The 57,452-nt window shown below is 62.6% G+C and carries 54 protein-coding genes (1 of these 54 running past the window's edge); 36 read left to right on the top strand and 18 right to left on the bottom strand.

The window, feature by feature from the left end:
• Positions 1–213, bottom strand: partial view of a dihydrofolate reductase family protein gene (locus ACOQFP_RS26135; RefSeq protein ID WP_206487770.1) — the beginning only. Its footprint begins 351 nt before the window's first position; the window shows 213 of its 564 coding nt (coding positions 1–213); it begins with the start codon at positions 211–213; the stop codon falls past the left edge of the window.
• Positions 214–293: 80 nt separating this feature from the next.
• Between ACOQFP_RS26135 and ACOQFP_RS26130 the strand changes: the two genes are divergently transcribed.
• From ACOQFP_RS26130 to ACOQFP_RS26110, 5 genes are all read left to right on the top strand, one after another.
• Positions 294–1,454: an NAD(P)/FAD-dependent oxidoreductase gene (locus ACOQFP_RS26130; RefSeq protein WP_421585965.1), complete on the top strand. Its 1,161-nt coding sequence runs from the start codon at positions 294–296 to the stop codon at positions 1,452–1,454.
• A gap of 19 nt (positions 1,455–1,473) precedes the next feature.
• Positions 1,474–1,773, top strand: a complete 300-nt coding sequence (locus tag ACOQFP_RS26125) for a hypothetical protein (protein WP_421585964.1) — start codon at positions 1,474–1,476, stop codon at positions 1,771–1,773.
• 48 nt (positions 1,774–1,821) lie between these two features.
• A complete protein-coding gene (locus tag ACOQFP_RS26120; protein ID WP_421585963.1) occupies positions 1,822–2,241 on the top strand; it encodes a hypothetical protein in 420 nt (139 codons plus the stop codon).
• Positions 2,238–2,534, top strand: coding sequence for a transcriptional regulator (locus ACOQFP_RS26115; RefSeq protein WP_206487778.1), 297 nt, complete (start codon positions 2,238–2,240; stop codon positions 2,532–2,534). The genes ACOQFP_RS26120 and ACOQFP_RS26115 overlap by 4 nt, the downstream gene beginning before the upstream one ends.
• 90 nt (positions 2,535–2,624) lie before the next feature.
• A complete protein-coding gene (locus ACOQFP_RS26110) occupies positions 2,625–3,044 on the top strand; it encodes a VOC family protein (protein WP_206487780.1) in 420 nt (139 codons plus the stop codon).
• 18 nt (positions 3,045–3,062) lie between these two features.
• Here ACOQFP_RS26110 and ACOQFP_RS26105 read toward each other — a convergent pair whose 3' ends face one another.
• The 4 genes from ACOQFP_RS26105 to ACOQFP_RS26090 form a co-directional block, all read right to left on the bottom strand.
• Positions 3,063–4,334: an MFS transporter gene (locus tag ACOQFP_RS26105; protein ID WP_421586016.1), complete on the bottom strand. Its 1,272-nt coding sequence runs from the start codon at positions 4,332–4,334 to the stop codon at positions 3,063–3,065.
• Positions 4,335–4,362: 28 nt separating this feature from the next.
• Entirely contained in the window at positions 4,363–4,989 is a 627-nt protein-coding gene (locus ACOQFP_RS26100; protein WP_206487784.1) for a GyrI-like domain-containing protein, read from the bottom strand.
• A gap of 51 nt (positions 4,990–5,040) precedes the next feature.
• Positions 5,041–6,585 (bottom strand): alanine/glycine:cation symporter family protein, encoded by a 1,545-nt coding sequence (locus ACOQFP_RS26095; RefSeq protein ID WP_241256301.1) that lies wholly within the window; start codon positions 6,583–6,585, stop codon positions 5,041–5,043.
• Positions 6,586–6,676: 91 nt separating this feature from the next.
• A complete protein-coding gene (locus tag ACOQFP_RS26090; RefSeq protein ID WP_421585962.1) occupies positions 6,677–7,930 on the bottom strand; it encodes an EAL domain-containing protein in 1,254 nt (417 codons plus the stop codon).
• A 114-nt stretch (positions 7,931–8,044) separates the two neighbouring features.
• Here ACOQFP_RS26090 and ACOQFP_RS26085 point away from each other — a divergent pair, with 114 nt between their 5' ends.
• The 9 genes from ACOQFP_RS26085 to ACOQFP_RS26045 all read left to right on the top strand — a co-directional run bounded on the left by ACOQFP_RS26085 (position 8,045) and on the right by ACOQFP_RS26045 (position 20,519).
• The gene (locus ACOQFP_RS26085; protein ID WP_421585961.1) at positions 8,045–9,460 is read left to right on the top strand and encodes a protein kinase domain-containing protein; all 1,416 of its coding nucleotides are present in this window, start codon (positions 8,045–8,047) and stop codon (positions 9,458–9,460) included.
• Positions 9,461–9,486: 26 nt separating this feature from the next.
• On the top strand, positions 9,487–10,821 hold the full coding sequence (locus ACOQFP_RS26080; RefSeq protein WP_206487788.1) for a flavin monoamine oxidase family protein: 1,335 nt from the start codon (positions 9,487–9,489) through the stop codon (positions 10,819–10,821).
• Between the two features lie 110 nt (positions 10,822–10,931).
• On the top strand, positions 10,932–12,374 hold the full coding sequence (locus ACOQFP_RS26075) for an alanine/glycine:cation symporter family protein (protein ID WP_341243673.1): 1,443 nt from the start codon (positions 10,932–10,934) through the stop codon (positions 12,372–12,374).
• 168 nt (positions 12,375–12,542) lie between these two features.
• Complete coding sequence (locus ACOQFP_RS26070) at positions 12,543–14,165, top strand: SLC13 family permease (protein ID WP_206487792.1); 1,623 nt, start codon at positions 12,543–12,545, stop codon at positions 14,163–14,165.
• A gap of 191 nt (positions 14,166–14,356) precedes the next feature.
• The gene (locus ACOQFP_RS26065; RefSeq protein ID WP_206487794.1) at positions 14,357–16,420 is read left to right on the top strand and encodes an AMP-binding protein; all 2,064 of its coding nucleotides are present in this window, start codon (positions 14,357–14,359) and stop codon (positions 16,418–16,420) included.
• 242 nt (positions 16,421–16,662) lie between these two features.
• Positions 16,663–16,932, top strand: a complete 270-nt coding sequence (locus tag ACOQFP_RS26060; RefSeq protein ID WP_421585960.1) for a hypothetical protein — start codon at positions 16,663–16,665, stop codon at positions 16,930–16,932.
• 195 nt (positions 16,933–17,127) lie between these two features.
• Entirely contained in the window at positions 17,128–17,946 is an 819-nt protein-coding gene (locus ACOQFP_RS26055) for an Fpg/Nei family DNA glycosylase (protein WP_206487798.1), read from the top strand.
• 156 nt (positions 17,947–18,102) lie between these two features.
• Positions 18,103–19,947 (top strand): DEAD/DEAH box helicase, encoded by a 1,845-nt coding sequence (locus ACOQFP_RS26050; protein WP_421585959.1) that lies wholly within the window; start codon positions 18,103–18,105, stop codon positions 19,945–19,947.
• A complete protein-coding gene (locus ACOQFP_RS26045) occupies positions 19,947–20,519 on the top strand; it encodes a hypothetical protein (RefSeq protein ID WP_421585958.1) in 573 nt (190 codons plus the stop codon). The genes ACOQFP_RS26050 and ACOQFP_RS26045 overlap by 1 nt, the downstream gene beginning before the upstream one ends.
• A gap of 31 nt (positions 20,520–20,550) precedes the next feature.
• Here the strand turns inward: ACOQFP_RS26045 and ACOQFP_RS26040 are convergent, their stop codons facing one another.
• Complete coding sequence (locus tag ACOQFP_RS26040; protein ID WP_206487804.1) at positions 20,551–21,015, bottom strand: SRPBCC family protein; 465 nt, start codon at positions 21,013–21,015, stop codon at positions 20,551–20,553.
• A 53-nt stretch (positions 21,016–21,068) separates the two neighbouring features.
• Entirely contained in the window at positions 21,069–21,707 is a 639-nt protein-coding gene (locus ACOQFP_RS26035) for a DUF4232 domain-containing protein (protein WP_421585957.1), read from the bottom strand.
• Between the two features lie 259 nt (positions 21,708–21,966).
• Between ACOQFP_RS26035 and ACOQFP_RS26030 the strand changes: the two genes are divergently transcribed.
• Positions 21,967–23,391 (top strand): APC family permease, encoded by a 1,425-nt coding sequence (locus ACOQFP_RS26030; protein ID WP_206487811.1) that lies wholly within the window; start codon positions 21,967–21,969, stop codon positions 23,389–23,391.
• Between the two features lie 249 nt (positions 23,392–23,640).
• Here ACOQFP_RS26030 and ACOQFP_RS26025 read toward each other — a convergent pair whose 3' ends face one another.
• The 6 genes from ACOQFP_RS26025 to ACOQFP_RS26000 all read right to left on the bottom strand — a co-directional run bounded on the left by ACOQFP_RS26025 (position 23,641) and on the right by ACOQFP_RS26000 (position 30,422).
• On the bottom strand, positions 23,641–24,864 hold the full coding sequence (locus ACOQFP_RS26025) for a flavin reductase family protein (protein WP_421585956.1): 1,224 nt from the start codon (positions 24,862–24,864) through the stop codon (positions 23,641–23,643).
• A gap of 125 nt (positions 24,865–24,989) precedes the next feature.
• Complete coding sequence (locus tag ACOQFP_RS26020) at positions 24,990–25,610, bottom strand: response regulator transcription factor (protein WP_206487815.1); 621 nt, start codon at positions 25,608–25,610, stop codon at positions 24,990–24,992.
• A gap of 80 nt (positions 25,611–25,690) precedes the next feature.
• Positions 25,691–27,154: an aldehyde dehydrogenase family protein gene (locus ACOQFP_RS26015; RefSeq protein WP_421585955.1), complete on the bottom strand. Its 1,464-nt coding sequence runs from the start codon at positions 27,152–27,154 to the stop codon at positions 25,691–25,693.
• 69 nt (positions 27,155–27,223) lie between these two features.
• Positions 27,224–28,510 carry an amidase gene (locus ACOQFP_RS26010; RefSeq protein WP_421585954.1) on the bottom strand — a complete coding sequence of 429 codons (1,287 nt, stop codon included), beginning with the start codon at positions 28,508–28,510 and terminating at the stop codon, positions 27,224–27,226.
• A complete protein-coding gene (locus ACOQFP_RS26005) occupies positions 28,507–28,776 on the bottom strand; it encodes a hypothetical protein (RefSeq protein ID WP_421585953.1) in 270 nt (89 codons plus the stop codon). Before ACOQFP_RS26005 ends, ACOQFP_RS26010 begins: the two co-directional genes overlap by 4 nt.
• Before the next feature lie 122 nt (positions 28,777–28,898).
• A complete protein-coding gene (locus ACOQFP_RS26000) occupies positions 28,899–30,422 on the bottom strand; it encodes a PAS domain-containing sensor histidine kinase (protein ID WP_421585952.1) in 1,524 nt (507 codons plus the stop codon).
• 182 nt (positions 30,423–30,604) lie between these two features.
• Between ACOQFP_RS26000 and ACOQFP_RS25995 the strand changes: the two genes are divergently transcribed.
• The 11 genes from ACOQFP_RS25995 to ACOQFP_RS25945 all read left to right on the top strand — a co-directional run bounded on the left by ACOQFP_RS25995 (position 30,605) and on the right by ACOQFP_RS25945 (position 41,318).
• Positions 30,605–31,759: a flavin-dependent monooxygenase gene (locus tag ACOQFP_RS25995; protein ID WP_421585951.1), complete on the top strand. Its 1,155-nt coding sequence runs from the start codon at positions 30,605–30,607 to the stop codon at positions 31,757–31,759.
• A gap of 17 nt (positions 31,760–31,776) precedes the next feature.
• Positions 31,777–32,142, top strand: coding sequence for a hypothetical protein (locus tag ACOQFP_RS25990; RefSeq protein WP_341244079.1), 366 nt, complete (start codon positions 31,777–31,779; stop codon positions 32,140–32,142).
• A gap of 102 nt (positions 32,143–32,244) precedes the next feature.
• Positions 32,245–33,543 (top strand): aromatic ring-hydroxylating dioxygenase subunit alpha, encoded by a 1,299-nt coding sequence (locus tag ACOQFP_RS25985; protein ID WP_341244078.1) that lies wholly within the window; start codon positions 32,245–32,247, stop codon positions 33,541–33,543.
• A complete protein-coding gene (locus ACOQFP_RS25980; RefSeq protein ID WP_421585950.1) occupies positions 33,536–34,048 on the top strand; it encodes an aromatic-ring-hydroxylating dioxygenase subunit beta in 513 nt (170 codons plus the stop codon). Before ACOQFP_RS25985 ends, ACOQFP_RS25980 begins: the two co-directional genes overlap by 8 nt.
• On the top strand, positions 34,045–34,785 hold the full coding sequence (locus tag ACOQFP_RS25975; protein ID WP_206487833.1) for an SDR family NAD(P)-dependent oxidoreductase: 741 nt from the start codon (positions 34,045–34,047) through the stop codon (positions 34,783–34,785). Before ACOQFP_RS25980 ends, ACOQFP_RS25975 begins: the two co-directional genes overlap by 4 nt.
• A gap of 8 nt (positions 34,786–34,793) precedes the next feature.
• Positions 34,794–35,750, top strand: coding sequence for a PDR/VanB family oxidoreductase (locus ACOQFP_RS25970; RefSeq protein WP_341244076.1), 957 nt, complete (start codon positions 34,794–34,796; stop codon positions 35,748–35,750).
• A gap of 247 nt (positions 35,751–35,997) precedes the next feature.
• Positions 35,998–37,479: an APC family permease gene (locus ACOQFP_RS25965; protein ID WP_206487837.1), complete on the top strand. Its 1,482-nt coding sequence runs from the start codon at positions 35,998–36,000 to the stop codon at positions 37,477–37,479.
• 13 nt (positions 37,480–37,492) lie between these two features.
• Complete coding sequence (locus ACOQFP_RS25960; RefSeq protein ID WP_206487839.1) at positions 37,493–37,813, top strand: TIGR04076 family protein; 321 nt, start codon at positions 37,493–37,495, stop codon at positions 37,811–37,813.
• Positions 37,813–38,832: an LLM class flavin-dependent oxidoreductase gene (locus ACOQFP_RS25955; protein ID WP_421585949.1), complete on the top strand. Its 1,020-nt coding sequence runs from the start codon at positions 37,813–37,815 to the stop codon at positions 38,830–38,832. The genes ACOQFP_RS25960 and ACOQFP_RS25955 overlap by 1 nt, the downstream gene beginning before the upstream one ends.
• Complete coding sequence (locus ACOQFP_RS25950) at positions 38,829–39,836, top strand: LLM class flavin-dependent oxidoreductase (protein ID WP_341244075.1); 1,008 nt, start codon at positions 38,829–38,831, stop codon at positions 39,834–39,836. The genes ACOQFP_RS25955 and ACOQFP_RS25950 overlap by 4 nt, the downstream gene beginning before the upstream one ends.
• A gap of 84 nt (positions 39,837–39,920) precedes the next feature.
• Positions 39,921–41,318 (top strand): flavin monoamine oxidase family protein, encoded by a 1,398-nt coding sequence (locus tag ACOQFP_RS25945; protein ID WP_421585948.1) that lies wholly within the window; start codon positions 39,921–39,923, stop codon positions 41,316–41,318.
• Positions 41,319–41,387: 69 nt separating this feature from the next.
• Here ACOQFP_RS25945 and ACOQFP_RS25940 read toward each other — a convergent pair whose 3' ends face one another.
• The 4 genes from ACOQFP_RS25940 to ACOQFP_RS25925 all read right to left on the bottom strand — a co-directional run bounded on the left by ACOQFP_RS25940 (position 41,388) and on the right by ACOQFP_RS25925 (position 45,882).
• A complete protein-coding gene (locus ACOQFP_RS25940; protein WP_206487848.1) occupies positions 41,388–41,975 on the bottom strand; it encodes a TetR/AcrR family transcriptional regulator in 588 nt (195 codons plus the stop codon).
• A gap of 69 nt (positions 41,976–42,044) precedes the next feature.
• Positions 42,045–43,742, bottom strand: a complete 1,698-nt coding sequence (locus tag ACOQFP_RS25935) for an amidohydrolase (RefSeq protein WP_421585947.1) — start codon at positions 43,740–43,742, stop codon at positions 42,045–42,047.
• Positions 43,743–43,788: 46 nt separating this feature from the next.
• Complete coding sequence (locus ACOQFP_RS25930; RefSeq protein WP_421585946.1) at positions 43,789–45,156, bottom strand: MFS transporter; 1,368 nt, start codon at positions 45,154–45,156, stop codon at positions 43,789–43,791.
• A gap of 171 nt (positions 45,157–45,327) precedes the next feature.
• Complete coding sequence (locus ACOQFP_RS25925) at positions 45,328–45,882, bottom strand: nuclear transport factor 2 family protein (RefSeq protein WP_421585945.1); 555 nt, start codon at positions 45,880–45,882, stop codon at positions 45,328–45,330.
• 308 nt (positions 45,883–46,190) lie between these two features.
• On the opposite strand from ACOQFP_RS25925, the gene ACOQFP_RS25920 reads away from it, so the two are divergent.
• The 10 genes from ACOQFP_RS25920 (at position 46,191) to ACOQFP_RS25875 (ending at position 56,544) form a co-directional block, all read left to right on the top strand.
• Positions 46,191–47,120 (top strand): LysR family transcriptional regulator, encoded by a 930-nt coding sequence (locus ACOQFP_RS25920; protein ID WP_341244072.1) that lies wholly within the window; start codon positions 46,191–46,193, stop codon positions 47,118–47,120.
• A complete protein-coding gene (locus ACOQFP_RS25915) occupies positions 47,117–48,220 on the top strand; it encodes a mandelate racemase/muconate lactonizing enzyme family protein (RefSeq protein WP_421585944.1) in 1,104 nt (367 codons plus the stop codon). The genes ACOQFP_RS25920 and ACOQFP_RS25915 overlap by 4 nt, the downstream gene beginning before the upstream one ends.
• A gap of 43 nt (positions 48,221–48,263) precedes the next feature.
• Entirely contained in the window at positions 48,264–49,130 is an 867-nt protein-coding gene (gene catA / locus ACOQFP_RS25910; protein ID WP_206487861.1) for a catechol 1,2-dioxygenase, read from the top strand.
• Between the two features lie 5 nt (positions 49,131–49,135).
• Positions 49,136–49,420, top strand: a complete 285-nt coding sequence (gene catC / locus ACOQFP_RS25905; RefSeq protein WP_206487863.1) for a muconolactone Delta-isomerase — start codon at positions 49,136–49,138, stop codon at positions 49,418–49,420.
• A 324-nt stretch (positions 49,421–49,744) separates the two neighbouring features.
• Positions 49,745–50,086: a hypothetical protein gene (locus ACOQFP_RS25900; RefSeq protein WP_421585943.1), complete on the top strand. Its 342-nt coding sequence runs from the start codon at positions 49,745–49,747 to the stop codon at positions 50,084–50,086.
• 14 nt (positions 50,087–50,100) lie between these two features.
• Positions 50,101–51,801: an alpha/beta hydrolase gene (locus tag ACOQFP_RS25895; RefSeq protein ID WP_421585942.1), complete on the top strand. Its 1,701-nt coding sequence runs from the start codon at positions 50,101–50,103 to the stop codon at positions 51,799–51,801.
• Positions 51,798–52,409 (top strand): LppA family lipoprotein, encoded by a 612-nt coding sequence (locus tag ACOQFP_RS25890; protein ID WP_421585941.1) that lies wholly within the window; start codon positions 51,798–51,800, stop codon positions 52,407–52,409. The genes ACOQFP_RS25895 and ACOQFP_RS25890 overlap by 4 nt, the downstream gene beginning before the upstream one ends.
• A gap of 31 nt (positions 52,410–52,440) precedes the next feature.
• On the top strand, positions 52,441–52,815 hold the full coding sequence (locus ACOQFP_RS25885) for a hypothetical protein (RefSeq protein ID WP_421586015.1): 375 nt from the start codon (positions 52,441–52,443) through the stop codon (positions 52,813–52,815).
• A 1,108-nt stretch (positions 52,816–53,923) separates the two neighbouring features.
• Positions 53,924–54,175, top strand: coding sequence for a hypothetical protein (locus tag ACOQFP_RS25880; protein ID WP_421585940.1), 252 nt, complete (start codon positions 53,924–53,926; stop codon positions 54,173–54,175).
• Positions 54,176–54,621: 446 nt separating this feature from the next.
• A complete protein-coding gene (locus ACOQFP_RS25875; protein WP_421585939.1) occupies positions 54,622–56,544 on the top strand; it encodes a GIY-YIG nuclease family protein in 1,923 nt (640 codons plus the stop codon).
• A 209-nt stretch (positions 56,545–56,753) separates the two neighbouring features.
• Here ACOQFP_RS25875 and ACOQFP_RS25870 read toward each other — a convergent pair whose 3' ends face one another.
• Entirely contained in the window at positions 56,754–57,227 is a 474-nt protein-coding gene (locus ACOQFP_RS25870; RefSeq protein ID WP_421585938.1) for an SRPBCC family protein, read from the bottom strand.
• Between the last annotated feature and the right edge of the window lie 225 nt (positions 57,228–57,452).

Raw genomic sequence — 57,452 nt, 5'->3', positions numbered from 1 at the left:
GGTGGGCCAGATCGGCGCGAAGGCCTCGTACGAGGTGCGCCCAAGCAGCAGCGCCGTCGCCTCATCCTGTTCGCGGCCCTTGATCTCGTAGGCCGCCGGATCGAACTCGATGCCGGTGAACGTCCACCCGGAGTTACGGTAGCCCGCTTCGCCTCCTGGGGCTTCCATCACGCCGTCGAGAGAGACGAAGGCGGTCACGATCAGAGTGCGCATGGGAGGTCCTCACGGGTTCTCGGGATGGCTCTCGGAATCGTAGATCATGCACCCGGCGTTCCGCAGATACTATCGACACGATGATCGGCATCGACGCGAGCGGAAAGTCCAGGCCTGCATGGGACGACGACCCTGTCGTGTCCGGCTGGACCGGTCTGCCTTCGATGGACGGCCATTGCACCGCCGAGGTCTGCGTCGTCGGCCTCGGGGGTTCCGGTCTCGCCGCTGTCGCTGAACTCCAGGATCGTGGCCTCGACGTCGTGGGAATCGACGCCGGTCGGGTGGCCGCCGGTGCCGCAGGTCGAAACGGTGGCTTTCTGCTCGGCGGTCCTGCAACGTTCTTGCACACCGCGCTCGCGGAATGGGGGCCGTGCGCTCTCGATCTGTATCGGGCTACCCTCGCCGAGATCGATTCGCTCGAAGCACGTCTCGGCTCCGAGGTGGTGCGCCGCACCGGGTCAATTCGGCTCGCGGGGATTCCGGGTGCTCCCGCCGATGCAGCCGATGAACAGGATTGCCAGGCATTGGCGCACTGCTTGGGCGAGCACGACATTGCGGTGGAAACCTACGCAGGCGCGCTCGGCGACGGGATATTCCTACCCGACGACGCAGTGGTGAATCCTGCGCGTCGAGCGCTGGCGATGGCATCGATGTTGGCCGGTCGCGCTCGGCTGTTCGAGCACACCCCGGCGGTTGCACTCGAGCCGGGCGTGGTGACGACGCCCCGCGGGGTTGTTCGGTGCGGTCTGATTCTGGTCGCCGTGGACGGTCGACTCGAACGGATACTGCCTCAACTCGACGGCCGAGTTCGGACGGCACGTTTGCAGATGCTCGCTACCGCGCCTGTCTCGGCGGATCGGCTGCCGTGCCCTGTCTACGGCCGATGGGGGTACGACTATGCGCAGCAGGACGCGTCCGGTCGACTGTTCGTCGGCGGTGGCCGCGATCGGTTCGCCGAAGACGAATGGACGCAGTCGGGCGAACCGACTGCTCAGGTACAGAACTATCTCGATTCGGTCGCCGCATCATTTGCTGGGCAGTCGGTTTCGGTGAACGCGCGGTGGGCGGCGTCGGTCGGGTTCACCACGGACGGACGCCCCCTGTGCACCCATGTCGACGACGGGATGATCGCATTCGGCGGCTACAACGGAACCGGCAATCTGGTGGGGCCGGTCACCGCACGTGCTGCCGTGGCATTGGGCATCGATGGGATCGAAGTGCCGCAGTACCTCGGTAGCTGACACATGGCAGGGTGGGGTCATGACCGCAGAGCCCGAGTCGACCGAGGACGGTCGCTACGTCGTCATCAAGGGGCGGCGCTGGCGCGCAACGGATCCCAAGATTCCAGAGCAGCGCGATGCAGAGCTGCGATCGATCCTCATGGACTGGCGCAGGGAGGTGAAACGCACATCGAGTGCTCCTGAGGCTCGCGCCGGTGTACAGGCCACCAAAGTTGCATTGGGCGAGCGCGGAACACCGTGGTGGGAACAGTCCGACGACGAACGCCGGAGGCGCTGGGAAACAGAGCTCCCGCGACCGGGCGGCGAACGCAAGAGCTGACCACACCAATGGTTGCCATAGTGGAAACTATCCAATACAGTTTCCACTATGGAAAACATCGGCAAGCCCACCCCGTCCGAAGCACGATTCGCTCTCGATGACATCGACCGAGTCCAGCGCGCAGTACGCGATACCCCGTGGCCGGTATGGCTCTATCCGGTCAACGCACTCCTCATCGGGGCGATGGCACTCGCACCTCTGCTGTCCGACCCCGCCCGCTTCGTGGCACTGGTTGCCCTGGCAGCGGCAATCGTGGGGGTCAACACGATCACCGGATACCGCATGGGCACCCCGTGGGCATTGCCCACCAACAGGACATTCCAGTTCTCTGTGATCCTGTGCGCGGTCTTCGTCGTGGCGTCGGTGGCGTTCACTCCCCCGACCTGGCCAACGGTGCTACTCGCGATCGCTGCATCCATCACATATTCGATCGGCGCGTTCGCTCACTACCGCAGCACGAGCCGATGACCGACGATCTCGATCCGATCATTCACCCTGCGCACCGACTCCGGATCTGCGCACTCCTCGCGGCCGGCACCACCGTCGAACTCGCAATCGTCAAAGAACACTGTGGGCTCAGCGCGTCGGCTCTGAGCAAACAGGTCAGTGCTCTGGTCGATGCGGGATACGTCGACCAGCAGCGATCTCGCACGGACTCGCGTCGGATATGGCTGTCGCTGACCCACGAGGGCAAGACCGCCTATCGCCGTCATGTGCACGCTTTGCGCGCACTTCTCGCGGACTCCGAGGCCTCGATCTGACTCGGTCGGTGAGTTCACAACGTGACCGTTGTCTATTCTTTCGACGGATGCCGATCCGGCGAGCATCGTTCAGCGAATAGAGGAGCCACCATGCCTGTTCTCAATCCCTATCTGTCGTTCCGCGACAACGCCCGCGAGGCGATGGAGTTCTACCGGTCGGTGTTCGGTGGCGAACTCACCTTCACCACGCTCGGCGAGGCCAACGCCAGCGAGGATCCCGCCGACCAGAACAAGATCATGCACGGTCAGCTGACCACACCCAGCGGATTCACGCTGATGGGTTCGGACACCCCGTCGTCGATGGAGCACACCACCGGAAACAACATGAGCGTCTCGCTCAGCGGCGTCGAAGCGGATGAACTGACCGGCTACTGGAACGGCTTGACCGTCGATGCACAGTTCACGATGGGCCTGGACAAAGCCCCGTGGGGCGATACGTTCGGCATGTTGACCGACAAGTTCGGTGTGCAGTGGATGGTGAACATCATCGGTTCGCCCGACGGTAACTGAGCCACGCCGCCGGATCGGTCAGCGGGCGAGGGTCTTCGGCGGAACGACCTGTCGCAGACCCTCGGGGCCCCAGCCTCTGTCCAGCGCGAAGATCAGTAGCGCGCAGCCGAATCCGGACAGTACGAAAGCAGATCCGAACATCGCCGTGTAGCCCAGAAGGTCACCCACCACACCTGCTGCCAACCCGGCCACACCCTGTGCGAGGACGATCGCGCACGCCATCAGTGTGTAATCGCTCCCCGCGAACCGCTTCTCGGATGCATCCATCATCAGTGCGAACACCGCGACAGTGGCTGCCCCACCGAGCACGTGCTCGGTGATGTTGGCCGTGACCAACAGCGGAAATCCGCCGACGCCGAAGGACGCGACGACATACAACGCGAGGCTCAGGGTTTGGCTCACTCCTCCGATCAGTAGTGCGTGGCGTCGCCCGTACCGAAACGACAACCATGCCCCCAATGCTGCGCCGGCAAGCGCGGCAACCGAGGACACACCGCCCTCGACCAACGCGATCTGGCGAAGCGACAGTCCACTGTCGGACAGAAACGGGCCGACGAGCGCCGAACCCATCGAGTTTCCGAATTTGAAGCCGATGATGAGCAGGATGAACGCCACCATGCCGGGCCTGCGTAGCCGGGACCACCACGCGCCGGCAAGCCGTGCCGGAGTCTCCGACTCGACATGTCGACCGAAATCGCCATCTGCTGCGTTCAACTGCGTGCGCATCCACCACACCGGGATCGTTGTCAGCACGATGAGCAATGCCATTGCGACGAACAGCACCCGCCACCCGGAAAAAGTGAACAGCCACAGCAGCAGCCCTCCGCCGCACACCATTCCGATTCGATAAGCACCGACTTGGAGACCGTTTCCGAGTCCCCGCTGCGCCGCGGTGAGCGTACGTACGGCGATACCGTCCGTCGCAATATCCTGCGTAGCCGAGATCGCGTTCATGACGAAAATACCGACGAACAGCCAGCGCAAGGTCGACGACAGATCGAGGAACGACAATGCCAGTGCCACCAGGGCAGCCGCGCACTGCAGTGACAGCAGCCACCGTCGCCTGGATCCGTAGCGATCGACGTACGGTGCCCACAGAAACTTCAGTGCCCACGGAGCGAACAGCACACCGGTGGCACTGATCTCGACGAGCGAAAATCCCGACTCACGTAGCACCACCGGCAGTGCCTGGGTGAAGAATCCGAAGGGCAGTCCCTGAGCAAAGTAGAGCGCACCGAGCAAGGTCAGGGTGCCGGCCGTGAACGACGCCGGACGCACCGCGTTGGTCATGACGGTCATCGTGTCAGAGCATCGTGGACTACGCGCACTGCGTCACCGGCTGGCGCAGGATGGTCCGCAATTTCGCCGGTTCGACTCGGCGCGGATCACCGAGGTAGATCTCGTGATGTCTGCCGGTCATCGTCAGCCCCGCCTTCGAAATGGCTTCGTCGTGCATGACGGCAAGCACACCCGCCTCGTCGTCGTAGGAACCGATATGCAACGTTTGCACGCACAGCCCCTCGTCGAGGATCTCGAACCGGATCCTGCTCACCGCGGCGACATCGCGCTTGACGCGCGTCGTCGCGATCGCCTCCTCGAACATCTGTCTATCGATCCAGTCCGGCACCATGATCATGGCGGTCCATCTCCAGCGTGCCTTGTTTCGCGCCGTGGTGAACGAGGCCATGTCCTCGGCCCACCACAGCGCCTCGAGCGGCATGACGACGTAGTCCCGCTCGAGCTGCTTCTTGCTGGCGAACTTCAGTGCATAGGCCACTGGATAGAGGGCGGCGAGTGCCTGCGCATACTCCGGCGCTGTGTTCGGATCACCGCTCCCGTCGATCATCAGGTAGCTCAGCGGCGGCACAACGACGGTGCGAAAGACGTTGTGCCGCGCCGAGTATGCGTCGAGAGTCTTCTTGAAATCGATCTTCGACGACGCCATGACTACCTTCGGACGATCCGCTTCACTCCGGAGCGTCGAGGGCATACACGCTCAGCCATCGACATCTACCTTGTCGGGCTCACCCCGTCGCATCGCCATGTATTCGGACAGTTCACGCTTGACCACAGGCAACAGCAGATACAGGCCGGTGATGTTGATGAATGCCAGCAGGAACAGGGTGGCGTCGGCGAAGTCCAACACCGAGCCGAGCGAGAGCACAGTTCCGATCACGGTGAACACGCAGAACATGACGTTGAAGAAGGTGCGCGAGAGTCGGCTGCGACCGAACAGTGACGTCCATGCCTGCAGTCCGTAGTACGCCCAGGTGATCGCTGTCGACAGAGCGAACAACGCCACCGCGATCGTCAGCACGTACGGGAACCACGGCAGCACGGTCTCGAAGGCGTCCGAGGTCAGCGTCACTCCGCCCGCCGGTAGTTCGCCGGTCTCGGCGACGATCGCGCGCTGGTCCTGCCAGGTGACGGTGTTTGCGATGACGATAGTCAAAGCCGTTGCGGTACAGATGACGACTGTATCGATGAACGGCTCGAGCATGGCCACGAAGCCCTCGGTGACCGGGTGTCGGGTCTTGACCGCCGAGTGAGCGATGGAGGCCGATCCCAAGCCCGCTTCGTTGGAGAATGCGGCTCGCTGGAAACCGATGATCATGACCCCGAGCACACCTCCTGCAACGCCCTCGGGCGAGAATGCGCCCTCGAATATCGCGCTGAATGCGCTAGGGACCGAACGAAAGTTGACGCCGATGACGACAGCACAGGCGACGATGTAGACCAGCGCCATGGACGGAACGAGCTTGGCAGTCACCGACGAGATCGACTTCATGCCGCCGATGATCACCAGACCGATGATCGTGGCGATGAACAGTCCGAAGGCTGCCTTTGCCCCGTCGGAACCAAGGAACCCGTCCGCGCCGCCGGTAACGGAGCGAACCTGGGCGTAGGTCTGGTTGGCCTGGAACATGTTTCCGCCGCTGACGGCGAAAAAGGTGATGATGATGGCGTAGAAGACGGCCATGACCTTGCCCAGCTGTGCAAGCCCTCGCTCCGCGAGCCCCTTGGTGAGGTACTTCATCGGACCGCCGGAGACGGTGCCGTCCTCGTTGATGTCTCGGTACTTCACACCGAGGGTGCACTCGACGAATTTCGACGCCATACCCAGTAAGCCGGCGAGAATCATCCAGAGGGTGGCACCCGGTCCGCCGAGCGTTACCGCGACCGCGACGCCGGCAATGTTGCCGAGTCCGACGGTTCCCGACACCGCGGCCGTGAGTGCCCTGAAGTGACTCACCTCCCCCGGAGCATCGGCCTCGTCTTCCTTGCCACTGACCAAAATCAGGGATCTCTTGACTCCGCGAAACTGGATGAACTTGAACGTGAGCGTGAAGACGATGGCACCGAGGATCAACCACAGCACGATCAGCGGCACAGCGGCACCGCCGATGTCGACGGTGAAGAAGACGACGTTCGACACTGCGGCAGAAATCGGATCGAACGCGTTGTTGATCGCTGTTTCGATCGATTTGAGTGTGCCTCCGTCCGCGGCCAGAAGATCTGTTGCGAGAGGATGAGAGCTCATGACTTCGAGTGAACAGCAGATGGACGACGGGCGATGCAATTTACTGCATTTCGAGCGAGAATTTACGTGATCTTGACTGGCAGGCGTCGACTCATATCACGGATCGATCGGGTATTCGCCGGAGCAACACGGTGGCCGCGTCGAGTACCACGTGGCGGTCGTAGGTGAGTCGGTAATCGTACTTCGGTCTGCCGTCGTCGCCCACACCACGTTCGACCGCTATCAGCGCCGCGCTCGACATCGGAGCCACGACCACGACACAGCGTTCTATCGCCAAAGGTTCGTCTGCGCCCACGAGCACTGCTCTGAAGCTGTGCTCCATCGGCGCTGGATGCGTGTCGAACACAGCAGTGAGAGCGGTGCAGGCCGCCAATTCGTCGTAGATCGCCGCGCGGGCGGGGGTGAGTCCGGTCGACGTGTCGAGCGTCGCCAACACGACGGTGGAGCTGCCGGTGCCGCAAGCACCGCGAAGCAGGCTGTTCTCGATGGCGTCGAGCAAGGTCGAATCGGCGTGTCGAGTAGCACCGAGGGGCTGGGTCACGCCATAGGGCGTGACCGCTAACGGTGCACGCACGGTCACTGTCGCATTCAGCTCGAGCGAGCGAACCGGCTGGGACGCCACACCGAAGTCCGGCAATGATCCCGGTTGCCCGTACAGGTACCCCTGCCCCAGGACTGCCCCCATGTCTCGGGCGTAACCCTCGTGTCGATCGGTTTCGATTCCCTCGGCCAGTACCAGGGCACCGGTGCATTCGGCCTCGGCGGTGACGGCAGCAACGATGGCTGCAGTTTCGTCGGTCGAGCGTCCTTGCACGATTGTCATGTCGAGCTTGATCACGTCGGGTCGCAACAGCGGGATCAGCGCCAGGCTGGTCGAATCCGCACCTACATCGTCGATGGCGACTCGCCAACCCAGGTTTCGAGCGTGCTCGGCCGCCCTCAGCAGCCCGGCCGGATCGCCCATCAGGTCGCGCTCGGTGATCTCGACGACGATCGACAGTGCCGAGGCTTCGGCGAACATCGGCAAGCAATCCGGTGGAGGCGGCACATCCAGCGCGGTGGGTTCGGCGTTGACGAACAGCGCCAACCGGTCGGGATAGCGAGCTTCGACGGCACCTTGGAGGGCAGTTGCTCTGCACCGCCAGTCGAACTCGGCCGTGATCGACTGCTCTCGCGCTGCGCGCAGTAGGTCCGTCGGCGTCGTCGGTGGACCCTCGCCGCAGGTCCGGACGAGTGCCTCGTACCCCACTACGGATCGGTCGTCCAGGGCGACGATCGGCTGGTACGCGGACGTGATCGGAACAGACATCGGCGAGATCGGCACACCCGTCGAATGGGGACGCATGGTGGGGGCCTTCCTCGACGCTGTTCGCTCTGTCCCCACCCAACCGATCATCATGCCCGATGGCACCGTGGATGCGTCGCCCGACTGCTCGTCGTGGGCCGATTCTGTGGATATATGGTGCTCGAAGTAGTCGACGAACGGCGGTTGATCATGGCGGGAGCAGATCCGCGTGCCCATGGCACCGACGATCACCTTTTCGCGGGTCGCTATCGACTCGGTGCCGTTCTGGGACGCGGCGCGATGGCGGACGTCCGAGCGGCCGATGATCGAGTGCTCGGCAGGTCCGTGGCAGTGAAAATCTTCCGCCACGGCGAGCCGGAGGACATGGCGGGACGCATCGACGCCGAAATTCGGACACTTGCGTCGCTGTCTCATCCCGGCCTGGTGACATTGCACGATGCAGGAGCGGCACCGGATACCACCGGGGTGCCGGTGCCGTACCTGGTCATGGAACTGATCGACGGTGCGACGCTCGAGTCCTATCGCGCAGGCCGATCGATGCCAGGTGCCGATGTCGCACGGATCGGTGTCGAGATCGCAGAAGCACTCGCCTACATTCACGACCGAGGGGTGGTGCACCGGGACATCAAACCGGCCAACATACTCGTTGCGCAGCCACCGGACGTCCGCGTCGGGCAGTGCGCGAAGCTCGCCGATTTCGGTATCGCCCGCATCGTCGACGCCGAACGACTCACCGCACACGGAACCACGGTCGGTACCGCGCACTACCTCAGCCCCGAGCAGGCCACGGGAACGTCTGCGGGACCGCCGACCGACATCTATACCTTGGGCCTGGTCCTCATCGAGTGCCTCACCGGCACAATGGCATTCGCGGGCAGCGCCGTCGCGTCGGCCGTTGCGCGCCTGCACCGTGATCCTGAAGTTCCCGAGACTCTCGGGCCACACTGGCACTCGCTGCTGACGGCAATGACTGCGCGGCAGCCGGAGGATCGCCCGGACGCTGCTGCAGTTGCGCACCGACTGCGTCGGCTCGCGCGAGGTTCCGATTCCCTTCCGGCGACTACCGCACTGCCCGTTCCACCCGTTGACGGAGTTGCCGCCGAGCATGTTCGGCACCCCACAGCGGATGCGTCGTCGCCCCGGCGATGGATCGCGCCTGCCGCGGCCGTCCTCTTCATCGCGCTGGGAGCCGGGATCGTCTGGTTGGCCACTGGTTCGCAAGACCGCTCCGTCGAAGTGCCGGCGTCGCCCGATGCCTCGACGGTGTCGGAGTCGACGGCGGCCGTGACCACAACTCCCGCGCCGGTACCGCAGCCGGTGATTCCGGCGTTCTCGAACCCGTCCGAGACCGCGCCGGTGCCAGGGTCCGATCCGGTGCCCACCGAGTCGGTCGCGCCTGCCCCTCGACAAGGGAACGGAAACAACGGCAACGGCAACGGCAACGGGCGTGGCAATGGAAACTCGGACCCCGTGAATCCCCGAAACAGCAACCCCGGCAACGGAAACTCCGGTAACGGAAACTCGAGCAACGGCAACTCCGGTAACGGAAACTCGGGTCGAGGAAATTGAGTACCGTCCAAGCGATCGGAGGGCAGATGACGCGATTCGACACCATCGTGGTGGGAGCGGGAATATCCGGTTCGACCGCTGCCCGACTTCTGCACAGGGCGGGTCAACGCGTCGTTGTTCTCGAAGCTCGTGACCGCGTGGGTGGTCGTGTGTGGACGGTACGGACCGACGGCACCATCCTGGACGTCGGTGCGTCGTGGATTCACGGTATCGACAACAACCCCCTCGCCGATGCCGTGCGGGCTTTCGGAATTCGGACAGCCGAGTTCACCGTGGGCAGCTACCAACCCGACGGCCGACCCATTGCGTACTACTCCCCCGCGGGTATCAAGTTGAGCGACGCCGATGCAGCGCAGTTCGCCGCCGACATCCATCACTTCGATGCAGGCCTTGCCGCGACAGTCGCCGAGGTACCACCAGGAACGTCGTTCGAAGAGGCAGTGGAAGTGACTCTTCGACAACTGGATTGGGGCCGCGATCGACTCGACCGGGTGCGCGAGTTCGTCGGTCACCGAGCCGAGGAACAGCTGGGAGTAGGGCCCGGACATCTCGACGCACACGGCTTGGACGACGATTCCATCGATGGAGACGAAGTCGTATTTCCCGACGGGTACGACGAAGTCGCTCTGCAGCTGACCGATGGCCTGGATGTTCGACTCGAGCATGTGGTGACGCACGTTCAGTGGGGCGAAGGCGGAGTTCGGGTGCACTGCGGGTCGCAGTCGTTCTCGGCCGACCGTGCTGTGGTCACTGTCCCGATCGGGGTTCTGAAGTCGGGGAACTTCACCATCGAACCTCCGCTGCCCGAGCCGGTGTCGGGTGCACTGGGCCGCCTCGAGATGAATGCATTCGAGAAGGTGTTTCTTCGATTTCCGATCGCGTTCTGGGACGAGAACGTCTATGCCGTACGGCAGCAGGGTGAGGCGGGGCGTTGGTGGCACTCGTGGTACGACGTGACCCTGCCGGGCGGGCGGCCCACATTGCTGACGTTTGCCGCCGGCCCCTCCGCTCGACACACCCGGCACTGGTCGGACGGGCGCATCGAGGATTCGGTCGTCCGGGCGCTGCGCGGCATCTACGGCGACCGCGTCGTTCGGCCGGAGAGCGTGTACGTCACTCGATGGCAGGACGATCCGTTCTCGTACGGTTCGTACTCGTACATGACGGTGGGCTCACGAACGGGCGATCACGACGATCTCGCCACGCCGATCGGTGGTGTACTCCACCTCGCGGGTGAGGCCACCTGGACGGATGATCCAGCGACGGTCACCGGTGCGATGAAGTCGGGACACCGTGTTGCACAACGCATTCTGGAGCGCTCGGTGCCGTATCGGCTCATCTGGGATTCGCTGGCGCGTTGAGAGGGTCGCCGACGTCGAACTCGGCAGACCATGTTCGGTGCAAACCTCGAGCAATCTGCGAGTAACGTGCTGTCGACGCACCCGCACACCGAGCACTTCAGGATGGCACCGTGGACACCGTCAATTCAGTAATCGACTTCTTGGCAGATCGTCTCTACAGCGTTTTCCTCATCTATTTGCTGATCGGCGTCGGACTGTATTTCACCGTCCGCACCAAGTTCGTTCAGGTCCGGCTACTCCCCTCGATGTTCAAGGCGATCGGTGGGTCGCGATCGGATGCCGAAGGCGGCATCTCGGCATTCCAAGCGTTCTGTGTCGGACTGGCGTCCCGAGTGGGTACGGGAAACATCGCCGGCGTCGCCATCGCGATCACTCTCGGTGGACCGGGTGCCATCTTCTGGATGTGGTTGGTCGCTGTGGTCGGCATGGCGACTGCCTTCATCGAGGCCACGCTGGCACAGATGTACAAGGTCAGAAATCCGGACGGCAGCTTTCGCGGCGGCCCCGCCTATTACATTCAACTCGGCCTCGGCTCACGGCGCTGGGGAATCGTCTTCGCCTGCCTGCTGATCTTCGCTTTCGGCTTCGCCTTCAACATGGTTCAGGCAAATACGATCACCGAGTCCTTCTCGTCCACGATGAACATCGACGCAGGCTGGATCGCCGTGTTCCTGGTGGTGCTGTCGGCTCCGATTCTCTTCGGTGGCGTCCGGCGGATTGCTCGGGTGGCCGAATATCTCCTGCCCGTCATGGCCGTGATCTACGTGCTGCTTGCACTGGTGATCGTGGCGATGAACATCGGTGAAATCCCAACGGTGTTCGGTCAGGTCGTCTCCAGCGCCTTCGGCTTGAACGAGGCGATCGGCGGCACGACGGGCGGAATCTTGGCTGCCATGCTCAACGGCGTCAAGCGCGGCCTGTTCTCCAACGAAGCCGGAATGGGAAGCGCACCGAACGCAGCGGCGACGGCGACGGTATCGCATCCGGTCAAGCAGGGACTGATTCAGTCGCTCGGAGTCTTCTTCGACACCATCGTCATCTGCAGCGCGACTGCGTTCATCATCCTGGTCTCGGGTGTGTACGACGTCGAGAATCCAAGCGGGGTCGCGGGTGCGGTGCTGACCCAGGATTCGATCTCTGCCCAGCTCGGAACATGGACGACGATTCCGTTGACCCTGCTGATCTTCACGTTTGCGTTCTCGTCGATCCTCGGCAATTACTCGTACGCCGAGATCAATCTCAACTTCCTCGGAGTCGAGGGCAAGTTACTCAATGTGCTGCGCACCATCGTTCTTGCGGCTATCGGCTTCGGTTCACTGTCTGCGTTGACGACGGTATGGGCATTGGCAGACGTCGCTATGGCGGCAATGGCCACGGTCAACCTGGTAGCGATTGCGCTGCTGGGCAAGTGGGCATTCGGTGCATTGGCGGACTTCGAGGCAATGCGGCGGGAGGGCCGAGACGACAAGTTCGTCGGCCGCGGGAACAGCCACCTACCCGGCGACCTGCCGGGAGATGTCTGGGACCCAGTTCTCGACGAGAAATTCAGCTGAGTCGAATCCCCACCCGAGTACTCGGTTCGCCCGAACGCGAGGGTGGGGATCCGTCCTCGTGCGAATCCGTACCCCCTTCGAGGTCGCCGTGCCCAACAGCCCGATAATGAGACAGATAGGACATTTCGGGCTATAGGCTGGCAGGACGCCGAGAACGAGGAGGTACGTGTGACGCAACTGGGTGGCGAAGACAAGACTGGTCGCCGATCGGAGGATCAGGATTTCGCCGAAGTTGATCAGCGATCAGCTGGTGAACGCGAAGCCGAAGTGGCACCCGGTCGTCGAAAGCGTCAGTGGATCGGACTCGCGGTCGGCCTGATTCTCGCAGCGCTCGTCTACGCACTGCTCCCGGATGACGTGGGACATTCGGCTCGCCTGACCGCAGGCACGGCAGTGCTGATGGGGATCTGGTGGATGACCGAGGCAGTCCCGATTCCCGCGACAGCGCTGTTGCCTCTGATCGTCTTTCCGGTCTTCGATTCGAGCGTCACTGTCAACGGCGTTGGGGCCTCGTACGGCAACAGCATCATCTTCTTGTTCATGGGCGGATTCCTGCTGGCCTTGGCCATGCAGCGCTGGAACCTGCATCGACGCATCGCATTGCTCACGGTCAACGCCATGGGCACGAAACCGACGATGGTCATCGCAGGTTTCATGATCGCGACAGGCTTCCTGTCGATGTGGGTATCCAACACCGCAACCGCAGTGATGATGATTCCGATCGGCGTCTCGGTGCTGGTGTTGGTACTCGATATCGGCAAGAAATCCGGTGCCGTGCCTTCTTCCGAGGGAACGGATTCAGGCCGCGAGGGTGCCGCACCCGACGACAAGACCATCATGGACGCGGTCATAGCGAGCAATTTCGGTACGGCTCTGATGTTGGGTATCGCCTACGCCGCCTCGATCGGTTCGCTCGGCACCATCATCGGCACGCCGCCCAACACCTTGCTCGTCGGTTACCTCGAAGGGCAAGGAATAACGATCGGATTCCTACAGTGGATGATGGCGGGGGTTCCTCTTGCCGTCGTTCTCCTGTTGGTCGCCTGGTTCCTACTCACACACGTGATGTTCAAGCCTGAAATCGACGACATCCCTGGCGGAAAGCAATTGATCCGGGGAGAACTGGACTCCCTGGGAAAGATGTCGCAGGGCGAGATCAGAGTGGGATCGATCTTCGTGGCGGCCGCCGCGTCGTGGGTCGGGGTGCCGCTGCTCTTCGACAGCCCGCCCATCTCCGACACCGGCATCGCCATGACGGCGGCCGTACTCCTGTTCCTGCTCCCCAGCGGCAGCAAAAAGGGTGTTCGCCTCATCGACTGGGACACTGCGGTCAAGCTGCCGTGGGGCGTGCTGCTGCTGTTCGGCGGCGGCCTCGCGCTGTCCGCCCAGTTCCAGGCAAGCGGCCTGACCGACTGGATCGGCAGTGTCGCGGGAGGTCTCGATACGATCCCGGTGATCTTGCTTGTCTTCGTTGTGGCCGCGGCGATCGTCTACCTGACCGAGATCACCAGCAATACCGCGACCGCGGCGACCTTCCTCCCCGTCGCAGGCGGCGTCGCAATGGGGATGGACATCGACATTCTCATCTTGGCGGTTCCAGTGGCGTTGGCCGCGACCTGCGCCTTCATGTTGCCCGTGGCCACGCCGCCGAACGCGGTGTCCTACGCCAGTGGCTACATCACGATCGGACAGATGATGCGGGGTGGCTTCTGGCTCAATCTGATTGCCATCGTGATGATCACGATTGCCGCGTACACGGTATTCGCGTGGTCTCTGGACATTCAGTTCTGATTGCCCGTCGCCCCAAGGCCGAGGAATCTGCCGGGAAGGAAGAAGTTCGACCGATTCCACACGTGAACCGTGCGCGGGGATTACCATAGCGATTTCATCCAGGCGGATGACCCGTTCCAGGTACGCGCCGCCATCCCCTGGTCGGTGCTGGAGCGGCGTCTGTGCCGTCTCGGCGGTTCAGGGGGTGGGCAATGGTATCGGACGTCATCGACTGCAACGTGGTGTTCGCACACGATGTCGAGCAGGTCTGTGCAGTACTGAGCGCAGTCGAGCTGTTCCCGCGCTTTTTCACCGGACTCGAATACTGCGTGCTTCATGAGTCGGCATCGAGGTACTTGTGTGCGGTCGGCGGCCGAGAGCACGAGCTCGCGCTGGTGGTCAACCGACGAAACCAGCCGATCATCACCGTCGAACACACCGAGTCGGGCGGCTTCGTCAGATTCACCCTGACGGCTCTGTCCCCGACCGAGACGAAGATCGACATCACCGTGTTCAGAGCGGGTCTCGGTGGGGCCTACTCACCTCAGCCCGCCGGCAACCGCGCGGTCATCGACTGGGTCCTGGCCGGTCTCGGCAGATTGCAAGATTCCCTGTCGGGGACTCCCACATCGCTCGTGTCCAACAGCGGAGACTCGCGATCGATACAGCTTGCGATCCTCAAGACGATGATCACCAGTGGCGTCGTGCGCGCCGCGCGGCCGGACCGCGCATTCCGGCAGTTGAACTCCCTCGCGAAATGGGGCTTCACGCTGGGAGGCGGCTTCGCGGCCGCCACCGCGAAGTCTCCGGACGAGATTGCTGTGATCGACGACCGGGGAACCCGAACATTCGCCGAGATCCACCACCGGTCACATCGCATCGCGGCAGGTCTCGATGCATCCGGAATCCACCCGGGAAGCACGGTTGGAATTCTGGCGCGCAACCACTCCGCGATGATCGAGTGCACTGTCGCCTGCGGCATGCTCGGGGTGGAGGTGGTGCTGCTCAACACCGGCCTGGCCTCGCGGCAGATCGAGACGATCGCCGCTCGTCATCAGCTCCGAATGGTGTTCGTCGACGACGAATTCGACTCGATGGTGCGTTACTTGGGCGAGGATGTCACCCGCGTCAGCCTCTCGTCCCACACCGCGATTCCGCGTCGACGCACCCTCGAGCATTTCGTCGCGCCGCCGTCTGCCACATTCGTGCGCCCTGATCGCCCAGGGGCGGTAGTGGTGTTGACATCAGGGACCAGCGGGTCACCGAAGGGTGCGCTCCGGCCGACCCCGAGAGGCTTCGGGACCATCGCCGCTATGTTGTCTCGGATGCCGTTGCGGACGGGCGAGCGCATGCTCATCGCGGCACCTATGTTCCACAGCTGGGGACTGGCGGCACTCCAGATCAGCACATCCCTTCGAGCCACGGTGGTGCTCCAGGAACGGTTCGATGCCGAAGACTGCCTGCGTGCAATCGAGGAGAATCGATGCACCTCGCTGATCGCCGTCCCGATCATGCTGCAACGCATCCTCGACCTGCCCGAGGCAGTGCGCTCCCGCTACGACACCTCCAGCTTGCGTGTCGTTGCTTGCAGTGGTTCGGCGCTGAGCGGATCCACCGTCAGCAACTTCATGGATGTGTTCGGCGATATTCTCTACAACTTCTACGGCTCCACCGAGGTTTCGTGGGCCACCATCGCTACACCGGACGACCTGCGTGCCTCCCCCGGCACTGCGGGACGGCCGCCGCTCGGCACGACCATCGCTGTGCTCGACGCCGAGGGCACAGCTGTTCCGATGGGAAGCGTCGGTCGGATCTTCGTCGGCAACGACATGCTGTTCGACGGCTATACCAACTCCGAGCCACCGCCGACCACCTCGGCGCGCGGTACCGCGTTGATGGACACCGGCGATCTCGGCTACCTCGACTGCAACGGCCGACTGTTCGTCAGTGGCAGGGACGACGAGATGATCATTTCCGGCGGCGAGAACGTATTTCCGGGCCCGGTCGAGGACGCGATTGCCAATCTGCCTCAGGTCGGCGAGGTCGCTGTCGTCGGTGTGCCCGATATCGAGTACGGCCAACGTCTGGCGGCTTTCGTCGTCGGGCGAGGTGCGGCCGGTCTCGATGCAGACATGGTGCGCGCGTATATCAAGAATCGCTTGAGCCGCTTCTGCGTACCCCGAGACATCACTTTCCTCGACGAGCTCCCTCGCACTGCGACCGGTAAGGTCATCAAGAGAATGTTGATCGAGCCACCCACCGCCGCGGGAACCTGACACGGGCATAGTCTTCACTCGACTCGACAGCCCGAGTGGCACTACCCGACCGGTGACGGTCGCGCGGGAACGCCGAGCGCATTCGAGATTTTTTAACCTGTTCTCTGAGGCGACCCTCGCGGAGCAACAGGCCCGCGACAATCTGTCATCTCGCGACGACGGGCCGACTTTTCTGCACCGACGTTTGACAGGGACGTGCCGATGTTCGACGGTAGGAGAACGAACGAACACGGGAGGGGCCCATGGACACAGTATTGGTGCTCGTCGTCATCGTCGCGGTTCCTGTCGTTTTCGTCGTGATCGCGCGTGTACTGCGCGCGCGGATGCGAAGCGGACGCTTCCACGGGATCGACAGTTCGGTCGGCGGCTCGGCGTTCATGGGCGCGACACGTGGGCCGGGCATCGCCCCGCCTGACCATCGCGATCTACCCACGGACCCGAGTCGGCACGAGCCGTCGTCGTTGGAGGACATCCCAGAGAGACGGAAGCGGTTGCCACACCCGGAGTGGTGATTCCGCCCGATAGCGACAAACGCGATCGCGCTTGCCCCACCACCCCTTTCATCGATCCGACCACAGCGGATGCGCGCTCGCAACCACTCCGAACCAGGGCCGGAGGACATGGTTCTCTGCACGCTGGACGGAGACGTTTTCTCCAGTTCAGTTGGAGGGCGAGCTTGTTTTGCGAAGATCGGGTACACCGGATCCATGCCCGAACTCCCCGAGGTCGAAAATGCCCGGCAGGTCGTCGAGAAGGCGCTCGGCCGCGTCATCGTCGATATCGACGACACCGACACTTTCGAGTGTCGCCCGCACATGCCGGGCGAAATCGCCCAGGCGCTGACCGGCGGGAAGCTGACCGAGGCGTGTCGCCGCGGCAAGGCGATGTGGTGCGAAACCGTCACCGCCGACGGGTCGAGCGGGCCGACGCTCGGCATTCACCTGGGCATGGGCGGACGCGTCATCGTCACCGCGCCGGACGGCGAGCGGACGTCGCAATACGGCGGCGGAGATCCTCATGTAGGCGAGCGCCCTACCGACAAGCCGGAGTGGACGCGGTTCTCGATGACGTTCGACGACGGCGGGCAGCTTCGACTGTTCGACAAGCGACGCCTCGGACGGGTTCGACTCGAACCTGACATCGACGCACTGGGCCCGGATGCTGCGGAGATCACCCGCGACGAATTTCGCCACCGAATCGGTTCGAGCGGGGCACCTCTCAAGGCACGGCTGTTGGATCAGGCCGCGATTGCAGGGGTGGGGAACCTTCTTGCCGACGAGGTGCTGTGGCAGAGCCAGCAATCGCCGTCGAGGCGAGCCAAGACGCTCACCACCGAGGAACTCGATGAGCTCCGGGTGATTCTGCGGCGAGCGATCAGATCTGCGATCAAGAAGGGAGGCGTACACACCGGTGAGGTGATTGCGTTCCGTCAAACGGATGCGACGTGTCCGCGATGTGGGGCACCCATGTCACGCGGGACGGTGGGCGGCCGAACCACGTGGTGGTGTTCGCGCGAGCAGACGTGATCCGGCTTTCACATGCATGAACAGCTCTCGATAGTGCTGTAGGACAGCAATTTTCGGAATTGTCAACCCCGTTCGAATGCGGCGAAGATCCGACGAACGACGTACCGTGTTGTCAGCTTCGGGCCTACCGAGGCAGCAAACTTCGCCGGAGGGTGCATGCTTTCGACCGCTGACACTGATACCCCGCACGTCACCTATGTTCCGCATCGTCATTGTTTCGCCGTCTGGCACAGCAACAGAACAGCGCCGCTCTCGGGCGAGACGACCCCGATCGACCTGGCGGTGCCCGATGAACACGGCAGAGTCACCGTGCGCACCATCGGAGCTCAGCTCGTGGACGCCACCAGCAACGAGCTCAGGTCCGCCGTCGGGACCGCGGACTCTCCGTCGGCACGCAGCTGGTTGGCGATTCTCGATCATGTCGAGCAAGACCACGGCGCAAGCGTAGTTCCCGTATCACTGGCCGACGCGCTTCCGCCTGCAGCGCATGCGGTTCCGAACACCGGCGGATCGAGCATGCTTGCCGCGCACGGCGCTGTGGACGCACTGCGCTCGAGTCTGCGTATCGAGCATCAACTCACTCGGAGTGCGTCGACGTTCACCCCTCGCCCTTATCAGCTGCACGGTGCGTCGTGGATACCGACTGTTCACGAGATCGGCGGTGGAGGAATTCTCGCCGACGAGATGGGCTTGGGCAAAACACTCCAGGCCATCGCGCACATGATCGTCGGTGCGCGACGCGGTGAGGGCTCTTACCTGGTGGTGTGCCCGACATCTCTGATCAGCAACTGGCGGCGAGAGATCGAGACCTTCTCTGCCGAAGAACTTGTCGTCACTGTGTATCGCGGCGCATCTCGCACCCTCGAACACTGCTCCGAACAGGGCTCGGTGACCGTGACCGGTTATCCCACATTGCGCACCGACGCAGATCGATTGAGCGAAATATCCTGGAACACAGTGTTCTTCGACGAGGCGCACGTCATGAAGAATTCGCGAACCAAAATTGCCAGGGCTGCACGTCGGTTGACGTCCACAGCGCGCATAGCGCTCACCGGCACGCCGATCGAGAACCGGATGGACGAACTCTGGGCCTTGGTCGATCTCACCAATCCCGGTCTCCTGGGCACCCACGCGCGTTTCACTCGCCGATTCTCCGCGCCCATCGAGAACGGGGGTTCGGCCACCGCACTCGCACAGCTCTCCCATGCCATCGCGCCCGTCGTACTCCGCCGAACCAAAGCGGAAGTCGCGACCGACCTTCCACCGAAGCACCACATCGAAGTGCTGTGCCCCATCACGAGCGAGCAAGAGAGACTGTACAACTCGGCCGTAGACGAAGCCTTCGATGCCGGTTTCGGCACCGGTCGCGGCCGAGGCACCGCTGTGCTGGCGTTGCTCACCTCACTCAAGCTGATCTGCAACCATCCGGGACTCGTCAACGGAGACCTGTCCGGATCGGCCGAGCGGTCAGGCAAACTCGTCAGGCTCACGGAAATCGTCGAAGAGCTCGCCGAATCATCGCAGGCTGCCCTCGTTTTCACCCAGTACCGCCGAACCGGCGAGATACTCGCCGATCATCTCGGACGCATCACCGGAACAACAGTCCCGTTCTTTCACGGCGGTCTCGATGTGGACAAGCGAGAGACCATGGTCGACGAGTTCCAGAACAGCGATGCGTCGACCGTCATGATCCTCAGCCTGAAGGCGGCGGGGTACGGGCTCAACCTCACCCGCGCAAGCACCGTGATCCACTACGACCGCTGGTGGAATCCGGCCGTCGAAGCGCAGGCCACCGACCGGGTTCACCGCATCGGTCAGACGTCGACGGTGACCGTCATGGCACTGACCACTGAAGGAACGCTCGAAGAGCACATTGCATCACTGCACACCCGCAAGAAAGCCATCGCCGGCGTGACCGAGAGCAACAACGAGATGGCCCTCGCGGCGCTCGACGACTCGACATTGCGAGAAACGTTGTCGTTGAGAGCGGTGACGCGCTGATGGTCTCGTCACCGCAGCCTGCCCCCTTCGGATCGACGCCCTGGGGCAAGGACTGGCTTCGGCGAGTCGAACCTCTCGCCGCCACCCGCCCGAACCCGATGCTCCCGCGGGCGCGGGGCCTGGTGCGCAACGACGCAGTTGACGTGGAGCACAATGAAATCGGCAGATTCCGGTGCAGAGTTTCTGCGGCCAAGAAGATCGAGACAGCGGTCATCACCGTCCCCCGATTCACCGCGGCAGAGAGGAAGTCGATACTTCGCATACTTGCCCGCCAGATACCCGGCACTTCATCGAGCGGCGATCTTCCCGACGAAGTTCATGCCGAACTCGTGTCACGGAAGATGACACCGGTGCCAGAGACAGTAGACACTTCCTGCACGTGCTCAGGAAAAATCCAGCCCTGCCTTCACGTCACCGCTGCCACCTACGCGATCAGTCTGCTGACCGATCAGTCACCCGCAATTGCGCTGGCCGTCCGCGGAGTCGATGTGTTGGCCGGGACGGCGTCGAGAAATCACCCGCCGCGGTGGACAGTCATCGACAGTGTCGACGCTGCAGGGTTTTTCGGCTGATGAACAGCCATCCGTGGGAATATGCTACTGGTCAGGATGTCGCTTCGACTGCGAGCCGTGCAAGTGTGTCATTCAGCTGATCTTCGGTGACCAGCGGAAACTTGATCTGCTCCAGCAGCTTTTTGTCCGTCACCTTCGACCAGTCGTACGTGTGGCGGACCAAGGTCTCGTTGGGGCCCTGGGACTCCAGCTCCCACAACCACTCCCATCCGGGAGGCTCGTTGCCCGCCGGTGCGGTCTTCCATGCCAGGAGCTTGTCCTTGGCATACCCGCTCACGATGTTGTCGGTTTGGTATTCGCCGCCCATGTGGTCGCCCTGCATGTTCATCGTGAACTTCTCGCCGACCTTCTGGATCCGGTCGGCGTGGTCCACGCCGCGCACGAATCCTGAACCGTCGAGTGCTTGATGCCGCTCGGGGTTGGAGAGGACATCGAAAACCGCGTCGACGGGAGCTTCGATGGTGCGTTCAACTGTGACCTTGGAGTTCTCTGTCATATCTACAAGGTGCCCACTGTTCGGTGTCCTCAATCATCGAACGTGTATCGAACTCACTCGGCCTCGACCGGCTGCACAGCGAGCTGCGTGATCGACGGGTCCACCGAGCTGCACCCAGTCGTGGGATATGCCAGATACACGACCTCGGTGGTGTTGGGCGAGTAGACGTCGATTCCGGATACAGCAGTCGGCACACACGCGTCCGCCGGATAGTTTTCGACCACTGCCGCTTTGACGGTTGCTACCGCCACCGCGCCAGGTACCAATTCGACCGGCACTGGATCCGATTCGGATCGGACCGCCGCCTGCCCTACCCGAGCACCACCTCGGCTCGAGACATACGAAACGCCGGGATAGCCGACGAGTCTGCATGTTCGATCTCCGATATTGGTGAATTCGATAGGTAACTCCGTCGAGCCGGCAGCTCCTCGTGGCATGGCGAGAGACACCGACAGCTCCGCCGCTGCGCAGTTCGGATTGTCGGCAGCGGTGGGGTCAGCTGATGTGGGCGGAACAGTACTGGTTGCGTCTGCGCCGGCTGTCGGACCCGTAGTCGTTGTCGAACGCGCAGCAGTCGAAGGCGCTTGCGCTTGTCCGGGCTCCGATACCGGGGCACCGTCGGTTGCACAGGCGGTCATGACCATTGCCGAGGCCAGCAACAGCACCGGAGACAGAATCCGCATCTTGTTCATCGTAAGCAATGCTACCGATTTGCCGTGACATTTTCAGGAATCCACACCCTGACCGTCACGACGGCTCGTGCGCGAATTGCATCTTTCGGCGACAGTCATGATTTCTTCGTTTTCGGTAATGGCGTACAGCCGTGGAGCCGGCACCGATAAGGAAAACCCCTATGTACGCCACGTCACAGTGGCGGTAGCTTCGTCGGATCAGTCAACAAATGTAGATTTTCGATCCCGTCGATACCTACCACCGACAAGGACACCCGCAATGTCATCGAACTCCAATCAATTGAGAGGCTCCATCGGGGTGGCGGGAATCGTCTTCCTTGTTCTGGCCGCCGCCTCCCCACTGACCACAGTGGCCGGTTCACTGCCGGTCATGATCGCTCTCGGTAACGGTGCCGGCGCACCGTCGACGTACGTGGTCGCTGCACTGGTCCTACTGGTGTTCAGCGTCGGATACGCCGCGATGAGTGGTCACATCACCGACACCGGTGCGTTCTACGCATACGTCACGCGAGGCTTGAACGCTCGGCTGGGAGTGGGAGCAGCTGCATTGGCCATATTCGCCTACACGGCCATTCAGGCCGGAATCTACGGCCTGGCCGCGAATGCGATCGACTCGCTGGTCGTCCAGTACGGCGGACCGGATCTGCCCTGGTGGGTGTGGGCTTTCGTGCTCATCGCCTGCGTCGCCTTGGTGGGTTATCGAAACATCGAAGTGGGAACGAAGGTCCTCGGGTGCCTGCTGGTGCTCGAAATCGTTGCGATCGTGGCACTCACAGCAGCGGTGTTCATCAAGGGCGGGGCGCACGGCGTCGACTACCAATCGTTCACCCCTCATGCGTTCTTCTCGGCCTCACCCGGCATCGCCATGATGTTCGCCGTCGGGTCCTTCGTCGGATTCGAGGCGACCGCCATCTACGGGGAAGAAGCGCGCAACCCCAAACGTACCGTTCCGATCGCCACCTACGTGGCAATCGTACTGATAGGTGCCCTCTACGCCGTGTGCAGCTGGGCGCTGGTGCTCGCATACGGTAGCGACCAAATCGCCGCTGCTGCAAGCGAAGACACCGCCAACCTGACCTTCGGCGCGGTAGCGGTCTACCTGTCCCCCTTGGCTGCGGACATCATCGCCATCATGTTGGTCACGAGCTTGTTCGCCGCCGTGCTGGCGTTCCACTCGGCCATCTCTCGCTACGTATTTGCTCTGGCGCGGTCGGGTTACGCCCCTGCACGCTTTGCCGCGGTCCATCACAAGCACGGCTCACCGCATCGAGGATCCATCCTGCAGACGGCTTCTGCAGCGATCGTCGTCGGCATCTTTGCTGTGGTCGGAGCAGATCCCGTGCTCCAGCTCTTCACTTGGATGTCCGGAATTGCGATCGTCGCGATCCTTGCCGTGATGGTGTTGACCAGCTTCGCCATCGTGGTGTTCTTCCGGCGCACCGACGTCGATACTCGCTTGTGGAACACCCGAATCGCCCCTGTGCTCGGCAGCATCGGACTCATCGCGATCACAGTGCTGGTCCTGGACAACTTCACCACCCTCATCGGCGGTTCTTTTGCCGTCGCCACCACGTTCTTGGTGGTGCTCTGCCTCGTGTTCGCCGCAGGCGTCATGGGTGGACACTTCATCGATGCCAAGCCCGTACGGACGTCGACACTCGATCGCGACAAAGCGACCCCCTGACACTCGCACCTCTACCTCGCAGCACTCGAGTCGGTATCCACGTCGGTGGATACCGACTCGAGCTCGTTGCACCACCGGTGCCGCACCGACACGTGACATCGAGACGCGTGACAGCGAGACGCATGACATCGAGACGCATGACGTAGCGCGAACGGACATCCAGGCAACGGACACACGGCAACGGACACACGGCAGCAGCCCCGGACCAGGAACGGTCCGGGGCTGCTGCCGTGTGTCTCTACGTCGAGATCAGCGACCCGCTGCAGCATCGGAGAGTGCGGTGCCTCCGACGGTTTCGCTCGGGGCCGACTCGAGCATGCTCACAACGGTTCTGGCGCTCTCGATCCACTCTGCCACCAGGTTCCCCTGCACGTTTTGTGGAACCTGCGCGAGGCGAAGCGTCAGCGTGTGGCGACCGGACGGATCGCGGACCGGTAGGACGATCGATCCCACGTTGTACGTGCCGGCACCGTCGAGCACCTGCGGCCGATAGTCCACCGAGGTGCGGCCGATCTGAGCCCGGATCTCGCGTTCCTTGCGGGGAGTCAGGCGACCGGACTCGTACTCCTTGGTAGCCCTGCGCATTTCCGTGTACGCGTCCGAACCCGCGGCGGGCAGAAACGAGATCCCGTAACCGTGTTCACGAATGAAGTCGAGCCGGGCCCGATGCACCCGAGTCCCGCTGTCTTCGCCCTTCAGCTTGTCGATCCAGCGATCCTGTTCGGCCTCCGGCAACGCGAAGACGTACGAGTCACCGATTGGTGGCACGATCGGTATCCGTTGCGCCAGAGCAGCATCGCGGTCCACACCGGGTGCAGTGGCGGACAGTACCGTCGCCATTTCGTCGGCGCTGACGGCCGTCAGTACCGACACCTCGCACCCGATCGCCGCTGCGAGAGCTTCGACCTGAGAGCGCGCCGCATGCGCCGCGTGGATCGCCGGCAGAATTTCGTGGTCCATTCGAGCGAGCAGAGACGTGCACACGAAGCTGCCGTAGCCGCCTTGGAAGAAGATCAACGGAGACACCGGGTTCGTGATGGCCATGTCCTTGACCTCGCACAACACGATCCAGTGATCGCCCGCGTCCACGGTCTTCCAGATCGTCGTGTCCATCCACCCGATCGCTTCGGTGAGTACCGGGTTTCCATGTGGCGATGGATACCAATCGATTCCGTCGAATTTGTTCTCCCAACGCTGGGCGATGGACATCACCTCGCGCTCTTGCTCCCCCCCGACGATGTTGACACACAGGGAAGAACACTCCTGCATTCGCGCGAAAGTACGCGAGGTCTTCATCGGCATGAACGAGACCAGCGGAGGGTCGAGGGATACCGAACTGAAGGTGCCCACGACAAGCGCCAGCAGTTCGCCGGTCGGATCGGTACCGGTGACTATCGCAACTCCAGTCGGATAGTGTCCTGTCACTTCTCGGAACGTTCGCTGCGCTTCCTCTGTTGTCACTGTGTGCGGCATGCCGATCTCCTGAGCATTTCGACGGTCGACCGAATTCGGTGTGACCTAAAATTAATTTCTCGCGTGCTCTTACAGGTAGGCGAGAAACCTTTGGACACTCCGTACGCTCTGGACGTCGAAATCGGTTACACCGTCACCCGCCATGCCAGCACATCACGAACCAAGGTGCCGAGACTTTCTGCCTCGGTCTTGGCTTTGATGCGCGCACGATGCACATCGACGGTTTTGACACTGGTGCCGAGGCGACGCGCGATCTGTTGGCTGGCCATGCCTTCGACTACGAGCCGTAATACTTCTCGTTCACGCGGCGTCAGGGTATCGAGTCGCCGGTGCACTCGTGCGCGCTCCTCACGCTCGGAGAACACTCCGGACGCGAGCCGCAGTTGCTCCTGAACTACTTCCAGCATGCGCTGAGGCTCGTACGGTTTCTCGAGAAAATCGACGGCACCAGCACGAAGCGCGCGAACCGACATCGGAATGTCCCCGTGCGCCGAACAGAAAATGATGGGTGCCGGATAACCGCGTCTGACCAATTCGTCCTGAAGCTCGAATCCGCTCATGCCCGGCATTCTCACGTCGACAATGACCACGCCGGCCTCGGCCGAATCCATTTCCTCGAGAAAAGCGGTAGCGGTTGGATAGGTCAGCGCCTCGATCCCGACACTCTGCAGAAGAAACGCAAGTGATTGCCTGAGGTCTTCGTCATCGTCCACCACGTGAACGACGACGGGCTTGACGGTCTCCATGAGGTCCGAGCCTAGCCGTGGCTCGCCCCTGGCACAGCGGAAGCCGCCGACCAGGTGGCCGGCGGCTTCGACGCGATGGGTCACAGAACGATCGTGACGGTCTTCGCCTCGGTGTTTGCCAGGATTCCTTCGTACCCGAGCTCACGGCCCAGGCCGCTGGCTTTGACTCCGCCCCAGGGCAATTGGGGTGCAAGTGGCGACCACCCGTTGACAGCCACAGCTCCTGCTTGCAGTGACGCCGAGACGGTGTGGGCGCGCGCCAGATCCGTCGTCCAGAGCGTGGCTGCCAGGCCGTACTGATTGTCGTTGGCCAGGGCGATCGCCTCGGCGTCGTCGTCGAAGGGGACGACAATCCCCACCGGTCCGAAAATCTCCTCACGGGCGATGGTCAGATCGTTGGTGCCGGCGAAGACCGTCGGACGCACGAAGTGACCGCGATCGTTGCCCTCTCCGCCGCCGTCGGTGCCGCCCGCCACCAGGCGCGCCCCCTCGGACTTGCCCTGCGCGATGTAGCCGAGCACGCGATCCTTCTGCTTGGCGTTGATCAGCGGACCCATCGTGGTCGAGGTGTCGAACGGGTTGCCCAGCACCTGAGCTCCGGCCGCCGCAGCGAGGCCGTCCACCACCGTGTCGTAGACGGACCGATGCGCGAAAATGCGCGTTCCCGCCGCACACACCTCACCCGAGTTGGTGAACAACCCCATGGCTGCGCCGCCGACCGCGGACTCGAGATCGGCGTCGCCGAAAATGATCTGCGGCGATTTACCGCCCAGCTCCAAGGTGGTGCGCTTGAAGTCGGCTGCGGAGTTGACCAGGATACGGCGACCGACGGCGGTGGATCCGGTGAACGAGACCTTGTCAACGCCGGGGTGTGTCGTCAGCGCCTCACCGGTGACCGCGCCGATACCCGGCAGTACCTGCACGACGCCGGCCGGGAACCCGGCCTCCTCGATCAGGCGCGCGAGATGCAGGATCGACAGCGACGCGTCCTCGGCAGGCTTGACGATCACCGTGTTGCCCGTCGCGAGCGCCGGAGCCAGTTTCCACCCGAGAATCATCAGCGGTGCGTTCCACGGGATGATCGTGGCAATGACGCCGACCGGCTCACGGCGGGTATAGGCAAAGGTGGGCCGACCCATGTACCCATCGTTCGGTAGGGTCTCGCCATTGAGCTTGTCGGCCCATCCCGCGTAGTAGCGAAGCGAGGCAACAAGATTGGGGACGAACATCATCTTGCCGAGGAAGAACAATCCTCCCATGTCGAGCGACTCGAGGCGGGCGAGAACTTCGGCGTCTCGTTCGACCAGATCGGCCAGCTTGTTGAGCAGCTGCCCCTTGTGCGACGGCGGTACCGCTGCCCAACTTCCGGCCAATGCGCACCGGGCTGCGCGAACAGCGCGATCGACGTCGGCGACGTCGGCAGAAGCAATGTCGGCGAGCTTGTCACCGGTGGAAGGATCGAAGGTCTCGAACGTTCCGGCACCACCGCCGCTCCACTCCCCGTCGAGGAAAAGATCGGTGGTGAAATCAGATACTGCGGTCATGGCCGCCTCCTGTGTTCGGTGAATGGAATTGTGCTCGATGGCCGAAAGAAAATCGATGGTGCCGCAGAATCACGGTGGGAACCCGGCGGCGATCACCTCGGAGATCCACGATGCGCCGGCCAGTAGTTCGGACTCGCAGTTCGGCGATCCGATGACCTGCATGCCCAGGGGCATGCCCTTGCCGTCGGTTATGCCGGGAACAGTGACCACGGGTAGGCCCCAGGCTTGCCATGCACGGCTCAACACCGGATCTCCGGTTGCATCGAGGCCCTCGGGTGCCGCACCAGGGGCGGCTGGTCCCACGATGACATCGACGTCCTCGAACAGACCGATGATGCGCTCGCGCGAGACGGCGATGCTCCTGCGGGCAGCGTGGTAGTCCGCGGTGGTCGTCGACGCGCCACGCCGCAGCAGGGCGGCCAGCGGGTCGCTGAGTCGGTCGATGTCCTCGAAGAGTGCGCTTCGTTCCCGCGCTGCCTCGTAGGCCATGACGACTGCATGGGCGGCGGTGGTCTCGGCGACGGCAGCGGCCGCTGGAAACGCCGAGAGCTCGGCACCCTTGGCTCGAATCGCGCGACCCAGTTCGGTGACCGCTGCGGCCATGTCCGATTCGACGACTCCCAGTTCTGCTGCGTCCCAGAGCAATACCCGAGGATGCGAGGACGGGTCGCCGTGGACGACCTCCTGCCCGACGAACGCAGACCACGCGCATGCGAGGTCGCGTACCTGCGCTGCGTACAACCCGTGGCTGTCCAGGCTCGCGCTCAGGCCGGTCACCCCATCGGTCGAGCACCGACCCCGAGTCATGACCATCGATGCGACACCGCAATACGACGCCGGGCGGGTGACCGATCCGGCAGTCTGCGAACCGAGAGCCAGTGGCACCTGCCCCGATGCCACCGCGGCCGCTGACCCACTCGACGATCCCCCTGGGGTGTGTGTCGGATCGGCGGGATTACGAGTCGGCCCTGGAGCGAAGAAGGCGAACTCGGTCGAGACGGTCTTGCCTGCGGGTACGGCACCGGCCCTGCGCCAGGCCTGCACCACGGCAGCATCGGCCTCGGCCGGCGGCCGCGCCGCGTAGAGATCGGTTCCACATCTGGTCGGTAGACCTGCGACATCGATGATGTCCTTCACTCCCAACGGGATTCCGCCGAGGGGCCCCACCCGTCCGGAAGGATGCGCCGGAGCGGCCGGCGGTCGGTGAATCACCCATGCCGCCAGTTCCGGCTCAGTTTCGTCGATTCGGGCTCCGGAGCGCTGCCATGCGTCCGCCTCGGTGCTTCGTCCGGACCGTAGGTCTGCCACGAGATCGACCAATGACCATGGCCGATGGAGAGGCGAGCGGACGCTCATCGGTCGCCCCACACGGCGTCGGCGGTCCAGTAGTCCATCCCGCTGGAGCTGACGGAGTGCCGCCAGTCCGAGACGCGGCGGAGCGAGGGCTCGGCCCGCTCGGTGGCCTGATCTGCTGCATCGGGCCCGTCGGCCTTGACCTGCCAGTGAACCCAGTTCAGCTCGTTACCATCGCGGTCGTGCATGAACAGGTCTACGTGCCGCCACCCGTACCCGTGAGTGTCGTTGTAGCACATCAGTGTCATGCGCTCGCGTGTATCGTCCATTCGTCGCTCTCCCCGATAGGTCCGGTTGCGCCGTGCTCAGCAACCGAAGATCATGGGTCGACGCTACGAGCCGGGGGGCCGAACGGGAATGAAGAGTTCCTTCCCGAGCCTGAAGAATTTCCCTACACCGGCGGGCCGTCCTCACCGCCGAGAGCCTCCGCCCGGCTCACCGTAGGGAGCGCGAAACCGAACACCGAACCACCTTCTGCCCCAGGGGTGTACCAAATCGAACCGTGCTGCCTGGTGATGATCCGATAGCTGAGCGCGAGATCGATCCCGCTACCGGACTGCTTGGTTGTGAACGACTCCTCGAAAGGGTTGCGCTGCAATCCTCTTCCGCGGTCGCTGACAGAGAAGGCGCCACCGTCGTCGCGGTTACCCGTGGACAATGTGATCGTGCGATCCTGTAGCGCGCACTGGGCCATCTCGTCGATCGCGTTGAAGCAGAGATTGATGATGACCTGGCCGGTCAGTACCCGCTCGCAGCGCACATGAACCGGTTCTTCGGCGAGCTCGAATTCGATCCGCACGGAGTTCTGCTCGGCACGCAAGCGGATGAAATACAGGCACTCGGTGACGACGGTGTTGAGATCGACGGTCTGATCGACCTGTTCGAGGTGCCCCACGAATGCCCGCAGAGTAGCGACGATCGTGGCCGCCCTCTCGATCTGCCGATGCGCCGAAGCGAGGCCGTATTCCACCCGCGTGTCGAGCGGGCCCCGGGTGGTCAGGATGGTCTCGATTCCCGCCAGAAAGTTGCCCGCGGCCGCGAGCGGCTGCCCCAACTCGTGAGCTATCGCCATCGCCATATCGCCCATTGCGTTGTATCGCGCCAGATAATTCTCGCGCTGCAATTCCAATCCGCGCATCTCTTCGGTGCGCACACGATCGGACACGTCGTGCAGCAACATCAGATAGGCGTTGACCTCGTTCTCCTGCAGTCGCTCGACACTTCCGTCCAGCCAATGCGTCCGACCCTCGCCCGCAAGGACCTCCAACCGGACCGATGCCACCGGACTCGCGTCCCGCACCAGTTCGCTCCAGGTGGATCGGCGGCCGGCGATGTGAAATGACGCGTACGAGGCCAGGGATCTGCCTGCAGGCGGTTCGACGCTCGGATCGATGCCGAGATGTTCCATGGCGGTATCGGTCGCGAATCCGATTGCCCCTGTTTCGTCCAGGACGAATGCGATCGCGGAGGTATTTCTGGACAGTGCATCGACGTAGGTGGTGGTCAGCCTCAACGCGCGCTCGGTGCGCTGTTCGTTTTCGATATCCCGGAACTGCACCATCACCGCGGTGCCTTGACGCAGCTCGATTCTGGTCGCGATGGCATCGGTCGGGATGATGCGGCCGGACTTGGATCGATAGTGCCATTCGATCCGACTGCTGCCGCACTCGACTGCCTCGTGCAGCCATGCCCGTCCGACTACTCGGTCGTACTGCTGTGCAGAGCTACTCATGTCGTTGGCCTTGAGAGGACGCATTTCGTCGAGATCGAATTCCAGCATCGCGCAGGCTGCCGGATTGGCCCACAGGATGCTCTTGGTCGCCCCGTCGTGGACGAGTACGCATACCTGCGCGGCATTCATCATTTCGACGAAATCGGCCGGCACCATTTCCGGAGCTCGCGGGTCCATGGACATGTCGAAAGCGTATGCGTGGTCGACGGCTCGGTGCGGCGAAGGACCTTATTTCGAGCGTGAACTGAAGATTTCACCTATACGCCTGATGGACGCACCCCCTGCCGACCGCACTCTTTACCGATTGGGGCCGAACGTGACTCGCATTACGGTCGAATCAACGAACGAGGTAGAAGGAGACGCTCATGACACTCACTCAGCATGCCCCGCCCCAAGCAGGCAATACCGTGACTCTCGACCACGTGTTGGACGAGCTCGCGCAACGGCGGACGGAGTTTCGAGATCAGCGTTTCGTCTCCCCCGACTTCGTCGACCGCCTCAAGGAGATCGGCATCTACCGGGCCGCCACTCCTCGGCGCTTCGGCGGAGATCCCCAGGCGCCGGCGGACTTTCTACGCACCATAGAGAAGATTTCCGTCGTCGACGGATCGGCGGGCTGGGTGGCGAGCTTCGGCTCAGCCCTGATCTACCTCGCTGCCCTGCCGGTCGACACCCAGGCCGAGCTGTACGCCGACGGTCCCGACGTCGTGTTCGCAGGTGGACTGTTCCCGGTACAGCCGGCGGCACCGACCGAACGCGGATTTCTGGTCGACGGCCGCTGGAAGTTCGCGAGCGGATCGATGGGCGCCGACATTCTGGGCGTAGGAATTCCCGGAGACGACTCGACCGGCGGCAAGCCGAGAACGGCATTGCTGCGACCGAAGGACGTGGAGATAGTCCAGGAGTGGGACGTGGTCGGCATGCGCGGCACCGGGTCGTTCGACCTCGTGGTGAACAAGGTCGAGGTGCCTCGGGAGTGGACCTTCATCCGCGGCGGCGCACCCACCGTCGACGAGCCTCTGTACCACTATCCGACGATCGCCTACGCGGCACAGGTTCTCGCGGTGGTCGGTGCAGGCGTCGCGCGCAGCGCACTCGACTACGCACTGAAAGTGGGCGCAGGCGTGGCCGGCATCACCGGTGCCCCCAAGCTGGCAGACCGACCGTACTACCGCATCGCCGTCGCCGAGGCCGAAGCCGCCCTGAGGTCTGCGCGCGCGTACTTCTACGAGGTGACCGAGGAAGTGTGGAACAGCGTGCTGAGCGGGGACGAACCCACCGACGCTCAGAATGCCCACCTGAGGCTGGCATCGAGTCATCTGGCCAAGACATCGGCATCCGCGGTGACGAAGATCGTCGAGATCTCGGGCACTGGAACAATTTTCACCTCACATCCCCTTCAGCAGTGGACGGGTGATGCGCTCGTTCCTCAGCAGCATGCCTTCCTGGGCCCGGCGATCCTGGACGCCGCAGGCGCAGTGCTGATGGGCCAACCGCCCACCGTCCCCGGCTTCAAGTGACTCTCGAAGGAGAACCCATGACCACCACCCCGCTTCGCGTTCTGTTCTGTATCGGTATCAACCAGAACTTCTTCGAGCTCCCCGAGGGAGGAGTCACGGCCGGCGACGTCTGGACGGCGTTCGTCGCCTTGTCCGACGGCATCAAGGGCCTCGACGGTGTCGACTTCATCGGCGATATCGACGACGACGCCACGACGGTCGGCCCCTCGGATTCCTGGCCGTGGACCTGCTACTTGCTCGCCGACGTCGATTCCCACGACACCGTCAAGCAGGCGTGCAACTTCCTGCGGACGATCGAGGTCGGGACGAGCGACTGGAAGCTGTGGAAGTACGTCAAGATCGAAGCTCGCATCGGCCGGGCGCTCACACCCCGCACCTACTGAAGGCCGCGCACCACCCATTCTCCACCGGATGACGTTGTTCAACTGCGTCATCCGGTGGCTACCACTTGCAATCTCGACAACGTACGAGCCTTGGAGACATCAATGACCGTGCACGACACCGACGAGGCAACACCGAAGTCCCCCGCGTCCGATCTGGTGATGGGCGATCGTGTCGCGGGTCGGATCTACACCGACCCGGACGTGTTCGACGAGGAGATCACCAAGATCTTCGAAAGCACCTGGATCTGGGTCGCTCACGAATCCGAGCTACCGAAACCGGGCAGCTTCAAATCCACCCACGTCGGCCTCCAGCCGGTCATCGTGACCAAGAACCGCAAGGGACAGATCAACACCCTGCTCAACCGTTGCCGCCACCGCGGTGCCAGCATCTGTGAGCAGAAGACCGGCGTCGCAAACGGTTTCACGTGTCCGTACCACGCCTGGTCCTACAGTCTCGACGGTCAGTTGCGCGGCATTCCGTACCCCGAGGGATACGAGGGCGTCATCGAAAAGGGCGAACTCTCACTCAAGAAACTGCGTACCGAATCGTACGGCGGGATGGTCTTCGCGACGTTCGCCCAGGACATCGAATCTCTCGAGGACTTCCTCGGCGACGCCAAGCTCTGGATCGACCGGTTCATGAAGCAAGGCGGCGGTTATCCCATCAAGGTTCTGGGCACACACCGATTCCGCTTCAACGGCAATTGGAAGATTCAGCTCGAGAACACGACGGACGGCTATCATTTCCCCATCGTGCACCGGTCGTGGATGGCATCGGTCGATGCCGAAACGGCAGACATGATGTCGTTCATGACCAACCCGGATGCCGTCACCCACGATCTCGGCAACGGCCACAGTGTCATGCAGATGGTTCCCGAACATTCCGACCTCGATGCCGACGACGGATCCGAGCCCCTGCAGGCACGCTTCGACGACCTCGTTGCCGAACTGTCCGCTGCAGGCCTCGATGAGCCCGCGATTCGTAAGATCGTCCGCGCCATGCACGGCACCGGTTTCAACCTCAATCTCTTCCCCAACGTGTCGATGTCGGCCGCCTTCTTCCGTGTCCTCGAGCCCACCGCGGTCGATGCGACGACGATCGAGCATCTGGCGATCGGTCCGGACGGGCCGTCCGAGGTGGTGGATCCGGTGAACCGGGCCCGGTTGCGAGTACACGAGCATTTCCAGGGTCCGTTCGGTTTCGGTACACCCGATGACGCCGAAGGGTGGGACCGGGTTCAACGCGGCGCTCAGGGCGCACCCGACATGCCCATTCTCGTCAATCGGGGTGCTGCGCGGGAGAAGCCGAGTGCCGAAGGATGGCCCACCTCGCACGTCACCGACGAGACCGGCATGCGCGCAGCCTACGCACAGTGGAAAGAGATGATGAGCAATGACTGACACCGCCGTCGACACGCTGTCCATCGCAGACACCCGCGTGGTACGGGCAATCGAATTGATCTGGCGCGAAGCCGATCTGCTCGATCGCAAGCAGTACGAGACGTGGAAGGGCATGTACTCCGAGGACGGTCTGTACGTCGTCCCGATCGATTCCACCGGGGACGACTTCGACAATCGACTCAACATGATCTACGACGACGCCCGGATGCGTGACATGCGGGTGGTGCGGATGACCGAGGGCTACGCGATCGCCGCCGTCGATGCCGCGGTCACCACCCGGACCGTGTCTCGCTTCGTTGTCCAATCGTGTACCGACGACGAGATTCACCTTCGCGCATCACAGATCGTCATCGCGTTCAAACGCGGCAAGCACGATCTGTGGGCAGGGGATGTGGAGTACCGGATCCGGTTGGGCGTCGACGGGAGCGCCGACCGAATAGCCCTCAAAGTGATTCGACTCGTCGACAGCGAGGATGCAGTTCCCGCAGCCGGGTTCTTGCTGTGAACGCCCCGGTTGCCGTCGTCACCGGTGGCGGGAGCGGGCTCGGCGCGCTCATCGTCCGCAAGCTTCACTCCACCGGCCACCGAGTCGCCATCGCAGATATCGATCGGGATTCCGCAGACGCGTTGGCAGCCGAACTCGGCTCCGGAGACTCGGCCCGCGGCTACCAGGTCGACGTCAGCGACAAGTCTGCGCTCGAGAGCCTGCTGTCCGGGGTCGTCGGCGACTTCGGATCGGTGGAGGTTCTGGTCAACAATGCAGCAAAGACCCAGGCACGGTCGTTGATGGACATCACCGCCGAGGAGTTGGACTCGGTGATGGCCGTCGGATTCAAGGGCACGTTCAGTGCCTGCCAGGTCTTCGGTAGCTACATGGCCGGTAACGGCTACGGCCGTATCGTGAACATGGCCTCCTTGGCCGGGCAGAACGGTGGCACAGCGACCGGTGGACACTACGCGTCGGCCAAGGGCGCAGTGATGTCGCTGACGAAAGTCTTCGCCCGAGAACTGGCACCGTCCGGGGTCACCGTGAACGCGGTCTCGCCAGGCCCTCAGGACTCCCCCATCGTGCGGGAGATCGTCGGCGAAGCCAACCTCGAATCCTTTGCCCACACTATCCCTGTCGGTCGTCTGGGCGACCCGGCATTCATCGCCGAGATGGTCTCTCTGCTGGCATCCCCGGCGGCCGCGTCGGTCACCGGTGCTTGTTGGGACGCCAACGGCGGACTCTACATGCGTTAGGAAACGCCGTGTCCAGTGTCAAAGTTGTTGTCTCGCAGATCGTGGACGAGACGCCGAGTGTTCGGTCGCTTCGTCTGGTGCGCGATGGCGGGGGCACCCTCGGACCGTACGAAGCCGGAGCCCACATCGACGTGAAAGGCCCGACGGGTGTGCTGCGGCAGTACTCGCTGTGCGGGCCACCGACGGAGCCGGATTCGCTGTTGATCGCGGTCAAACGCGAAGTGGACTCGCGCGGCGGATCCGAAGCGCTGCACCGCGTTCGGGAAGGCGACATCCTCGAAATCAGTGAACCGCGAAATATCCTGGGGGTGGCGCAGGATGCCGACACCCATCTGCTGATCGCGGCCGGCATCGGTGTGACTCCGCTGCTCAGCATGGCGTACCACCTCCACGACAGTGGGGCGAACTTCGAGCTCGTCTACTTCTCGCACAGCCGCGAGCACACTGCATTTCTCGAGTTGCTCGAGACGCGGGCCGAATTTCGGGACCGCGTCCACCTGCACATCGGAATCACCCGTGGCCAACAGCAGACAGTTCTGGACGAGCTGGCCGGTTCGGCATCCTCGACGTCCGCCGTATACACCTGCGGGCCGGAAGGTTTCATGGATACGGTCGCCTCGGTCTTCACACCGCTGGTCGGGCCGAACAACGTTCATATCGAACACTTCGTCGCCTCCGACATCGACACCTCCGGGGACACCGCGTTCACCGTCGAAATGGATACCGGAGAGACGTTCGAGATACCGTCCGATCGGAGCATTCTCTCCGTGCTGGAGGAGAACGGCATCGAGGTGTTCAAGTCCTGCGAGGAAGGCATCTGCGGGTCGTGTGTGTCCGGTGTACTCGAAGGTGAACCCGAGCACCGCGACAACTGCCTCTCGGCTGCCGACAAGGCCGCCGGCAATCAGATAGCTCTGTGCGTCTCACGCGCAAAGACGAGCAGGCTGGTCATCGAGCTGTTCTGATCGGATTCTGGCGATCGACTCCCCCGCGCTCACGCCGGGGGAGTTTTTTTATCTACAGTCGTTGACAAATCACGGTGATCCGGAGCACAGTGGATGAACCCGTTCATTGCATCAGCACCTCCGCCTTAAGACGGAATCAGCACTGTACGGCGCTGCATGACTCCAGTTCGTTACATTCCGGCATCGAATCGGAAATGGCGTAGGTCAATTATTAGTCAACACCTGTAGCTCTAACTGAGGATCTCATATGACTGCCGAAAAGATTTCGACCACCGCCGAGCGCGGACCGACCGCCACATCTCACGCTGGGAGCCTTGCACGAGGAAAACTTGGCACCACCGACCTGGTCGCTCAGTCGCTGGCCGTCGGCCCCATCACCTCGGCGGCCCTCCTCGGCGGCATCATCGCCGCCAAGGGCGGCAGTGCAGGGCCGCTGTACCTGCTGGTCGTACTCCTCGGAGTCCTCGGCCTCGGTGCGGTGCTGGTCATGTTCGCGAGGCGTTACACCAGCGCAGGTGTCATGTACGAGTACGTCGGACGCACACTTGGGCCCACGGCCGGAATTTCCACCGCAGGTTTCTACTACTTCGCCTACATCATCCTCGGTGGGCCGACCATGCTGATCGGTGCGGGTGTCCTCGGCCACGATCTGATGGCGACCTACACCGATATCGACGTCCCGTTCTGGTTGATCTCGCTCGGCGTGCTGCTGTTCGTCGCACTGGTCAACATTCGTGGTGTCGACCTGTCGGTTCGCGCCCAGCTGACGATCTTCGTCTTGTCCGTGGTGCCGTATCTGATCATCGCCATCACGGTGATCGCCAAAGGTGGTGCCGAGGGCAACTCCGCCGTGGTCCTGGACCCGACGGCTCCCACCGCGGGCCAATTCCTGCCCACGTTCATCTTCTGCGCGCTGCTGTTCGTCGGCGTCGAATCGTCCGCCTCGTTGGGTGAGGAAGCGAAGGACGCACGAAAGTCCGTCCCGCGCGCCATCATTGCGACCATTCTGATCGTCGCAGGCTTCTGTCTGCTGATGCAGTATGCGGGAACCATCGGATTCGGCGCGGACAGGGTCGCACAGGACTGGGCCTCCGATCCGCTCGGTCTGTCGACCCTCGGAACCACCTACGTCGGCGAGTGGATCGCGCCGCTTGCCCAACTGGGTCTGGTACTCGACATGGTCGCGGTAGCAATCGGATTCATGGTCGCGTCCTCACGCGGAATCTTCGCCCTCTCGCGTGGCAGCCTCCTCCCGCCGTCTGCATCTCGCCTGAGTCGCTGGCAGACACCTGTCGTCGGCATCGGGGTCTTCGCTACGGTCTCCGTCGCCGGAATCGCGCTGGTGACAGTGATCAGTTGGCGCACGGACATGGATCCCTACGTGGGCTTCGCCGTCGGCGCCACGTTCGGTGGGCTCCTGGTCATGAGCGCCTACTTCGTTCTGATCGTCGCGGCAGTGAAACTGTTGGTCCGCAATCAATGGAGCAAGGTGGGATGGGTTGCGGTAGCTGCCGCGCTCGTGACGGTCGGCGCAGGAATCGCAGGATCGATCTTCCCGCTACCCGCCGACGAATCTCGGTACGGCGTGTTCGCCGCCCTGGCATCGATCGCCCTGTGCCTCGGCTGGGGCATCTTTCACGGCATCGTCAAACGACACACACTCCCCGAGCTTGCCGTGGCCGAGATCGATCTCGCCGCGACAGATGTCCCCCGCGCTCACATTCTGTGAAAGGTACAACGCTGTGACCGACGAAGAAATGACCCTGTTCGATCTTCGCGTGACCGTGTGTGAAATCAAGGGCCGCTCGGTGTGTGGAATGAAAGAAGGAGACTTCTTCGAGGTCCGCAACAGTGATCAGCTCTCACTTCCCGACGGACAAGCGTTCTGCTACTGGGCAATTCAGGCCGTGTTGCCGATGCTTCCCGCCAAGATGCGTCGACTGCCTGCATCCGACTGGCTCGAGCAGGACACGATGGCCTGTTGTCCGGACCCGGAGGAAGGACTGGTGATGCGAATCGACCGCATCGGCGAGATCACCATGCGCACGGAGGATCTTTCCTGATGGAGCGCGAGACGGAATTCGGCGTCGGGTTCGGCGGAACGCTGCCGCCCGGGGATTACCGTGAGCTGGCCTGCTCCCTCGAAGCACACGGATTCCACGTTGCCACTGCGTTCGGTGATCTCATGATGCAACCTCCCGCCATGGTGTTGGCAACGATGGCCACGGCCACGTCTCGTCTGCGTCTGGGGGTCGGATGCTTCACACCCTGGACACTGCATCCGGTAGAGATCGCAGGGCAGATGGCGTACCTCGATCAGCTCTCCGACGGGAGGGCGTTTCTCGGGATAGTCCGCGGCGCATGGTTGGATCAGCTGGGAATCGACACCACCCGGGCGTTGACTGCGATCGAGGACACGTTGGGGGTCGTCGAGGCCGTATTGGCCGGTACCGGCCGCGGATACGACGGCACGACATACTCGGTGGGCACAGGTACACGTCCCTACTACCCCGTGCTGCGAACAGCGCTGCCGATCATGATCGGGACGTGGAGCCCCAAACTGGCCGCGTTCGCGGGACGACGAGCCGACGAGATCCAGGTCGGCGGTTGCGCCAACGCTGCAATGGTGCCGCTGATTCGCGGATGGGCCGAGCCGGGAGAGACAGCAGTCGGTAAGGAGCCGGGGTCCACCAGAATCGTGCTCACTGCGGTCACTGTCGTCGACGAGGACGGCGACGCCGCGCGCCGACGCGCCCGTACCGAGGCCGCCCTACCGATGCACGCAATCGCGGCACTGGACCGGACCGTCTCGATCGACCCGGATCTGCTTGCGCGCATGGGAACTCTGCTACGAGAACACCGCTACGAGGATGCGGGACGGCTGATTCCCGACGAGCTGCTGACGCATTTTTCCTTCTGTGGTACCCCGGGCGAGGTTGCCGAACAGGCTGCAGCTGCCTACGACGCCGGTGCGAGTCGGGTCGAATTCGATACTCCCTTCGGATTGACCGAGGCCGCGGGTATCGGCCTGCTCGGCAGCAAGGTACTGCCGATTCTGCGATCGCTCGGATACGGCTCATGACCGAGGTCGAGCAGTACGAGATCGGCGTCGGTCTCGCCGGGAGTTTCGCTCCACGGGACTATGCGCCCCTCGCCGAACGTCTGGAAGTGGCGGGCTTCGACGCCGTCACGGTCTTCGGCGATCTCATGTATCAACCCCCGGCACTGGTTCTGCACAGCATGGCCTACTCCACTTCCCGTATGCGGCTCGGAATCGCGGCCTACACTCCGTGGACGCAGCACCCGGTCGAAATCGCGGGGCAAGTGGCGCTCCTCGACGCCGCGTCCGGTGGCCGCGCTTTCTACGGTCTGGTCCGAGGCGCGTGGATGGAGCAACTCAAGATAGATCAGAGCCGCGCTCTGGCCGCGATCGTCGATACAGCATCGATAGTGACAGCGCTGTTGGCTGGGGATGCACGCGGTTACGAGGGAAAGGTGTACTCGCTCGCCGCGGGCACCACGGTGATGTATCCCGTTCTCCGCACCGAGGTCCCCTTGTTGATCGGCTCGTGGAGTCCGCGGCTGGCTGCCATTGCCGGGCGTATCGCGGACGAACTCCAAGCCGGCGGAAGTGCCAATCCTGCAATGGTGGAACGACTGTCGTCCATGGCAGAGGCGAGCGGATCAGCACGTACACCGGGCATCTGTCTCAACGCGATAGCGGTGGTCGACGAGGATGGAATCGCAGCTCGAGCTGCGGCGAGGACCGCCGCAGCTCCATACTTCGATGTGGTGGCAGCGCACGATCCCACGGTCGATCTGGATCCGGACTTGATGGCGCGCATCGGTGTTCTGTGCCGCAACGGCGATCACCGCGAGGCGGGCATGCTCATTCCCGACGACGTACTGGACAAGTTCGCGTTTGCAGGCACACCGCAGCAGGTGGCCGAACAGGCGGCGAGCATCATCCGAGCCGGTGCCCGCCGAGTCGAATTCGACACCCCGTTCGGTCTGACCACGGGCTCCGGCATCGGACTGCTGTGCGAGCAGGTGCTGCCCACCGTCCGCGCAATCTTGCGCAACTAGCCCGGCGCAATATCCACAACAGCTCCTACACAACATGTTTCGCTCCGCTGATCACCCCCGAATCACACAGAAAGTTCACTCGACATGACTACCTCTACCTCCGCCACCCAGAACCCTCGCCCGGTCGATTCCGACGGTAAGAAGGTCATCGTGGTCGGAGCCGGATTCGCCGGCCTGACCGCAACCCGAGAACTCGAGAACGCGGGATACGAGGTCACCGTCTACGAAGCCCGCGACCGCATCGGCGGCCGAGCGTGGACCGATTCACGGCTGGGTGGACACCAGCTGGAGATGGGGGCAACGTGGGTGCATTGGATGCAGCCGTTCGTGTGGACCGAGATCACTCGCTACAGCCAGAAGATCTACCCGAGTCCCGATATCGACAATGCGTACTGGGTCAGCGAGGGCACCGTGCATTCCGGGTCCGAGCACGATCTCGACGTGGCTCTGAGCGCAATTCAGGAGAAGATATTCGAGGGGTCCCGAGACTTCTTTCCCTTCCCGCACGAGCCGTTGAAAGTGCTCGACGATCCCAACACCCCGGACGAACTCCGCGCACGGTTCCTCGCGGCCGATCAGGGCAGCGTCCTCGACTGTCTCCGCAACGGCGAATTCACCCAGGAGCAGATAGATCTCGCTGATTCGTACTGGTCTGCGGGGTATCAAGGATCGACGGCGACGGCGTCACCTCTGATGGCAAAGCACTGGGCATCGTTGAGCGATCACCGCAGCTCGCTCATGGACGAGCAGACACTTCGGTTCAAGCTCGTCGACGGCATGCGTGGGCTGTACGAGGCACTTGCGGCCGACATTCGGAGCAACATCACGCTGAACACCGCTGTGACTCGCGTCGAGCACGGCCCGACTTCGTCCTCGGTGACGCTGGACGACGGAACCGTCGTCACCGCCGACGCCGTGATCGTCACGGTCCCGATCGGCGCGTTGAAGAACATCACCTTCTCACCGCCGCTGGGCGCAGAACAGCAGACCCTGATCCGTGACGGATCGAACTCCACCGGATTCAAGATCTGGGTCAAGGTTGCAGGTCACCACTCCGTCATCGCCGGAGCTCCCGGTGAGCACCCCATCTCGCTGCTGCGCGCCGAGTACTTTCTCGAGGACGAGGATGCCACGATCCTGGTCGGGTTCGGATCCGACCACACCACAATCGATCTCGACGACACGGCATCCGCGCAGAAGGCTGTCGACGTCTGGAACACCGGCATGCAGGTCCTCGACTGCGGCGGGCACGATTGGGCCGCAGACCAATGGTCGGGACAGACGTGGGCGACGTTGCGGTCAGGACAGTTCACTCAGGGCTGGAAGTCGTTCCACGGCAGGCAGACCCGGCTGCGGTTCGCCGGTGCCGACATTGCGCGAGGGTGGAACGGAGTCGTCGTCGACGGAGCCATCGAAACCGGAATCACCACCGCACGGGCGTTGATTGCCGACCTCGGCGGGGACAACTCGGTCACTGTGTAACCCCAGGCAGGTGCGGCTCGGGAAGCGACGAACGACGCTTCCCGAGCCGCCGAGTTCACGCCCGCCGAGTCACTGTCGATGCCCGTCGAGAATCGCGTCGATCATCGTCAGCTGCGCTTTCCGTGAGGTACCGGTGTCCCCGAGCACTGCGGTGACCTGAAGGCCGATGATCGTGGTCATGATAAGGCTCGCATACACATCGACGTCGATATCAGTCAGAGCAGCGTCCTCGACTGCTTCGGTGAGGTGTCCGGCGATCCGCGAACTCCACTGACCGACGATGTCGTTGTTGGACTTCTCCATGTCCCGGTCGGTCAGCGCGCGCTGCCACAACGAGATGGCAATCCGCGCTTCGAGCCGGGTTTCCTCCGTCAACGGCATGATCTCGACACAGACCTTGCGGAGTGCTTTGAGCCCCCGGTGCGTTCCCACCGACCGTTCGATTCGAGCGTTGGTCTCTTCGAGTACCAATTCGAAGGCAGCGCGCAATATTTCGTCCTTGCCGGAGAAATACCTGCTCAACGCCCCGTTGGTGTACCCAGCTTCGGCTGCGAGGTCACGCATGTTGACCCCGTCTATCCCGCGAGCTGCGATGAGACGCCAAGCGGCAGCAACGATCATGTGGCGACGTTCGTCGCGATCGACAACCTTCGGCATAGCGTCCTCGTCTCGGGTGCGGTTGGTGACCAACCGTATCAAGACCAGGACGCCCCACCGGACGCGCTACTACGGGGTTCGCTCGTACACGACCGTGCCGCCGACGACGGTGCGCAGCACCGCCATTGCGGGTATGTCGTGCGGATCGATCGTTTCCAAGTCACCTTCGACGATAGTGAGATCGGCAACCTTGCCCACCTCGATCGATCCCTTCCAGTCCTCGGCGAAGTCCTGCCATGCCGCATCGATCGTGTAGGTGCGCAGAGCCTGCGCCAACGTGATGGTCTGGTCGGGACCGCTCACCGTCTTCGACGCCTTGCTCTCACGAAGAATCATCGTGGACAGACCTTGTCGCCAATTCGGCATTGTCACGGGTGCGTCCGAACTACTCATCAGCCGGACACCTGCATCCGCAGCGCTCCGATAGGGAAATTCGTATGCGGCCCGATCGCGACCGACGAATTCCGGTTCGAGGTCTGCGATGGTCCACTTGATCGTCGGGTTCATGTTGACGCCGATCCCCGCCTCGGCCAACCTGTCCAATGTCTCGCGAGAGACGAAGTCCCCGTGGATCAGATAGTGTCGCGGGTCGTCTCTCGGGTGATCGCGCTGTGCCGCGATCAGCGCCGATGCCACCGTGTCGATGGCTCGGTCTCCGGTCACGTGCACGCCCACCTGATAGCCCTCGACGTGGCCCCGGCGAATCATCTCGGTGACCTGCTCGACGCGTCGCTCGTCGGTTTCGCCACCGACACACAGCGATCCGCAGCCCCCTCCGACGTACTCCTCGTGCATCCACGACGTCTTGCTCAGCGGAATACCGTCGGCGAACACCTTCACGCCGAGAACGCGGAACATTCGCGGGTCGGGACCGGTCGGCGGCTCGATGGATGCCAAATTGTCGGCGAATTCTTCTGCCGTACCGCTCATTCCACAGGGCAGCAGTAGTACCGATACGCGGATTCCGAGTTCGTCGGCTGCAGCCAACCGGGCGTAGGTGGCAAGACCGACACTGCCCATGGCACCACCTGCCAGCGCTTCCCCACCGGGTCCGAGTGCTGGATCGGTGAAACTCGTGATCCCCTCCCGCTGTAGCGAGGCTATGGCCGATCTGGCCGCTTTCTCGCGTCTGGCGTCGTCGAGGATCGGCAGTGCCGACTGTACCAACGACTGCGCGCCTTCCATGAAGATGCCCGTGAGCACTCCGTCGGCGTTCTTGATTGCGCGGCCGCCCTCGGGAACAGCGGTGTTCTCGTCGACACCGACGAGCTTCAACGCCGCCGAGTTGACCCACGAGGTGTGCCGGGAGAAGTCCTGCAGGAAGACCGGGTTGTTCGCAGACACCGCATCGAGGTCCCATCGGGTCGGAGACCGACCCGACTCATCCCGACATTCGTCCAGATAGCCCTCGTCCCAGCCTGTTCCGATGATCCACTCCCCGTCGGCCGCAGCGTCGACTGCTGTTTGCACGGCTCCGACGACGTCGGCGATCGAGCGCACCGTGGGGTAGGCCACGTCCAGCGACAACGGCGGAGTATCCAAACCGAAGGCGATCGCGTGCAGATGCGAGTCGTTGATACCCGGCAGGACGGTATTGCCTACGAGGTCGATCACTGCGGTATCGGGGCCGATCTGTTCGGCAACGTCGTCGTAGGTGCCGACAGCTGTGATCACGTCACCGGTCACTGCGACGGACGACGTGATGGAAAAATTGGCGTCCACGGTGAAAACACGGCCGTTGATGTAGACCGAATCTGCGTAGTTCATGAGGTTCCTCGGGTGTCGTTGGCCTGATCCGACCAGATGATCGTCCTCAGGAAGCAGTAACCGCGTCTGCCGCGATTCGGTTACGCTGCAATCGAACCGGTGCTGTCTCGGGAAGAACCCACAGGCAGCTCAGCGAAATGATGCAGACGCCGGCCAGGTAGTAACCGATGTTGGAGGCGTCCCCGGTGAAGGCGACGATCCGGTTCGCGATCAAGGGCGCGATACCGCCGCCCAACACAGCGCCGACATGGAACGCGATGCCCATCCCGGTTTGGCGTTGCTCCTTGGGGAACAGTTCGGTGAAGAAGGTGTACATGGGTCCGAAGAGGAAACCGGTGGTAGTGAATCCGATCATCAAACCGAGAACAACCGACGTCACGGTGCCCCACTGAGCCATGTGGAAGATGGTCAGTACTGCGGCGATGGTCGCCAGCGCGCCGCCCATCATCACCGGTCGGCGTCCGATCCGATCGGAGAGCAGCGAGGCGATCACCACAGCCACACCGTGCAGTATCAAAGCGGCAATGCTGCCGTACACGATATCGGTTCGCGGGAGACCCAGACCTTCGGGCGCTTTCGCAGTGGCGTAGGAAAGCATGAAAATCGCCAGCACGAACGTGGTGGAATTCAGCCCGACATTGACGCCCGCAGCAAGCAGAAGTCGGCGCCAATTGCTTTTCACAACGGCCTTGAACGGCATTTGTGCGCGGACGGCTTCCTCACCGCGGTCGGCTACCATCTGCCGGAACACCGGGCTTTCGTGGACACCTCTGCGCACCCACAGCCCCAACACCAGAACCAACCCACCGAAGAGAAACGGAAGACGCCAAGCCCAGTCCTGGACGGTGTCTGCCGGAAGCAGTAGCACCAACGCGAACGAAACGTTCGCAAGGATCGTTCCGATCGGCGATCCGAGGGCGGTGAACACACCGTACCGGGCTCGCTGGTCATCCGGCGCATGCTCGATGGCCAGTACGGCCGCGCCACCCGTCTCACCACCACGGCTCAGTCCGTGCACCAGCCTGAGCAGAACCAGGCACACCGGGGCAGCCACGCCCACCTGCGCGTACGTCGGAAGCAAGCCGATGATCAGGGTGGCAGCACCCATCCCGAGGAAGGTCAACTGCAGCGCGCGGCGACGACCATAGGTGTCGCCGACCCAGCCGAAGAACACTGCTCCGAGCGGGGCCATCAGGAACCCGATACCGAAGGTGGCCAGACCCATGAATGTGCCGAACCACGCATTTCCCGTCCGAAAGAACGTATCGGTGAAAACGAGTGCAGTAGCCGTTCCGTAGATCGCGAAGTCATAGAATTCCAGCGAGGTGCCGACACCGCTGGCGAAAGCAATTCGTCCCAGACTCGAACGCTGCGGTTCTGTCCCGGCCTCGGTGTTGTGTACTTGCTCGGACATCGGTATCGATCCTGTTCGGTTGGATGACCGCCGTACGGATGAATTACTCTCGCGGCGCTGTAGAGAACACTGTCGGCCATTCGCGAGCAATTTTCAGCGCAAGTTCACCGAAATAAAGGTTCCCCTACCCAGGCAATTCCACATCCCTATTGACAATTCCGATTCCATGGGTCAGGGACGCAGCAGCACCGATTCACGGGGATACGCATCGGCGAAGTTGTTCGGTAGCGGAGCCACGAACACGTTCTCGGTGCGAGTCCGAGAAATCAGCCACCTGCCGTCGACCTTACGGAAGGCGTTGTTGAGCCGGCTGGATCGCAACAGACTCTTGCCGTCGGCAAAGAGCCAGGGCTGCATATGGATCCATTGGCCGTCGGCTGTGTCGCCGTCCACGTGTATCTGTTCCGAGGTGAGGTAATGCGCGTTGAGCAACAACGCAGGATCGGTTTTCTCACCCCAGAAGCGATTGAAATGCGCCCTGATCGCGTCTTTCCCCTCGGCGCGGCCGAACTGGCCGTCGTAGTACTCGCCGACCCCTTCCCACACGGCATCCTCGGTGTACAGATCCAACACCAGCTCGATGCGGCGAGCATCGTCGTCCACTCCGAATTCGGGACACGGCGTATCGCACAGGAACATGTAGCGCGCTTGAATGCGCCGGATATCGGCCTCGGACTCCAGAACTTCGAGACGGGCGGACAGTTGTGCGATGGTGGGGTCGGTCATATTGGGTCTCCTCGGCGTTTTCACGGCATCTGCTTCCTGTCCTCGACGCTATGCCGGGCTCGACGATGCCGATATACGAAGATCCTTCAGCGACATCGGCTCTCTGCCCGAGCTGGATTTCTCGAGTGGCGTGCCGGATGAACAGCGCGCCACCCGAGCGTTGTTCGTCGAACGCTGTCAGGCGTCCAGCCCACGACGACATTTATCGCTACCGCTTATCAATCACCCACAAATAGGTCTTTGTCATCTATGGATTCGGCCCATAGTGTGGTCAGGGTCACCGACAGAACACACAGGAAGGCTCGGTCATGGAACTACGGCACCTCTATCACTTCGTGGCCGTTGCCGAGACTCGACACTTCGGGCAGGCCGCCACCCGCCTACATCTGGCCCAGCCGGCACTGTCGCAGTCGGTGCGGCAGTTGGAGGCGGAACTCGGTGTGACTCTGTTGGCCAGGACGACTCGTCAGGTGAGCTTGACCCCTGCGGGAGAGTTCTTCTATCGGGAGACCCTTCGAAACCTGGACAACCTCGAGCAGAGCGCACGAGGAGTACGGCGGATCGCAGAGGGGCGATACGGGTTGGTGCGCATCGGTTTCACCGGTACCGCGGCTTTCGACCAATTGCCCCCTATCGCACGCGCGATCAAGCAGAGACTGCCAGGCATCGCTCTGGAGATCCACGGGGACCTGCTCACCCCGGCGCAGGTCGACGGTCTACGCTCGGAGCATCTCGATGTCGCAGTGCTGCGGCCACCGGTAGCCGGCGACGATCTGGTGCTCCGCAGAATCACCACGGAATCATTGGTGCTCGCATTGCCCGTCGATCACCGGCTCACCACCGAAGGTTCACTCGACGTCGCCGATCTCGCCTACGAGGACTTCGTCATGTACGCCGATACCCACTCGGTCGTCAACGAAGCCGTGGTGACCAGTTGTCGCGCTGCAGGTTTCACCCCGAGGCGCGAACACGAGGCCCCCGATACCTCGGTCCTGCTTGCACTCGTCGCGGCCGGTCTAGGGGTTGCGTTGGTGCCCGAATCGGTACGCGCGCTGCAACTGAACGGCGTCGTGTTCCGCGATATCGCCGGCGCGAGCACTATCGATCTGGCATTGGCTTGGCAGCGCGAGCGGCCGTCCGCACTCGTCGACGCGCTCGTCGGTGCCCTCGAAGACGCGGGCGTACTGCCACCCGTCGAATCATCAGTTCCGTCGTCACATTCGAAGGACATGCCATGAAGATCGTCGCCGTCGACGCGATCCCCTATTCGATTCCGTATCGAAAGCCGTTGAAATTCGCCAGCGGTGAAGTCCACGCTGCCGAGCACGTACTCGTTCGGGTCCACACCGATGACGGTGTGATCGGTATTGCCGACGCACCACCTCGACCTTTCACCTACGGTGAAACCCAGCGCGGTGTCGCAGCGGTGATCGAGACCCTCTTCGCCCCCGCGATCATCGGACTCACCCTCGTCGAACGCGAGGTCGTGCATGCCAAACTGGCTCGTACAGTTGGCAATCCGGTGGCCAAGTCCGCGGTGGACATGGCGATCTGGGACGCGCTGGGGCAGACTCTCGACCTGCCCGTGACCGAACTCCTCGGCGGGTACACCGACCGGATGCGAGTGAGCCACATGCTCGGGTTCGATTCTCCGGCAGCGATGGTCGACGAAGCCACCACGATGCGGGAGCGCTACGGGATCGGCGTGTTCAAGGTCAAGGTCGGACGGCGGCCGATAGACCTCGACATCGCTGTAGTGCGAGCCCTCCGTGAAAGCCTCGGTACCGATATCGAACTGTACGTCGACGGCAATCGTGGCTGGACCGCCGCCGAGTCGGCACGCGCGATGAAAGAGATGTCCGATCTCGGACTCACCCTCGCCGAGGAATTATGCCCGGCCGACGACGTACTCGGCCGCCGCTGGCTCGTCCAGCAGCTCGATATTCCCTTCGTAGCAGACGAATCCGCGACCACACCGGCCGAGGTCACCCGCGAGATTCTGGGCGGATCCGCCACCGCGGTCAGCATCAAGACTGCGCGGACCGGATTCACGACATCTCTGCGAACCCATCACCTGTGCGAGGGCCTCGGTGTCGATGTCGTGATGGGCAACCAGATCGATGGACAGCTCGGCACGGCCTGCACCGTTGCCTTCGGTGCGGCGTTCGACCTGACATCACGTCGGGCCGGCGAGCTCTCCAACTTCCTCGACATGGCCGACGACCTGCTCACCGAAAGTCTCGAGATACGCGACGGCACACTCAGCGTCTCGCCGGGATCAGGACTCGGTGTGCGCATCGACCCGGACAAACTCACGAAATACCGTCTTGACCAATGATTTTCAGCCCACAAGAGTGCAACTTTGATACGAGGAGTACATCATGAGCATCGACCATGCAGCATCGACAGACCTGTCCGCCGAGGTGGCGACCGCAGCCGCATCGGGCGCGAACGCCACCCAGCGCTTCGTCTCCGATAAGCAGGCGGCTGCCGATACCCCACCCGAGCGTGTCAGTCTCCTTGCTCGCCAGGTGCTCTCGGCTGTGCACGAGACAATTCGCGAACACAAGGTGACGTACGACGAGTACAACGCACTCAAGGCATGGCTGATCAGTGTCGGCCAGACCGGAGAGTGGCCTCTGTTCCTGGACGTATGGGTAGAGCATGTGGTCGAGGAGGTGGCCGGCGAAACCCGTGAGGGAAGCAAGGGCACCATCGAAGGTCCGTACTACGTCCCGGGTGCACCCGAACTGGGTTCGAACGCGACTCTGCCGACCCGCGACGGCGAGAAGGGAACGCCGCTGCTGTTCCAGGGGCGGGTCGAAGCCGTCGACGGAACACCGCTGCCGCATTCGGTCATCGAGATCTGGCACGCCGATGACGGCGGTTTCTACTCGCAGTTCGCACCGGGAATCCCCGAGTGGAACCTGCGCGGCACAGTGACCACCGATGATCAGGGCCAGTTCTGGATTCACACGATGAAGCCTGCGCCGTATCAGATCCCGACCGACGGTGCCTGCGGAAATCTCATCTCCGCAGCCGGCTGGCATCCATGGCGTCCGGCGCACCTGCACCTCAAGGTTGCGGCCGACGGTTACCAGCAGATCACCACTCAGCTCTACTTCCCCGGTGACCCGCACAACGACGACGACGTGGCCGATGCTGTCAAGCCGGAGCTCATCCTCGATCCTCGGGACACCGACGGTGGCCAGGAAGTGACGTACGACTTCGTTCTCGACAAGGCCTGAGCGACATGCTGTTTGCAGTGAAGATGGACGTTGCTCTGCCACAGGATCTCGATGCCGACGTACGGACCGATACTCTCGCCCGGGAGAAGGCCTACTCGCAGCAGCTGCAGCGCGACGGCGAGTGGGTGAGCATCTGGCGGCTCGTCGGCCAGTACTCCAACCTGAGCATCTTCGACGTGCGAGACAACGAGCGGCTGCACGAGATTCTGTGGAACCTGCCGTTGTTCCCGTTCATGAGCATCGAGGTGAGCCCATTGGCCCACCATCCGTCGGACATCTCTGCGCTGTGACAGGCACGTGCCCGGTGCCGGATGGCAATGAGATCCGTCTCTGCGCACAAGGTTGACCACTCCCCTGCACCGTCGGGTACCACTCCCGGCGGTGCAGGAACCTTCGTCTTTGATCGTTCGAGTACCACCGACTCGAAATTCTCCAACAGCGTGTTGGCTCAACTCCAGCGCATGTCCCGACCGCAGATTCGGCGCGGTTGCCTACACCGCTTCGGCCTACAACTGCACCGGATGACTCGTCTCGTCAGACACCTAAGTCACAGCCCGATCTGCAACCCGTTCTGGCACTGTTGTTCGTCGTCGACGTGTTAGCCTGCTGGCGATATGGCGCTGGTCCGACCGCGTCGATGGATCGCTGGGGGGCGAGAAGTGGGCGAACTGCTGGCAGTCGATGTCGAGGAGCTTCGAGCACTCGGTGGAACACTCGCCGATACGGCAAACACGATCGCCGGAATCAGCGTCGCTGCGACGGTCACCATGCCGGGATCGCCGATAACCCCAGCCTCCGAGCAGAGCACCAAGACCACGGCCGAGGCCTACTCACGCATCGCCGACAACGTCGCCGAGATGTCGGCGGCGTGCGAGGGGAACGCAACGAGTTACGAGGACATCGACGAGGCGTTCAGTTCTCAGTTACAGCGCTACGGCGGCGGGGCGCCGCGGTGACCACCATTTCGCACGTGCGAGGTTGTCAGCCGAGCACGATGCTCGACTACGCCACGGCTCTGCGTGCGTCGAACAGTACGTTCACAGACCAGGTCCGCCGGATGGATCGTGCGGTCGACGCGACGATGGACAAGTGGCAGGGCGAGGCGGCAGCAGCCGCGTCGGCGCGCAGTCTGTCGGAAAGCCTGGCCGCCTCGCACATCGACACGGCCGTGACCGCCGTCGCCGAAGCACACGCCTCCCACGGAGCCGTACTCGACAGCATCCGTACCTCGCTGCTGGCCATCGTGGACCTCGAGGCACCCGGTGTCGGCATGTCGGTGTCCGACGACGGCACCGTGACGGCCCCGAGTGTTCCGCTCGCTGGCGACATAGTTGTCTCGATGCTGCTGCAGCACCGACTGGACGCGCAAGCCGACGCACTCCAGGTACGGATCAAGGCACTTCTCGTTCAGTTCGGAGAAGGAGAAATGCAAGCGGGGCAAGCAATTCGAGCAGCGCAACAGCAGCTCGATGCGACGGGATCGCCCGGGGCTGCAACTATCAGCCCGGTCGTATCGGACATCATCAGCGGCACGACGTCGCTGCCGTCGGACCCGGCGCAGTTGCACGAGTTGTGGTCCACGCTGTCCCCGGCCGACAAGGACGCGCTGTTCGCCCACGACAACTACATCGGCAACCGCGACGGCCTCCCCGTCGTCGACCGTGATCACTACAACCGCATCAAACTCGACGACGAGTTGGCCCGCGCCGAGGCCTGCGACCCATCGGTGTCGGATCGGCTCGTGGACCTACAGGCCGTCCGGGACACCATCGACAAGGACCCCAACCGGATGCTGATGCTCCTCGACACGCAGTCGGGTGCGCAGACGCATGCGGCAGTAGCGGTCGGAAACCCGGACACCGCAGATCACGTGTCGATCACCACGCCGGGTTTGAACACCACCGTCGGCGGTGCCATCGGCGCCATGACTGACGAAGGCGAACAGATGAAGCTGACCGCAGAGAAGCAACTCGACGACACGGTCGACCATGTGGGTGAGACGGTGTCGACCATTGCGTGGATCGGTTACGACGCACCGCAACTCGACAAAGATGACTACTTCTCCGAGGAGAGCCTGATGGGGGCGATCCAGGTGGCGCAGCCGTGGAACGCTCAGGCCGCTGCGCCCGACCTGTCGCAGTTCTACGAGGGCATCGCCGCGTCGAACTACGACGGTGACCCGCACCTGACGGCGGTCGGGCATTCGTACGGGTCGTTCACCACCGGGCTTGCGCTGCAGGAGACTCCCGAGGGAATTGTCGATGACGTGATGGTCTACGGGTCCCCCGGCCTTGGTACCGGCCACGACTTCGTCGACAGCAGTCTCGACAAGCTCAACATCGCACCGGGGCACGCGTACGAGATGACCGCGCACGACGATCCCGTCGCGCACATGAACCGCTTCGGCTGGAGTCCCGGTTACATGTCCGAGTTCACCCACCTCGATACCGATGCGACGACGACCGCCGATGGTGTGGCGCGCCAAGGAGCGACCGGACACAGCGAGTACTCGAGATCGGGAGACAACGGCGAACTGCGTACGTCGGGGTACAACACGGCCGTTGTCGTCGCCGGGCTGGCCGATGTGCCAGGCCAACTCGTCACCGGTGACTCGGCAGTGAAAACCGGAGGAATGGACCTTCTCGATGGCCTGATGGATCTGACCCGATGATGCGCAAGAGACGAACGACCGATGCCCGATCACGACGGTGGATGACGGCACTGACCGTCGCCGCAGTCCTCACGCTGACAGGATGTGGATCCGACGTGCTCGATGATCCGTACGAAAAATCCAGCCCGGCCGTGACGGCGGACTCAGCTGCGATCCTGGAATCGCTTCCGTCGCTCGAGGACACCGAAGTGCAGCTCGAGAGCACTGTCGTGCAGATCGGTGCCTTCGTGGACACCCTCGTGCCCGGTATGAAGTGGACCTGGATTCGCGAGCGAAGTGTCGGCGGCTGCGGTCGGCCGTTCGATGGGACCGACGGTGACGATGTCCAACTGAAGAACTATGTGTCGGAGGGGCCGATCCCGGATGCGGTATGGCCGCAGGTGTTCGAACACGCCAAGGCACTCGCTGCCGCAGTGGGCGCGACCGAGTATCAAATCTTCCATGACGATCCCGGCCGACACCAGGTTCGCTTCTACAGCCCGGAACGAACGGCCATCTTCATCGGCAGCACGGGTGCCGTCATCTCCGCGAACACGGGATGTCGTTTGCCCCAGGCGAAAATGCCGGGGGCACAGGCTACGCAGCCTCCGGTGACGCCGACCCCGTGACCGTCTGCGCACCGAAGGAGTCCAGGTGACGATGTTCAACGGTGGATTCGACGAGCTGGGCGCGAAAGTGCAACGCGCACAATCGGTTGTGCGTGAGATTCGTGGCGTCGGGAGGGTCGGTGGCATCTCCGTCGAGGTCGACGCCGAGAACCGACTCGTCGCACTGCATCATCCAGATGCCGACATCATCATGGCTGCCTATCGAGCAGCGCTACGCGACAAGCAGCCACAGTTGGACGAGGCGATGCGGGATGTCCTCAGCGACCCCGATACCCAAGCAATAACCTCGTTCGTCGACAGTAACGCCGCCCGCACACAGGCTGAACCGGCCCACCCGGCGCAGACTCTCGACGACGACACCTACTTCCACAGCATCCGACAGGACCCGCTCGGTCGGAATCGTTGAACAGCAGCGCAGCCGATCAACGCCGCCGACGTCCGTACCCCAACGCTCGGATAACTCGCAGTGGCGCACTGCATCCTGGCCAACTCCGAACCGAAGACCAGAAGATCGGCGGCCACATGCGATGCGGCCGGCACACCCTCCCAAGATCCTCGAGGCCAGCATCGATCAGCTGATCACCTCGCTGAACTGGGTTTACTCGCGGAGCACACCCTGGACTTGTTCGTCCACCTCGCTACCGTTCGAGGACGAACCGGTTTCAACTACTGCTCCGCAGTGTTGCCGCGCGCATCTGTGTGCAGCGACCACCCTGTGCGCACCGAGTAGCGAGATGCTGCGCGACGTCCTCGCGCAGTGGTCCGAGTCGTTTCACTGCTGGACGTTCGTTGACGCGTTGTCTTGCAACGACTTATGAACGCCGTGGTCTGCGGATCAGCGCAGCCATGCGGTCGTTCTCTGCACTCGCGGAAGGTGAACTCCAGGTGTTGCATCCCCCAGGCACTTGGCAATACCGTGTGGTTTGTTCAAATCATTAGTTAGCAGTGACAACATTGAGAGGACCGTGTGTATGCACCTCATCGCAACGAAGAATTTCAAAGAGGTTGCCTGGGTCCTGGCTAGGTTGGCGGGCGTGAACTCGCTCGAGGGTGGCGTAGCGGGAGCAGCCGCAGCACTTGTCGGCGCCGGGGCGTGGTGCGCTACACCGTTCGCAAGTTGATACTGGCACGGTTCTTCCGTCCGCCGCAGGCAGCGCGTGACGCTGCGGACTTCGCAGTCACGTACTTGTGTGACGAATCGGTACGCACGTTCTTCGAGCGTCCCGAGTTCGCGCGTGCGCTTGCGGGCATACCCGATGACTCATAGGACATCACGGCCCAGAAGTTCCGCGAAGCGACCGGATGGGACCTCAAAACCAGTGTCATCGCCGCCTCGATCGCGCGAAAATACCTGGCGGCCCATGACACTGGGAAGGCTTAGAGACCGTCACTGATCGAGATGGCCCTGCTTCTACCACTGGAGCAGGGCTAAGACGGATTCTTCGAGACGACCGTTCTGTCTGTATGCGCTGTCACACCGAACCCGTGATCGTCTGCGCACCGAAGGACTTCAGGTGACGATGTCGAACAATGCATTCGACGAGTTGGACGTCAAAGTGCAACGCGCACAAGCCGTTGTGCGCGAGATTCGTGGTGTCGGCAGGGACGGCGGTACCGCCGTCGAGGTCGACTCGTCGCACTGCATCATCCGGATGCCGACATCATCATGGCTGCCTATCGAGCAGCGCTACGCGACAAGCAACCGCAATTGGACGAAGCGATGCGGGATCGTGACGATCGAGGTGATGTTGCCGCCTTCGACGTAAGTGCTGGCAGCCTGAACTGATGGCGCAGCCGCGAGAGAGGCAACAACGAGGGTACCGCCGACAACGCCAGCGCGGCGAAGGGATGAGCGGAGTGTCATGTCGACCTGTTTTCGTGAGAGGAGATTCGCAGGCACACTATACGGCTCAGCAACGACAAGAATCGCACCGTCGTTCACATGTATGACCCTGTGAAACAGATTAGTTGACGCTCATTCGAACTCCGAACTCTCGCGAGCAACACCGAACATGGGCTCGGATCCGGGCAGGCGTCAGGGTTTCCGTCGGCGCAGCCCTTGAACCTGCAGCGCAGGCGGTTCTCATGCGCCCGAATCGTGAAACTTGTCGGTCACTACAGCTAAGCTACACCGAATCGACTTACTCGCGTCCACCCGGTCGGCGATGCCGACAGGACCCAAGTTCAGAAGAACCGAAAGTTGTCCTCTCACATGAGCACCGCGTCACCGGACACCCACAAAGTCGACAACCTCAACGACGAGCTCGAGGGATGGACACTACCATTCGGGGTCGACGTCGAAGGATACCTGGTGATGTACGTCGTGTCCGGCCGCCGAGTCACGGTTGAAGCAACTCCATCGACACTAGTGATCTCTACCCATGCCGACACTGCAGACAGTGATGAGAACTCGTTGGTAACAACATTCGTTTTCGACGGAGACTGTTGGGTCGTCGAATACGATGCCACCGGAATAATGCAAGCGGGCACGCTGATCGTCGACCGCGACGAGGACATGTTCGATGCGCTGTGCTCGCACGTGCCCTCCTACATGTCGAGCGAACGGCCGGACACCCGCCATGGTCAAACGATCGACATTCGCGAATACTTGAACAGCGACAACGAAGCCAACATCAGGCAATTCGACCTCAACGTCCTTAATCCGCTAGCAGAGATCCTGTGCATAGTGTCGTCCGCCGCGCGATCGGGGTGGCGACTGGCACTCGACCACAAACTCAGCGTTGCCGGGGAACGCTCGATACTCCTCACAACCACACCACCCGAGAAACTGGACTTCGATTCAAAGCGAACGCCGCACGAGACCGAAAACCACCAACTCGCAACGCACACGCTGACGTGGATCCGCACAATCGACGCGTGGACGCTCGACGAAACCGCGGATCCCGACTCCGAGGGACAGTCCAACCTTTGCCGTGCGCTCGATGACATCGAGCTCTACCCCGCATCTTTCACACTCACTCCCGACGCTGCCGCGGCAATCACCGGGCGCTGGCACTCGAGCGGCTCCCTGAGCGGCCCGTCGGTGCTACCTTCCCGGCCACTAGCTCACGAACTCGCACCCACACCAGCCGAACTGCAGAACCGTGCGCACAACATCACGCGGTGGGCAACCGAACACGAATTTTCCGAACCACTGCTCCCCCAACCCGCAACGGTCGCAGCATTTCTGGCAGACCATACGAGCGGGACCGCTGGCTACTACGTACTCGAGTTCGCAGACGGACAGTGCTACATCGGCGAGTCAGTCGACATCGCGTCCCGTCTCGCCCAGCACCGAAACCGATTTCGCGACATCACCATGATCCGCGTACGCCCAGAAATAGACGCTGCAGTCCAGACCTCGAGACTGGATCACAAACGCCTCCTGCGGTTGCGCGAACGACAGCTGATCCACCACGCGCAACGATCGAACTTGCTGGCACGCAATGTCAACGAGATGGCAACCTTGATCGGCGACAGCAGACACCTCGACGACATCATCTCCGATGCTCAGCAACGCCTATGGCTCGACGACCCCGATACAGTCAACCGTGCAGACTCGACAACACAACGTATCGACCACAGTCAGTTTCTCGGTGCCGCCGACAACTTTCGACGCTTCACGTCCATACCTCAATCCACGCATGTCCTCGAACTGATCGCCCAGTACCTGACCCGATGCGTCCCCTACCCATTGCAGACCGAATATCAGTCGTGGTCGGCGAGTTGCCTGCCGACCACCAGATCTATACCGCGTCGCCTGTCATGCGTCAGCATCGCCATGACCGAAACATTCGTCGTCAACATGGATTACGCATCCGGCACCATCGGCGGATTCATCCAAGTCAACGACGCAGAGCTCTTCTCAGCCGGCGCAACGGGCGAACTCGCATTCCTCCGGCGCCACCCCCACGCCACTCTGCATGCCGCGCAGTATGAAGAATCGGGCCCCGGCCAGAGCACCATTTTCGCCCACTCACTCGCACAGCTACACCGCCTGCTGGACGACGTCGCCGTAACCCGCGCCGCCGCCACCACAGCACTCAACATCATGCGAAAAGGGCCAAGCATGCACCGACGCTCCCACTGCCCGCAGCTCGTCGCGGCCGCATTCGAGCTCCCGGCAGCGCAGTAGTAGTCCGGCTGGTCCTAGATGCCTACAGCTTCGGCCTTGCCTGAACCTGACGGTCACCGGTCTCCTTCAAACACGATCACGGGGCAATACGATGCGGTCAGATATGCAGCGTTGCCAGTAAACTCCTGCGTAAGGCTGCGATGCAACACTTTTCGTCTTCCGGGCATCTCGAAGAAACATCGATGTGAAGGCGCTGAGACTCTGACCAGTTACCGATTCCGCGCTGCTTGCTCGGCTTCGGCGCGTTTCTTGATGAACTCGTTCCGAATGCACAGGATGCGTCGAAGGTACAGCCTTCCTGGGATGTCCAGAATCAGAGCGCCGAGTCGTCCTCCGCGAAACCGTACTGACATGACGTCGACCATCTGGGTCTGATCACGTGTTGCGAGGAAGAAATGCTCGTGACGCATCGAAGCGAAGGGACCGGTCACTTGTTCGTCCACAAAATATCGGGGAGGTTCGTGCTCTGTGATGCGGCTGATCATGGTGAACCACAACCCGAGATGCCTGGAGCGGATCTCGATTTCATCCCCCAGGCGGAGGTTGCTGCGACCAAATGGGAACCGAACGCTTTCCGTGAACGAACCCTGAGACTCTGCGTGGACCAGGGCATCTGACTCCAGCTCGAAGACTGATGTGGGGTCCGCGGCGATCGGTGTCAACAGCGTGATGGTGAAGGCCATTCGCACAGCTTGGCAGGCAGCGAGTCCCATGCCGAGCCGTGGCCCGCTCCGTGTCATCGACTCGACCATGCCGCGCCCGTCCGAGGGGACTGCCCCAGGTTTGGTTGACATCTGATCTGTGAGGATCGCTCCTCACGGTGGAAGGATGTTCACCATGCCGAAAGCGTTCCCAGAGGAGTTCCGCCGCGACGTCATCGCTGTTGCACGCAAGGGCGAGGCCCCATT

The sequence above is a fragment of the Rhodococcus sp. MALMAid1271 genome (genome assembly GCF_049195265.1).
Classification (GTDB): domain Bacteria; phylum Actinomycetota; class Actinomycetes; order Mycobacteriales; family Mycobacteriaceae; genus Rhodococcoides.
This window is presented reverse-complemented; position numbering and strand designations above follow the sequence as displayed.

Bases quoted from the DNA above. Each gene is read 5' to 3' on its own strand.
- ACOQFP_RS26130 (WP_421585965.1), top strand. From the start codon at position 294: ATGATCGGCATCGACGCGAGCGGAAAGTCCAGGCCTGCATGGGACGAC.
- ACOQFP_RS26125 (WP_421585964.1), top strand. From the start codon at position 1,474: ATGACCGCAGAGCCCGAGTCGACCGAGGACGGTCGCTACGTCGTCATC.
- ACOQFP_RS26120 (WP_421585963.1), top strand. From the start codon at position 1,822: ATGGAAAACATCGGCAAGCCCACCCCGTCCGAAGCACGATTCGCTCTC.
- ACOQFP_RS26115 (WP_206487778.1), top strand. From the start codon at position 2,238: ATGACCGACGATCTCGATCCGATCATTCACCCTGCGCACCGACTCCGG.
- ACOQFP_RS26110 (WP_206487780.1), top strand. From the start codon at position 2,625: ATGCCTGTTCTCAATCCCTATCTGTCGTTCCGCGACAACGCCCGCGAG.
- ACOQFP_RS26105 (WP_421586016.1), bottom strand. From the start codon at position 4,334: ATGACCAACGCGGTGCGTCCGGCGTCGTTCACGGCCGGCACCCTGACC.
- ACOQFP_RS26100 (WP_206487784.1), bottom strand. From the start codon at position 4,989: ATGGCGTCGTCGAAGATCGATTTCAAGAAGACTCTCGACGCATACTCG.
- ACOQFP_RS26095 (WP_241256301.1), bottom strand. From the start codon at position 6,585: ATGAGCTCTCATCCTCTCGCAACAGATCTTCTGGCCGCGGACGGAGGC.
- ACOQFP_RS26090 (WP_421585962.1), bottom strand. From the start codon at position 7,930: ATGCGTCCCCATTCGACGGGTGTGCCGATCTCGCCGATGTCTGTTCCG.
- ACOQFP_RS26085 (WP_421585961.1), top strand. From the start codon at position 8,045: ATGGTGCTCGAAGTAGTCGACGAACGGCGGTTGATCATGGCGGGAGCA.
- ACOQFP_RS26080 (WP_206487788.1), top strand. From the start codon at position 9,487: ATGACGCGATTCGACACCATCGTGGTGGGAGCGGGAATATCCGGTTCG.
- ACOQFP_RS26065 (WP_206487794.1), top strand. From the start codon at position 14,357: ATGGTATCGGACGTCATCGACTGCAACGTGGTGTTCGCACACGATGTC.
- ACOQFP_RS26060 (WP_421585960.1), top strand. From the start codon at position 16,663: ATGGACACAGTATTGGTGCTCGTCGTCATCGTCGCGGTTCCTGTCGTT.
- ACOQFP_RS26055 (WP_206487798.1), top strand. From the start codon at position 17,128: ATGCCCGAACTCCCCGAGGTCGAAAATGCCCGGCAGGTCGTCGAGAAG.
- ACOQFP_RS26050 (WP_421585959.1), top strand. From the start codon at position 18,103: ATGCTTTCGACCGCTGACACTGATACCCCGCACGTCACCTATGTTCCG.
- ACOQFP_RS26045 (WP_421585958.1), top strand. From the start codon at position 19,947: ATGGTCTCGTCACCGCAGCCTGCCCCCTTCGGATCGACGCCCTGGGGC.
- ACOQFP_RS26040 (WP_206487804.1), bottom strand. From the start codon at position 21,015: ATGACAGAGAACTCCAAGGTCACAGTTGAACGCACCATCGAAGCTCCC.
- ACOQFP_RS26035 (WP_421585957.1), bottom strand. From the start codon at position 21,707: ATGAACAAGATGCGGATTCTGTCTCCGGTGCTGTTGCTGGCCTCGGCA.
- ACOQFP_RS26030 (WP_206487811.1), top strand. From the start codon at position 21,967: ATGTCATCGAACTCCAATCAATTGAGAGGCTCCATCGGGGTGGCGGGA.
- ACOQFP_RS26025 (WP_421585956.1), bottom strand. From the start codon at position 24,864: ATGCCGCACACAGTGACAACAGAGGAAGCGCAGCGAACGTTCCGAGAA.
- ACOQFP_RS26020 (WP_206487815.1), bottom strand. From the start codon at position 25,610: ATGGAGACCGTCAAGCCCGTCGTCGTTCACGTGGTGGACGATGACGAA.
- ACOQFP_RS26015 (WP_421585955.1), bottom strand. From the start codon at position 27,154: ATGACCGCAGTATCTGATTTCACCACCGATCTTTTCCTCGACGGGGAG.
- ACOQFP_RS26010 (WP_421585954.1), bottom strand. From the start codon at position 28,510: ATGAGCGTCCGCTCGCCTCTCCATCGGCCATGGTCATTGGTCGATCTC.
- ACOQFP_RS26005 (WP_421585953.1), bottom strand. From the start codon at position 28,776: ATGGACGATACACGCGAGCGCATGACACTGATGTGCTACAACGACACT.
- ACOQFP_RS26000 (WP_421585952.1), bottom strand. From the start codon at position 30,422: ATGTCCATGGACCCGCGAGCTCCGGAAATGGTGCCGGCCGATTTCGTC.
- ACOQFP_RS25995 (WP_421585951.1), top strand. From the start codon at position 30,605: ATGACACTCACTCAGCATGCCCCGCCCCAAGCAGGCAATACCGTGACT.
- ACOQFP_RS25990 (WP_341244079.1), top strand. From the start codon at position 31,777: ATGACCACCACCCCGCTTCGCGTTCTGTTCTGTATCGGTATCAACCAG.
- ACOQFP_RS25985 (WP_341244078.1), top strand. From the start codon at position 32,245: ATGACCGTGCACGACACCGACGAGGCAACACCGAAGTCCCCCGCGTCC.
- ACOQFP_RS25980 (WP_421585950.1), top strand. From the start codon at position 33,536: ATGACTGACACCGCCGTCGACACGCTGTCCATCGCAGACACCCGCGTG.
- ACOQFP_RS25965 (WP_206487837.1), top strand. From the start codon at position 35,998: ATGACTGCCGAAAAGATTTCGACCACCGCCGAGCGCGGACCGACCGCC.
- ACOQFP_RS25955 (WP_421585949.1), top strand. From the start codon at position 37,813: ATGGAGCGCGAGACGGAATTCGGCGTCGGGTTCGGCGGAACGCTGCCG.
- ACOQFP_RS25950 (WP_341244075.1), top strand. From the start codon at position 38,829: ATGACCGAGGTCGAGCAGTACGAGATCGGCGTCGGTCTCGCCGGGAGT.
- ACOQFP_RS25945 (WP_421585948.1), top strand. From the start codon at position 39,921: ATGACTACCTCTACCTCCGCCACCCAGAACCCTCGCCCGGTCGATTCC.
- ACOQFP_RS25940 (WP_206487848.1), bottom strand. From the start codon at position 41,975: ATGCCGAAGGTTGTCGATCGCGACGAACGTCGCCACATGATCGTTGCT.
- ACOQFP_RS25935 (WP_421585947.1), bottom strand. From the start codon at position 43,742: ATGAACTACGCAGATTCGGTCTACATCAACGGCCGTGTTTTCACCGTG.
- ACOQFP_RS25930 (WP_421585946.1), bottom strand. From the start codon at position 45,156: ATGTCCGAGCAAGTACACAACACCGAGGCCGGGACAGAACCGCAGCGT.
- ACOQFP_RS25925 (WP_421585945.1), bottom strand. From the start codon at position 45,882: ATGACCGACCCCACCATCGCACAACTGTCCGCCCGTCTCGAAGTTCTG.
- ACOQFP_RS25920 (WP_341244072.1), top strand. From the start codon at position 46,191: ATGGAACTACGGCACCTCTATCACTTCGTGGCCGTTGCCGAGACTCGA.
- ACOQFP_RS25915 (WP_421585944.1), top strand. From the start codon at position 47,117: ATGAAGATCGTCGCCGTCGACGCGATCCCCTATTCGATTCCGTATCGA.
- catA (WP_206487861.1), top strand. From the start codon at position 48,264: ATGAGCATCGACCATGCAGCATCGACAGACCTGTCCGCCGAGGTGGCG.
- catC (WP_206487863.1), top strand. From the start codon at position 49,136: ATGCTGTTTGCAGTGAAGATGGACGTTGCTCTGCCACAGGATCTCGAT.
- ACOQFP_RS25900 (WP_421585943.1), top strand. From the start codon at position 49,745: ATGGCGCTGGTCCGACCGCGTCGATGGATCGCTGGGGGGCGAGAAGTG.
- ACOQFP_RS25890 (WP_421585941.1), top strand. From the start codon at position 51,798: ATGATGCGCAAGAGACGAACGACCGATGCCCGATCACGACGGTGGATG.
- ACOQFP_RS25885 (WP_421586015.1), top strand. From the start codon at position 52,441: ATGTTCAACGGTGGATTCGACGAGCTGGGCGCGAAAGTGCAACGCGCA.
- ACOQFP_RS25875 (WP_421585939.1), top strand. From the start codon at position 54,622: ATGAGCACCGCGTCACCGGACACCCACAAAGTCGACAACCTCAACGAC.
- ACOQFP_RS25870 (WP_421585938.1), bottom strand. From the start codon at position 57,227: ATGGCCTTCACCATCACGCTGTTGACACCGATCGCCGCGGACCCCACA.